Annotated in this window: 58 protein-coding genes (1 of these 58 running past the window's edge); 35 read left to right on the forward strand and 23 right to left on the reverse strand. The window is 36.9% G+C overall.

The window, feature by feature from the left end:
* The 9 genes from OPU68_RS05855 to OPU68_RS05895 form a co-directional block, all read left to right on the forward strand.
* A protein-coding gene (locus OPU68_RS05855; RefSeq protein ID WP_498473065.1) for a TlpA family protein disulfide reductase crosses the window boundary here: on the forward strand, positions 1 to 303 show its 3' portion. 267 nt of this gene lie to the left of the window's left edge; 303 of the gene's 570 nt are visible here — the last part of the coding sequence; its start codon lies beyond the left edge, outside the window; its stop codon occupies positions 301 to 303.
* A gap of 40 nt (positions 304 to 343) precedes the next feature.
* Complete coding sequence (locus OPU68_RS05860; RefSeq protein WP_498473188.1) at positions 344 to 1,318, forward strand: FecCD family ABC transporter permease; 975 nt, start codon at positions 344 to 346, stop codon at positions 1,316 to 1,318.
* Positions 1,315 to 2,262 (forward strand): ABC transporter ATP-binding protein, encoded by a 948-nt coding sequence (locus tag OPU68_RS05865; RefSeq protein ID WP_498473066.1) that lies wholly within the window; start codon positions 1,315 to 1,317, stop codon positions 2,260 to 2,262. Before OPU68_RS05860 ends, OPU68_RS05865 begins: the two co-directional genes overlap by 4 nt.
* Before the next feature lie 144 nt (positions 2,263 to 2,406).
* Positions 2,407 to 2,862 carry a MarR family winged helix-turn-helix transcriptional regulator gene (locus OPU68_RS05870; protein WP_232706530.1) on the forward strand — a complete coding sequence of 152 codons (456 nt, stop codon included), beginning with the start codon at positions 2,407 to 2,409 and terminating at the stop codon, positions 2,860 to 2,862.
* A 13-nt stretch (positions 2,863 to 2,875) separates the two neighbouring features.
* Entirely contained in the window at positions 2,876 to 5,248 is a 2,373-nt protein-coding gene (locus OPU68_RS05875) for a 3-hydroxyacyl-CoA dehydrogenase/enoyl-CoA hydratase family protein (RefSeq protein WP_498473067.1), read from the forward strand.
* A 39-nt stretch (positions 5,249 to 5,287) separates the two neighbouring features.
* Positions 5,288 to 5,650 (forward strand): four helix bundle protein, encoded by a 363-nt coding sequence (locus tag OPU68_RS05880; RefSeq protein ID WP_498473068.1) that lies wholly within the window; start codon positions 5,288 to 5,290, stop codon positions 5,648 to 5,650.
* A 45-nt stretch (positions 5,651 to 5,695) separates the two neighbouring features.
* On the forward strand, positions 5,696 to 6,871 hold the full coding sequence (locus OPU68_RS05885) for an acetyl-CoA C-acyltransferase (protein WP_498473069.1): 1,176 nt from the start codon (positions 5,696 to 5,698) through the stop codon (positions 6,869 to 6,871).
* A 35-nt stretch (positions 6,872 to 6,906) separates the two neighbouring features.
* On the forward strand, positions 6,907 to 7,263 hold the full coding sequence (locus tag OPU68_RS05890; protein ID WP_498473070.1) for a four helix bundle protein: 357 nt from the start codon (positions 6,907 to 6,909) through the stop codon (positions 7,261 to 7,263).
* 52 nt (positions 7,264 to 7,315) lie between these two features.
* Positions 7,316 to 9,103: an acyl-CoA dehydrogenase FadE gene (locus tag OPU68_RS05895; protein WP_498473071.1), complete on the forward strand. Its 1,788-nt coding sequence runs from the start codon at positions 7,316 to 7,318 to the stop codon at positions 9,101 to 9,103.
* Positions 9,104 to 9,160: 57 nt separating this feature from the next.
* On the opposite strand, the gene OPU68_RS05900 is transcribed toward OPU68_RS05895, so the two are convergent.
* The 6 genes from OPU68_RS05900 to OPU68_RS05925 all read right to left on the reverse strand — a co-directional run bounded on the left by OPU68_RS05900 (position 9,161) and on the right by OPU68_RS05925 (position 13,486).
* Positions 9,161 to 9,943, reverse strand: coding sequence for a hypothetical protein (locus tag OPU68_RS05900; protein ID WP_498473072.1), 783 nt, complete (start codon positions 9,941 to 9,943; stop codon positions 9,161 to 9,163).
* 25 nt (positions 9,944 to 9,968) lie between these two features.
* Entirely contained in the window at positions 9,969 to 10,526 is a 558-nt protein-coding gene (locus OPU68_RS05905; RefSeq protein ID WP_498473073.1) for a hypothetical protein, read from the reverse strand.
* Between the two features lie 12 nt (positions 10,527 to 10,538).
* A complete protein-coding gene (locus OPU68_RS05910; RefSeq protein WP_498473074.1) occupies positions 10,539 to 10,844 on the reverse strand; it encodes a helix-turn-helix domain-containing protein in 306 nt (101 codons plus the stop codon).
* A complete protein-coding gene (locus tag OPU68_RS05915; RefSeq protein WP_498473075.1) occupies positions 10,828 to 11,163 on the reverse strand; it encodes a type II toxin-antitoxin system RelE/ParE family toxin in 336 nt (111 codons plus the stop codon). The genes OPU68_RS05910 and OPU68_RS05915 overlap by 17 nt, the downstream gene beginning before the upstream one ends.
* A 535-nt stretch (positions 11,164 to 11,698) precedes the next feature.
* Entirely contained in the window at positions 11,699 to 12,907 is a 1,209-nt protein-coding gene (locus tag OPU68_RS05920; RefSeq protein ID WP_498473076.1) for a DUF763 domain-containing protein, read from the reverse strand.
* A 216-nt stretch (positions 12,908 to 13,123) separates the two neighbouring features.
* Positions 13,124 to 13,486 carry an arsenate reductase family protein gene (locus OPU68_RS05925; protein WP_498473077.1) on the reverse strand — a complete coding sequence of 121 codons (363 nt, stop codon included), beginning with the start codon at positions 13,484 to 13,486 and terminating at the stop codon, positions 13,124 to 13,126.
* A 195-nt stretch (positions 13,487 to 13,681) separates the two neighbouring features.
* Here OPU68_RS05925 and OPU68_RS05930 point away from each other — a divergent pair, with 195 nt between their 5' ends.
* The 9 genes from OPU68_RS05930 (at position 13,682) to trpA (ending at position 22,742) form a co-directional block, all read left to right on the forward strand.
* Entirely contained in the window at positions 13,682 to 14,149 is a 468-nt protein-coding gene (locus OPU68_RS05930) for an acyl-CoA thioesterase (protein ID WP_498473078.1), read from the forward strand.
* 140 nt (positions 14,150 to 14,289) lie between these two features.
* Positions 14,290 to 15,843 (forward strand): choice-of-anchor J domain-containing protein, encoded by a 1,554-nt coding sequence (locus OPU68_RS05935; protein WP_498473079.1) that lies wholly within the window; start codon positions 14,290 to 14,292, stop codon positions 15,841 to 15,843.
* A 237-nt stretch (positions 15,844 to 16,080) separates the two neighbouring features.
* Positions 16,081 to 17,499 (forward strand): anthranilate synthase component I family protein, encoded by a 1,419-nt coding sequence (locus tag OPU68_RS05940; RefSeq protein WP_498473080.1) that lies wholly within the window; start codon positions 16,081 to 16,083, stop codon positions 17,497 to 17,499.
* A complete protein-coding gene (locus OPU68_RS05945; RefSeq protein ID WP_498473081.1) occupies positions 17,496 to 18,062 on the forward strand; it encodes an anthranilate synthase component II in 567 nt (188 codons plus the stop codon). Before OPU68_RS05940 ends, OPU68_RS05945 begins: the two co-directional genes overlap by 4 nt.
* 2 nt (positions 18,063 to 18,064) lie before the next feature.
* Positions 18,065 to 19,051, forward strand: a complete 987-nt coding sequence (trpD, locus tag OPU68_RS05950) for an anthranilate phosphoribosyltransferase (protein ID WP_498473082.1) — start codon at positions 18,065 to 18,067, stop codon at positions 19,049 to 19,051.
* A 129-nt stretch (positions 19,052 to 19,180) separates the two neighbouring features.
* Positions 19,181 to 19,960 carry an indole-3-glycerol phosphate synthase TrpC gene (trpC, locus tag OPU68_RS05955; RefSeq protein ID WP_498473083.1) on the forward strand — a complete coding sequence of 260 codons (780 nt, stop codon included), beginning with the start codon at positions 19,181 to 19,183 and terminating at the stop codon, positions 19,958 to 19,960.
* A gap of 18 nt (positions 19,961 to 19,978) precedes the next feature.
* The gene (locus OPU68_RS05960) at positions 19,979 to 20,659 is read left to right on the forward strand and encodes a phosphoribosylanthranilate isomerase (RefSeq protein WP_498473084.1); all 681 of its coding nucleotides are present in this window, start codon (positions 19,979 to 19,981) and stop codon (positions 20,657 to 20,659) included.
* A gap of 62 nt (positions 20,660 to 20,721) precedes the next feature.
* A complete protein-coding gene (gene trpB / locus OPU68_RS05965; protein WP_498473085.1) occupies positions 20,722 to 21,900 on the forward strand; it encodes a tryptophan synthase subunit beta in 1,179 nt (392 codons plus the stop codon).
* Between the two features lie 107 nt (positions 21,901 to 22,007).
* Entirely contained in the window at positions 22,008 to 22,742 is a 735-nt protein-coding gene (gene trpA, locus OPU68_RS05970) for a tryptophan synthase subunit alpha (protein WP_498473086.1), read from the forward strand.
* 70 nt (positions 22,743 to 22,812) lie between these two features.
* On the opposite strand, the gene OPU68_RS05975 is transcribed toward trpA, so the two are convergent.
* From OPU68_RS05975 to OPU68_RS06005, 7 genes are all read right to left on the reverse strand, one after another.
* A complete protein-coding gene (locus tag OPU68_RS05975; protein WP_498473087.1) occupies positions 22,813 to 23,157 on the reverse strand; it encodes a phage holin family protein in 345 nt (114 codons plus the stop codon).
* An 88-nt stretch (positions 23,158 to 23,245) separates the two neighbouring features.
* Positions 23,246 to 23,869, reverse strand: coding sequence for a peptide deformylase (locus OPU68_RS05980; RefSeq protein WP_498473088.1), 624 nt, complete (start codon positions 23,867 to 23,869; stop codon positions 23,246 to 23,248).
* Positions 23,870 to 24,365: 496 nt separating this feature from the next.
* A complete protein-coding gene (locus tag OPU68_RS05985; RefSeq protein WP_498473089.1) occupies positions 24,366 to 27,464 on the reverse strand; it encodes an efflux RND transporter permease subunit in 3,099 nt (1,032 codons plus the stop codon).
* A gap of 118 nt (positions 27,465 to 27,582) precedes the next feature.
* Entirely contained in the window at positions 27,583 to 28,665 is a 1,083-nt protein-coding gene (locus OPU68_RS05990; protein WP_498473090.1) for an efflux RND transporter periplasmic adaptor subunit, read from the reverse strand.
* On the reverse strand, positions 28,665 to 29,912 hold the full coding sequence (locus tag OPU68_RS05995) for a TolC family protein (RefSeq protein WP_498473091.1): 1,248 nt from the start codon (positions 29,910 to 29,912) through the stop codon (positions 28,665 to 28,667). Before OPU68_RS05995 ends, OPU68_RS05990 begins: the two co-directional genes overlap by 1 nt.
* Before the next feature lie 373 nt (positions 29,913 to 30,285).
* Positions 30,286 to 31,650: a sensor histidine kinase gene (locus OPU68_RS06000; protein WP_498473092.1), complete on the reverse strand. Its 1,365-nt coding sequence runs from the start codon at positions 31,648 to 31,650 to the stop codon at positions 30,286 to 30,288.
* A 39-nt stretch (positions 31,651 to 31,689) separates the two neighbouring features.
* Positions 31,690 to 32,367: a response regulator transcription factor gene (locus tag OPU68_RS06005; RefSeq protein WP_498473093.1), complete on the reverse strand. Its 678-nt coding sequence runs from the start codon at positions 32,365 to 32,367 to the stop codon at positions 31,690 to 31,692.
* Positions 32,368 to 32,475: 108 nt separating this feature from the next.
* On the opposite strand from OPU68_RS06005, the gene OPU68_RS06010 reads away from it, so the two are divergent.
* Positions 32,476 to 33,510, forward strand: coding sequence for a tetratricopeptide repeat protein (locus OPU68_RS06010; protein WP_498473094.1), 1,035 nt, complete (start codon positions 32,476 to 32,478; stop codon positions 33,508 to 33,510).
* A 65-nt stretch (positions 33,511 to 33,575) separates the two neighbouring features.
* Here the strand turns inward: OPU68_RS06010 and OPU68_RS06015 are convergent, their stop codons facing one another.
* From OPU68_RS06015 to OPU68_RS06040, 6 genes are all read right to left on the reverse strand, one after another.
* Positions 33,576 to 34,604, reverse strand: coding sequence for a hemin-degrading factor (locus OPU68_RS06015; RefSeq protein WP_498473095.1), 1,029 nt, complete (start codon positions 34,602 to 34,604; stop codon positions 33,576 to 33,578).
* Between the two features lie 29 nt (positions 34,605 to 34,633).
* Positions 34,634 to 35,410, reverse strand: a complete 777-nt coding sequence (locus tag OPU68_RS06020; RefSeq protein ID WP_498473096.1) for a heme ABC transporter ATP-binding protein — start codon at positions 35,408 to 35,410, stop codon at positions 34,634 to 34,636.
* Complete coding sequence (locus OPU68_RS06025; protein WP_498473097.1) at positions 35,407 to 36,447, reverse strand: FecCD family ABC transporter permease; 1,041 nt, start codon at positions 36,445 to 36,447, stop codon at positions 35,407 to 35,409. Before OPU68_RS06025 ends, OPU68_RS06020 begins: the two co-directional genes overlap by 4 nt.
* A 68-nt stretch (positions 36,448 to 36,515) precedes the next feature.
* Positions 36,516 to 37,397, reverse strand: coding sequence for a heme/hemin ABC transporter substrate-binding protein (locus tag OPU68_RS06030; RefSeq protein WP_498473098.1), 882 nt, complete (start codon positions 37,395 to 37,397; stop codon positions 36,516 to 36,518).
* Positions 37,398 to 37,418: 21 nt separating this feature from the next.
* Positions 37,419 to 38,531: an HmuY family protein gene (locus OPU68_RS06035; protein ID WP_498473099.1), complete on the reverse strand. Its 1,113-nt coding sequence runs from the start codon at positions 38,529 to 38,531 to the stop codon at positions 37,419 to 37,421.
* An 11-nt stretch (positions 38,532 to 38,542) separates the two neighbouring features.
* The gene (locus OPU68_RS06040) at positions 38,543 to 40,645 is read right to left on the reverse strand and encodes a TonB-dependent receptor plug domain-containing protein (RefSeq protein WP_498473100.1); all 2,103 of its coding nucleotides are present in this window, start codon (positions 40,643 to 40,645) and stop codon (positions 38,543 to 38,545) included.
* A 107-nt stretch (positions 40,646 to 40,752) separates the two neighbouring features.
* Here OPU68_RS06040 and OPU68_RS06045 point away from each other — a divergent pair, with 107 nt between their 5' ends.
* The 3 genes from OPU68_RS06045 to lipB all read left to right on the forward strand — a co-directional run bounded on the left by OPU68_RS06045 (position 40,753) and on the right by lipB (position 43,935).
* Positions 40,753 to 41,541, forward strand: coding sequence for a T9SS type A sorting domain-containing protein (locus OPU68_RS06045; RefSeq protein WP_498473101.1), 789 nt, complete (start codon positions 40,753 to 40,755; stop codon positions 41,539 to 41,541).
* A 196-nt stretch (positions 41,542 to 41,737) separates the two neighbouring features.
* On the forward strand, positions 41,738 to 43,021 hold the full coding sequence (locus OPU68_RS06050) for a T9SS type A sorting domain-containing protein (RefSeq protein ID WP_498473102.1): 1,284 nt from the start codon (positions 41,738 to 41,740) through the stop codon (positions 43,019 to 43,021).
* A 200-nt stretch (positions 43,022 to 43,221) separates the two neighbouring features.
* Positions 43,222 to 43,935, forward strand: a complete 714-nt coding sequence (gene lipB, locus OPU68_RS06055) for a lipoyl(octanoyl) transferase LipB (RefSeq protein WP_498473103.1) — start codon at positions 43,222 to 43,224, stop codon at positions 43,933 to 43,935.
* Between the two features lie 65 nt (positions 43,936 to 44,000).
* Here the strand turns inward: lipB and dgt are convergent, their stop codons facing one another.
* Positions 44,001 to 45,359, reverse strand: a complete 1,359-nt coding sequence (gene dgt / locus OPU68_RS06060; RefSeq protein ID WP_498473104.1) for a dGTP triphosphohydrolase — start codon at positions 45,357 to 45,359, stop codon at positions 44,001 to 44,003.
* 71 nt (positions 45,360 to 45,430) lie between these two features.
* Here dgt and OPU68_RS06065 point away from each other — a divergent pair, with 71 nt between their 5' ends.
* The 4 genes from OPU68_RS06065 to OPU68_RS06080 all read left to right on the forward strand — a co-directional run bounded on the left by OPU68_RS06065 (position 45,431) and on the right by OPU68_RS06080 (position 48,294).
* Entirely contained in the window at positions 45,431 to 46,165 is a 735-nt protein-coding gene (locus OPU68_RS06065) for a DNA-formamidopyrimidine glycosylase family protein (protein ID WP_498473105.1), read from the forward strand.
* A gap of 98 nt (positions 46,166 to 46,263) precedes the next feature.
* Entirely contained in the window at positions 46,264 to 47,181 is a 918-nt protein-coding gene (locus tag OPU68_RS06070) for a T9SS type A sorting domain-containing protein (RefSeq protein WP_498473106.1), read from the forward strand.
* 92 nt (positions 47,182 to 47,273) lie between these two features.
* Complete coding sequence (locus OPU68_RS06075; protein WP_498473107.1) at positions 47,274 to 47,948, forward strand: DUF2461 domain-containing protein; 675 nt, start codon at positions 47,274 to 47,276, stop codon at positions 47,946 to 47,948.
* A 10-nt stretch (positions 47,949 to 47,958) separates the two neighbouring features.
* Positions 47,959 to 48,294, forward strand: a complete 336-nt coding sequence (locus OPU68_RS06080; RefSeq protein ID WP_498473108.1) for a carboxypeptidase-like regulatory domain-containing protein — start codon at positions 47,959 to 47,961, stop codon at positions 48,292 to 48,294.
* 128 nt (positions 48,295 to 48,422) lie between these two features.
* Here the strand turns inward: OPU68_RS06080 and OPU68_RS06085 are convergent, their stop codons facing one another.
* Both OPU68_RS06085 and OPU68_RS06090 read right to left on the reverse strand, forming a co-directional pair.
* Complete coding sequence (locus OPU68_RS06085) at positions 48,423 to 48,989, reverse strand: hypothetical protein (protein ID WP_498473109.1); 567 nt, start codon at positions 48,987 to 48,989, stop codon at positions 48,423 to 48,425.
* Between the two features lie 136 nt (positions 48,990 to 49,125).
* Complete coding sequence (locus OPU68_RS06090; protein ID WP_498473110.1) at positions 49,126 to 50,211, reverse strand: Gfo/Idh/MocA family protein; 1,086 nt, start codon at positions 50,209 to 50,211, stop codon at positions 49,126 to 49,128.
* 92 nt (positions 50,212 to 50,303) lie between these two features.
* Between OPU68_RS06090 and OPU68_RS06095 the strand changes: the two genes are divergently transcribed.
* Both OPU68_RS06095 and OPU68_RS06100 read left to right on the forward strand, forming a co-directional pair.
* Entirely contained in the window at positions 50,304 to 50,681 is a 378-nt protein-coding gene (locus tag OPU68_RS06095; RefSeq protein WP_498473111.1) for a winged helix-turn-helix transcriptional regulator, read from the forward strand.
* Positions 50,682 to 50,772: 91 nt separating this feature from the next.
* Positions 50,773 to 51,435 carry a 3-keto-disaccharide hydrolase gene (locus OPU68_RS06100; RefSeq protein ID WP_498473112.1) on the forward strand — a complete coding sequence of 221 codons (663 nt, stop codon included), beginning with the start codon at positions 50,773 to 50,775 and terminating at the stop codon, positions 51,433 to 51,435.
* 76 nt (positions 51,436 to 51,511) lie between these two features.
* Here the strand turns inward: OPU68_RS06100 and OPU68_RS06105 are convergent, their stop codons facing one another.
* Positions 51,512 to 52,345 carry a glycosyltransferase family 32 protein gene (locus OPU68_RS06105; protein WP_498473113.1) on the reverse strand — a complete coding sequence of 278 codons (834 nt, stop codon included), beginning with the start codon at positions 52,343 to 52,345 and terminating at the stop codon, positions 51,512 to 51,514.
* A gap of 124 nt (positions 52,346 to 52,469) precedes the next feature.
* On the opposite strand from OPU68_RS06105, the gene OPU68_RS06110 reads away from it, so the two are divergent.
* From OPU68_RS06110 to OPU68_RS06140, 7 genes are all read left to right on the forward strand, one after another.
* Complete coding sequence (locus OPU68_RS06110) at positions 52,470 to 53,807, forward strand: alpha-amylase family glycosyl hydrolase (protein WP_498473114.1); 1,338 nt, start codon at positions 52,470 to 52,472, stop codon at positions 53,805 to 53,807.
* 25 nt (positions 53,808 to 53,832) lie between these two features.
* A complete protein-coding gene (locus OPU68_RS06115) occupies positions 53,833 to 54,297 on the forward strand; it encodes a hypothetical protein (protein WP_498473115.1) in 465 nt (154 codons plus the stop codon).
* 133 nt (positions 54,298 to 54,430) lie between these two features.
* Complete coding sequence (locus OPU68_RS06120; protein ID WP_498473116.1) at positions 54,431 to 55,198, forward strand: alpha/beta hydrolase family protein; 768 nt, start codon at positions 54,431 to 54,433, stop codon at positions 55,196 to 55,198.
* Positions 55,199 to 55,292: 94 nt separating this feature from the next.
* Positions 55,293 to 55,892, forward strand: coding sequence for a DUF6624 domain-containing protein (locus OPU68_RS06125; RefSeq protein ID WP_498473117.1), 600 nt, complete (start codon positions 55,293 to 55,295; stop codon positions 55,890 to 55,892).
* 7 nt (positions 55,893 to 55,899) lie between these two features.
* A complete protein-coding gene (locus OPU68_RS06130; RefSeq protein ID WP_498473118.1) occupies positions 55,900 to 56,445 on the forward strand; it encodes an XAC2610-related protein in 546 nt (181 codons plus the stop codon).
* Positions 56,446 to 56,448: 3 nt separating this feature from the next.
* A complete protein-coding gene (locus OPU68_RS06135; RefSeq protein WP_498473119.1) occupies positions 56,449 to 57,030 on the forward strand; it encodes an LOG family protein in 582 nt (193 codons plus the stop codon).
* The gene (locus OPU68_RS06140) at positions 57,006 to 57,605 is read left to right on the forward strand and encodes a Crp/Fnr family transcriptional regulator (RefSeq protein ID WP_498473120.1); all 600 of its coding nucleotides are present in this window, start codon (positions 57,006 to 57,008) and stop codon (positions 57,603 to 57,605) included. The genes OPU68_RS06135 and OPU68_RS06140 overlap by 25 nt, the downstream gene beginning before the upstream one ends.
* The last annotated feature ends 66 nt before the right edge of the window (positions 57,606 to 57,671 follow it).

Genomic DNA, 57,671 nt, shown 5'->3' on the forward strand with positions numbered 1-57,671 from the left:
AAAAAAATGGAAGAATTACAAGGTCAACCTGTTAAATTCACGTTTGTAAGTCTTGACAACAAAACCGATTGGGCAACCGCAGTCAGCGATTTTGCGGATGAATATAACATCAGAAAAAACGTAACATTATTGGACGGAAGTCTTTTGAAACCGGAATTTTTCAAACAGAATTTCAAAACTTGGGATGGCGGAGCAATTCCTTTTACATTGATTAAAAAAGGCGACAAAACTGATGAAACGCTGGGTTCTATGACAGAAGAGGCTCTGAATCAGAAACTTTCGCAGTTTTTATCTGCAAAATAATTAAGCAAAAATCAATGATAAGAATTAAACTAAAAGACAAATCTTGAAAAATAAATTCGGAGTTCTTTGTTTTTTTATGATTGTCGGAATCATCATTTCGTTCATCATCAATTTGAATGTTGGTTATGCAAAACTCAACTTTTCCGACTTTTTAAATTCTGAAACAGAAAATTTTGAACTTGCAGGATTTAGAATCAATCGTGCTTTAGCAATGGTTTTAGCTGGAATTGCAATCCCAACAAGTGGATTTCTTTTGCAGGAATATTTCAAAAATCCATTGGCTGGTCCGGATGTTTTGGGAATCACGTCGGTTTCCAGTTTGTTTGTGGCGTTTTATATTTTCTTTTCGCAAGATATTTTGATTCCTGATTTTTTGCAAAATAGTTTTATCAGTTTATCTTCGATTCTTGGAAGTGTAGTTTTGATGATTGTTTTGCTGTTATTTTCAAATCGTTTTCGGGACAAAAGTTTCATCATTATTTTCGGATTTTTGATTTCAGCTTTGGCTGGAGCAGTTGTTTCATTTCTTCAGTTTTATGTGGAAAGTCAAAGTCTGAAAAACTATATTCTATGGACTTTCGGAGCAAATAATCAAGCTAATATTTCTCAAATTTCAATCTTGACAATTTTAGTAATTATCGGATTATTTTTTACTTTCAAATCCATAAAACCTTTAATTGGAAATTCTCTGGGTTCGGCTTACGCACAGAGTTTTGGAGTCAATCAATCGAAACTGAAAATCAGTATTATTGTAGCATCTTCTATTCTATCGGCTTCTGTAACTGCTTTTCTTGGACCAATTTTATTTATTGGTGTTGTGGTTCCTCATTTTTGCAGGATGCTCTGGAATCCCGCCCAACTTTGGCATCAATGGATTTTAAATATCGTTTTGGGAATCTTTATAATGCAGGTTTTCTCGATTATTTCAGAACTCAGTCAGTTCCCGATTAATATTATTACGACGTTTTTCGGAATTCCAGTGATATTATTGATGCTAGTTAAAAAGAAAAGATGATGAGATTCCTTAAAATTAATAATGCATCAATCGGTTATTCAGAACCATTAATTTCTAACATCAATACTTCCTTAGAATTAGGCGAGGTTTGCCTTTTAATGGGGAATAACGGCATTGGAAAAACGACTTTAATCAAATCAATTCTTGGACAAAATCAACTTTTGAATGGCGAAATTTCTATCAACGGAAAATCAATTCAGAAATTGAATTCGAACGAAATTGCTTCTCAAATTGCCATTGTTTTTTCGAAAGCTGAAATTCCCGATAATTATACAGTTACAGATTTGATTTCGCTTGGGAAATATATTCATTATCCGTATTATTTTAAACTGAATGAAAAGGATAAAGATGAAATCAATGAAATAATTGACAAACTAAATCTCACACAATTTCGAAACAAAAAATTAATCGAACTGTCTGACGGAAATCTTCAAAAAGTCTTTATTGGAAGAGCTTTAGCTCAAAATTCACCTTTCATTATTTTAGATGAACCAACAACGCATCTGGATGAAGAAAACAAGCTAATGATTCTTTCATTAATCAGAAATCTTGCTAAAAATGAAAACAAATTAATTCTCTTCTCTTCCCACGACTGGCGATTGGCGAAGGAATTTTCAGATAAAATTTGGTGGCTGAAAGATGAAAAAATCATCAGCGGAATCTCTGAAGAAATTATCCTAAATAATCCGGAATTAATCACACCACAGATTTTAGATTTTAATAAAAATTTTCATCCACCAGAAATTGATGCGCCAAAATTGGAAAAAGAAATGATGTTTTCTTTCCTTCAAAAAAACTTCGCCTCAGATTTGAGGAAATTTAAATTGACGTTTAAAAATGACAAATGGGAACTGAAAACGGAGGATTTTTATGACAATTATCATACATTAACAGAAATTAAACAATCTCTGCAAAACCTTATTAATATTGACAATCAGAGTTAAATATAAAATACTCCATTTAAAATATTAAGATTCGCATAGTAATTAAAACTTTGTAAATCAATTACTTAACTATTAAAAATTATAAATACTATGCATGCATAGTATTTTTTTTATATTTGTATAAAGCACTTTAATATGCCAGTTATGGAAAAGAAAAATTCAGAAAAAGTCGAAAGTGTTGACTTGATGTTAAAGTCAGCTTGGTTAGCGGTCTCGAAAATGTATTCAGATCAGGCTTCCTTGTACAACTCTACTGCAGTTCAGGCACTTACATTACTTAAAATTGATCCAAAAGAAGGGACAAGAAGCACAAATCTTGGTCCCAAAATGGCTATCGAACCTACTTCTTTGACAAGGATTATCAAACTTCTCGAAGACAACGGTTATATATATAAAGAGAAAACTACAACTGATAAACGTGAAGTCATTATTAAGCTTACCGATAAAGGAATCAATTCCAGAAACTTATCAAAAGAAGTTGTTCTTAATTTTAATAAGAAAATTGTGGAGAGAATTCAGCCGGAAAAGTTTGAAGTTTTTAAAGAAGTGATGAACGATATCCTGAAAATCGCCAACGAACTTAATAATAGAAAACAATAATAAATCTCAATAAATGAACAGAAAAATAAAACACGTTACAGTCCTCGGCTCCGGCGTGATGGGTTCCGGAATTGCCTGTCACTTGGCTGGAAACGGGATTCAGGTATTGATGTTGGATATGCCTGCGAAAGACTCAGAAAATGCCGACAAGAAAACGAGAAACAGCGTGGCGCAAGGTCATCTTGACACCGCTCTGAAAAGCAATCCTTCACCTATTTATGACAAATCGTTTGCATCCAGAATTACGGTTGGAAACTTCGAAGATGATTTGGAGAAAATTAAAAATTCGGATTGGGTGATTGAAGTGATTGTCGAAAGATTGGACATCAAACAATCGATGTTCGAGAAAGTTGACAAACTTAGAAAACCGGGAACTTTGATTACTTCAAATACATCAGGAATTCCGATTCATCTGATGTCAGAAGGAAGGTCTGAAGATTTCCAGAAGCATTTTTGCGGAACGCATTTCTTCAATCCACCAAGATATTTGAAATTATTTGAAGTAATTCCAGGTCCGAAAACGGATAAATCTGTTGTGGATTTCTTTATGTCTTACGGCGAGAAATTCCTTGGAAAAACAACGGTTCTTTGTAAAGATACACCAGGATTTATCGGAAACAGAATCGGTGTTTATTCGATGGCGAAAATTATGGAACTGACTGAGGAAATCGGTTTGACCATTGAAGAAGCGGATTCCTTGACAGGTGATTTGCTGAATCGTCCAAAAACCGGAACTTTCAAATTGGGAGATTTGGTAGGATTGGACACGGCTTTCAACGTAACTAAAGGACTTCAAGCCAATTTGAAAAACGACGAAATGGTTCAGGCTTTGAAAGATTCCAAAACTTTGAATCATTTAATTGAAAATAAATTCCTCGGCGATAAAGCTAAAAAAGGATTCTATTATAAAGAAAAAGACGCTGGCGGAAATGTCAACCGTTTCGTTCTTAATTATGAAACACTTGGCTACGAACCGACGAAACAGCCAAAACTTCCAATCGTAAAAGCGGCAAAAGAAGCCGGAAGTTTGAAAAACCGTTTACCAATTTTGTTGAAAGACCAAACCAAAGCTGGCGAATTGATTAGAAAACATTATGCGTCACTTTTCGCTTACGTTTCTCAACGTGTTCCCGAAATTACTGATGTGTTCTACTCCATCGATGATGCGATGAAAACCGGTTATGCGTGGAAATATGGACCTTTTGAAAACTGGGATTTCCTAGGAATTCAAAAAGGAATCGATTTGGTTGAAAGCGAAGGCTACAAAGTCGCTGATTGGGTTAAGGAAATGCTGGCTTCCGGAAACGAATCTTTCTACAAATTAGAAAACGGAAAGCAGTTATTCTACAATCAAAATACGAAAACTTACGAACCAATTCCAGGTTTGGATGCGTTCATTATTCTGGATAATATCAGAAAAGAAAAAACAATCTGGTCGAATTCCGAATCTGCGTTAATTGATCTTGGCGACGGCATTTTGAACTTCGAATTCCGTTCAAAAATGAATTCTCTTGGCGGCGGTGTTTTGGAAGGTCTTAATAAATCGATTGACATTGCAGAAAAAGATTACAGAGGTTTGGTTATTGGAAATCAAGCTGATAATTTTTCGGTCGGTGCAAATCTCGCAATGGTAATGATGATGGCTGTTGAACAAGATTGGTACGAACTGAATATGGCCATCGCAATGTTCCAACAGACTTCTATGAAATTGAGATATTCCTCAATTCCAGTTATCGCGGCACCTTTCGGAATGACGCTTGGTGGCGGTTGCGAATTCTCGATGCATTCAGATAAAATTGTTGCAGCTGCAGAAACTTACATCGGTTTGGTGGAAGTTGGTGTTGGCCTGATTCCAGGCGGTGGCGGAACAAAAGAGTTTGCCTTAAGAGCTTTGAAAGGCGCACTTCCAGACGATGTTAAAACCAATCATTTGCGTAATTACTTTATGAATATTGCAACCGCAAAAGTGGCAACTTCAGCTCACGAAGCTAAGCAAATGGGAATTTTGACCGACAAAGATATCATCGTGGTAAACAAAGACCGACAAATTGCGGAAGCAAAACGTCAGGCAATTGTTATGGACGAATTGGGATATACAGCGCCTGTTCCGGAAAAAATAAAAGTTCTCGGAAAAGAATCAATGGGAATGTTCTACGTTGGAACAGATCAAATGGTTGCCGGCGGTTACGCCTCAGAACACGACAGATTGATTGCCAACAAAATCGGTTACGTAATGACCGGCGGAAATCTCTCCGAACCAACAGAAGTTTCCGAACAATATCTTTTGGATTTGGAAAGAGAAGCCTTCCTTTCACTTTGTGGCGAAAGAAAAACGCTTGAGAGAATCCAGACAATGTTAACGACAGGAAAGCCACTTAGAAATTAGACTTTTTTGTAAAATGTAAAAAGTATTAATGTATTAACGATGCACAATTTTAGAGATTTAGAAGTTTGGACAAAATCAATGAAACTTTGTAAAATATTTTACTTGGCTTCTAATAATTTTCCAAAAGATGAATTGTTTGGATTGACTTCTCAAGCAAGAAGAAGTTTAATTTCAATTCCGTCTAATATTGCTGAAGGCGCTGGTCGTGATACAAATGCTCAATTTTCTCATTTTCTGAATATTGCTTTAGGCTCATCATTCGAATTTGAAACTCAAATATTAATTGCTAATGATTTGGGATACTTTAAAAATGATGATTATAATATCATTTATTCCGAAATCAAACACATACAAAATATGTTGGCAAAATTGAAACAGAAATTTAATACTCAAACATTTTAAAATCATAAATACATTTTACATTAATACGTAATACAACAAAATAAAATGGAAGCATATATAGTAACAGGATACAGAACAGCAGTTGGTAAAGCGCCGAAAGGTTCTTTGCGTTTTACCCGCCCGGATGATATGGCGGCAACTGTGATACAACATCTGATGAAAGATGTTCCAAATCTTGACCCGGCTCGCATCGACGATTTGATTGTCGGTTGTGCAATGCCGGAAGCAGAACAAGGGCTTAACGTCGCAAGACTGATTTCATTAATGGGATTGGACACCGACAAAGTTCCTGGCGTGACAGTAAACAGATATTGCGCATCAGGTTCAGAAGCAATAGCAATTGCGGCAGCGAAAATCAAAGCCGGAATGGCAGAATGCATCATCGCTGGTGGCGCAGAAAGTATGTCTTATATCCCGATGGGCGGTTACAAACCGATTCCAGACACGGATTTGGCCAAGAAACATCCCGATTATTATTGGGGAATGGGATTGACGGCTGAAGCGGTTGCCAACGAATTCAAAGTAAGTCGTGAGGAGCAAGACCAATTTGCTTACAACTCGCATCAGAAAGCAATGAAAGCCATCAAAGAAGGAAAATTTGAAAGCCAGATTGTTCCGATTGATGTAGCATATAATTTCCTTGACGAAAAGGAAAAAGTCCAAACCAAAGAATACGCCTTCAAACAAGATGAAGGTCCAAGAGCTGACACATCGGTGGAAGCTTTGGCAAAACTTCGTCCAGTTTTCGCAGCGAATGGTTCAGTGACAGCTGGTAATTCTTCTCAAACTTCAGATGGCGCCGCTTTCACAATGGTAATGTCCGAAAGAATGGTAAAAGAATTAAATCTGACGCCTGTTGCGAGACTTCTCTCCTATTCGACTGTCGGCGTTCCGCCAAGAATTATGGGAATTGGGCCAATGTTCGCCATTCCAAAAGCTTTGGAACAAGCAGGTCTTAAACAATCCGACATCGATTTGTTTGAGTTGAATGAGGCATTTGCCTCTCAGTCTGTTGCAATCTTAAGAGAATTAAATATCAATCCAGAAATCGTAAATGTAAACGGAGGCGCAATCGCACTTGGACATCCACTTGGTTGTACAGGAACTAAATTAACCGTTCAACTTCTTGACGAAATGAAACGCAGAAACAGCAAATACGGTGTTGTGACAATGTGCGTTGGAACTGGTCAGGGTGCAGCGAGTGTTTTCGAACTTCTTTAATAATTATAGATTTTAAATTATAAATTTTAGATGAAATGAGCTTCAAAGAAGATAATTTGATTCAACATAAAACATTTGAATTTGCATTGAGTATAATTAAATTTTACACGCATTGTAAATCTCAAAATGAATATATTCTTTCAAAACAGATTCTTAGAAGCGGAACATCAATTGGGGTAAATGTAGAAGAAGCAATTGCGGCTCAATCTAAAAAAGATTTTATCTCCAAACTTTCTATTGCAAATAAGGAAGCTAGAGAAACAAAATATTGGTTGAAACTTTATCAATCTTCAAATCTTATCAAAGTTGAAGTTGATTCTTACTTAAAAGAAATTGAAAGCATCATTAATATTCTAACTAAAATCATCAAAACTTCATCTGAAAATTTATAACAGCGAATCTTACATCTAAAATTTATAATCTAAAATTTAAAATCACAATACTATGTCAACCGAAACTAAAACAACACACGGTGGGGAATTTCTCATCAAAGAAATAACAACAGAAGACATTTTCAGTCTTGAAGAGTTGTCCGAAGAACAAAAAATGCTTCGCGATTCTGCGAAAGAATTCATAGATAAAGAAGTGGTTCCGAACAAAGAACGCTTCGAGAAAAAAGATTATGCCTACACGGAAGAAGTGATGCGCAAAATCGGAGAAATGGGATTCCTGGGAATCGCTGTTCCGGAAGCTTACGGCGGATTGGGAATGGGATTCGTGACCACAATGCTGGCTTGCGATTACATCTCCGGAACAACTGGCTCATTAGCAACAGCTTACGGCGCACACACGGGAATTGGAACTTTACCAATCCTACTTTACGGAAGCGAATATCTGAAAAACAAATACCTTCCTGACTTAGCGGCGGGAACTAAATTCGGTGCTTACTGCTTGACCGAGCCAGACGCAGGTTCTGACGCCAACAGCGGAAAAACAAGAGCCAAACTTTCCGAGGATGGAAAACATTACATCATCAACGGACAAAAAATGTGGATTTCGAATGCTGGTTTTGCTGACACTTTCACTTTGTTCGCCAAGATTGACGATGATAAAAACATCACCGGATTCGTCATCAACCGTTCCGAATTGGAAAATCCTGAGAGCCTGACTTTCGGAGAGGAAGAACACAAATTGGGAATCCGTGCGTCTTCTACGCGTCAGGTTTTCTTCAATGATATGAAAATTCCGGTTGAAAATCTTTTGGGTGAAAGAAACAACGGTTTCAAAATCGCTCTTAATGCCTTGAACGTTGGCCGAATCAAATTGGCGGCGGCGTGCTTGGATGCGCAAAGAAGAATCCTGAACCATTCATTGACTTATTCTACGGAGAGAAAGCAGTTTGGTGTTTCTATCAACACTTTCGGCGCAATTCGAAAGAAGTTGGCAGAGATGGCGACTGGCGCTTTTGTGAGTGAGGCTGGTTCTTACCGTGGTGCAAAAGATGTCGAAAACAAAATCGAGGAATTGGTTGCCGGCGGAATGAACCACGAGGAAGCGGAACTGAAAGGTGTGGAGGAATTTGCTGTAGAATGTTCTATATTGAAAGTTTTCGTTTCAGATTTGGCACAGCATTCAGCGGATGAAGGGATTCAAATCTTCGGTGGAATGGGCTTCTCAGAAGATACACCAATGGAATCTGCCTGGAGAGATTCAAGGATTTCCAGAATCTACGAAGGAACCAACGAAATCAACAGACTTCTTGCCGTTGGAATGCTCATCAAACGTACAATGCAAGGGAAAATCGACCTTTTGACACCAGCAAAAAATGTAGGAAAAGAATTGATGGGAATTCCGTCTTTCGACATTCCGGATTATTCAGAATATATGTCTGAAGAAAAAGAGGTCATCAAAAATCTGAAGAAAGTTTTCCTGATGGTTTCCGGTTCTGCCCTTCAAAAATATATGATGGACATCGAGAAACAACAGCATCTTCTCCTGAACGCTTCCGAAATCCTGAACCAAATCTATATGGCAGAATCTGCCATCCTGAGAGCGGAGAAACATTTCGACACAGACTCTGTAGAAGCATCGATGGCAAGACTGAATCTTTACAAAGCCGTTGACATCATCGCCACCAACGCCAAAGAAGGCATTGTGTCTTTCTCCGAAGGCGACGAGCAAAGAATGATGTTGGCCGGACTAAGACGTTTTACAAAATACGTGAACACGCCAAATCCAATTGCCTTGACGGAAAAGATTGCCTCTCATTTTATTGGGAAAGGTTCTTACTAGATTATCAATTTGATTGAAATAATAAACCCTCTGAATTTTTTCGGAGGGTTTTTGATTTTATTTTATAATATCAAAATGGAAATTAATTCCACAGGTACATTCTTCAATTAAATTTGGTTCATAATAATTAATAAATTCTCGAGTTGCTTTAATCGCTTTATCAAAATTGAACTCAATAACTTTTCTGTAAGGAATCTTATACTTTGTATTTGTTGTTTCTGTTTCAGGTTTCAAATGAATTAATTCATTTCTTAATTTAATTAAATTTTCTATTTGTAAATATTCATTTTCAAAATTTAATTTAAAATTTTTACTGAGTATCTGAGGTAATGCAATTTTTATTTTATCGTGAATGCTTATTATTCCTTCCCTTGGTGTTCCGTCTTTCTTTAAAAAAATATAATTATTTTCTTGGATAATTAAATTTACAAATACTTCTATTGATGATTGAAGGTTCATTATACAATTGAAAGCAAGTTGAAAGAAATTACCAAATGAATGTACTTGCGATACACCAATTTTAGCCTCAGAAATTAATATTTTTTTATATTTTCCAATCTGAACATTGGACATAATTGCATTTGAGAAATAAATTGTAATTGGATTTATTTCAGGCATCATTATTTTTTTTCCATTATGTAAAAAATCAAATCCAAAAATTAAAGAATCTTTAGTTGTTAAAACTAAATCATAATCAGATTCTTCTGCATAATTATTGTTTTTTAGATAGTCGTCCATAATCTTCTTCCCTTTTCCAGAAGGCTTGTTCTCTAAAACAGATTTTATAGAATCAGAATCTAATTTTATTTGTTTAGAATATTTTAATCCAATGTGTGACATTTATATTTTTTTAAATTAACTTAAATTATATGAGTTCACCATCAAAATCAATTGCATATTTTGTTCCCTTAAAATCCCTCAAAACAATATGATTTTCATTAAGCTGAAAAGAATCTTCTCCATCCAAAGAAACAAAAATATCAGCACCACCAAATTGCCAAATTACATTTCCTAAACTATCAATTCTTGTAATTTCCAACTCTCCGTGAACAACAAAATCATTTTCAATCCTGAGTATTTTAAAACAAGTTGCCATATCTAATTTCTTAATCCAATTCAGTTTTAAATCTAATATCGAAATAGAAAAGACAGAATCGGAACAACAAACAAGAAGATTATTATTATCTAAAATCGAAGAATTTTCATAAATACCTGTTCCGCCACCAGAACCTATTATTAGACAATTATTAATTTCTTCACCATTCTCAATTAATCTAATTCCGTGCTTTGAACTAGGATATTTTTCAGCATCTTCACCAAAGTAGATATTCTTATAAACATTCAAATTATCATTTGAATTGAGAGAAAATTTTGAGTCATTAAAGACTTCAACTGTCAAATTATCATACAAATATCTATTCATAAAAATTTCCAATTAAATCTTAATACTCAATTCCAACCGTCCACCAAAACCAAGTTCAACAATCTTTTGAAGCGTAGAAATTCTCGTTTCTTTTAGGTTATTTTCAATTTTTGAAATGTAGGATTTAGTCGTTCCAACTTTTTCCGCTAATTCTTGTTGTGTCATTCCAAGTTCTAAACGTGTATCGTGGATGAGCGCTCCAATCTTAAAATTTTCGTAACCAGCTTCAAGTTCGTCACGTTCTTTTGTGCCACGTTTGCCAAAATTTTTCTCTTTGAACTCATCAAGAGTTGTTAGGTTTTTATTTGCTGTCTTCATATTCTTTTTTAATTTTTAATGCCATTTCTATTTCTTCCTTAGGTGTCTTCTGCGTTTTCTTTTTAAAGCTGTTTGCCACAACAATTAGTTTACCTTCGTCAAAAAAGCAGAAAATTCTAAAAATATCACTCGCAGCCTGCACACGGATTTCGTACAGTCCGTCCGTATTTTCCAGATGTTTAAGATAAGTTTCCGGAACTCTTTGCAAATCTTCAATCAATTCAAAAGTCCAAACAATTTTTGTTTTTACTTTTGCTGTCTGCTTTTCGAAGAAATCTTGAAAGTAGTTTTTGAAAAATGTTACTTTTCTATATTTCATATTTGTGTTTACAAAACAAAAATACAAAAGTTTCACTAAAGTGAAACAAAAAGAATAGAAAGTTTTAGATTAATAAAACAAAATACTGAAAATCAAAACAAACTCAACTGAATCCCACCATTCGGTTTCCCCCAACGCTGGTGCGAGCATCTTGCTCGTACCCATTAGAAAGATTTCATTTCAAAGTCCAAACATTCGCAACTTCAAAATTCTCGTAAAATAATATCCAATTTTTATCTAAAATAATGGTCACATCGTCAGAACGTACATATAGAAAATTCGTCCAATATTTTATAACGCTTCTTCAACAAGACACAATTCAATTGCAACAAGAGACAATCTAATTACAACAAGACACAATTTCATTACAACAAGACATCATGTAAAGTCAACAAGGCATCATGTAAATGCAATAAGACATCATGCAAAATCAACAAGGCATCATATAACTTCAACAAGACATCATGTACAGTCAACAAGGCGTCATGCAAAAGCAACAAGGCATCATGTATATGCGAAAAGGCATAATTTAAAACTAGAACAAACTCAACTGAATCCCACGACTCTTCCCCGGCTTCGCATCACCAAAAACCGTTTTCCCACCATATTGCCACGAGTTTTGTCGCTCCTCTTCTATCACTTCTTCAAGGTTAAAATCCGGCGTAAAGTTCGCTTCCGTTCTCAAAGCAATCTCGTGAAGTTTCTTGATGGCCTGGCCTTTATCCGTATTCCCCAACTTAGATTTCTCGATGCCGGTTCTTAGGATAGAAATGGTTTCGTCATAGGTTTTCGTAGGCACAGGAAACGGATGACCGTCTTTCCCGCCGTGCGCAAAAGAAAACCGCGCAGGGTCTGTAAATCTCGACGGCGCACCGTGAATCACTTCACTCACAAGCGCCAGAGACTGCATCGTTCTGGGACCAACGCCTTTCAGCATCAGCAATTCCTCAAAATTCTCAGGCTGATTCTCCCTCGCAAGCCAAAGGATATTTCCGAGTTTTTTCATATCCACATCACTGGCCAAAACCTCGTGATGCGCCGGCAAAATCAAGCGTTGGAAATCCTGCATCCATTTCTCCGAATCGGTTTTTGTGATGTCCACAATACCATTTCTGCTTTGTTCAGCTTGAGCAGAAGTCAGATTGAGAATATTCCCACGATTCACGCCAGAAATTCCCGTATGAGGCTCATTCACAAAAGAACTGACATTCTCGGAAAGCCAGTGATAACGCCTAGCAGTTCCATCAGAATCGTGCATTCCTTGCTGAATAACCGCCCAATTCCCTTGGTCCGACAAAATAAAATTATGAAGATAAAGCTGATAACCATCTTGGATAGCCGTGTTATCAACCTTTGCAGAAAGTTTACTGCAACGCACGAGCTCCGTGCCGTCAAGTCCTGTGGAATCTGCAATTTTCAGAAGCTCGTTCGGTGTTTCTTTGGAGAATCTTCCTTTTCCACCAGCGATGTAGATTCCCAGTGATTTAGAATTCGGATTGATGGAACGTTTCAAAGCGCCCATCACAGAGGTCGTGATTCCTGAAGAATGCCAATCCATTCCCATCACCGCTCCAAAACTCTGAAACCAAAACGGATCTGCGAGCCTTCTTAGAACTTCATCTTTACCATAATCGGCAAGGATTACTTCCACGACGGCGAGCCCAAGTTTGGACATCCGCTCATAAAGCCAAGGCGGAACCTGACCGTAATGTAAAGGCAAATCTGCGGTTCCGGAACGTTTCATTGTGTGAAATTACGACTAAATTTTGTTTTTTCGCATTCAAAATTCTGAAACCAGATTTAGAATTAAAAGTAAAAAATGGCTCGCAAATTTTACAGATTGAGCAGATTTTTTTCAATATTATAAATCTGCTCAATCTGCAGAATCTGCTAGAACCAAAAAACAAAAAAATCCGAAACGATTATGCTCCGGATTGATTTACTGTACAAATTTTATTGCTTAATTTTCTTTCTTAGAAAGGAAATAATCTTTTAATTTACCAAGATTTATTTTGTCGCTGCCTACGAAGATTTCTTCTTCTGTAAGGAAAACCGGACGTTTCAAAAACGTGTAGTGGTCCAATAGCAATTCTTTGTAATCTTTTTCCTGAAGGGTTTTTGGATCAAGCTCCTGTAGTTTTATCTGATTCGATTTCTTATTGAAAAGGGCTTCATAAGAGCCAGCCAATTTGTACATATCTTCAATTTCTTCCTCGGTAATAGGGTTGATTTTGATTTCGCGAAGCTCCCAGTCTCTAGTGTCATATTGTCCTAATATTTTTCTACAGGTATCGCAAGTTTTAAGATAAAATACTTTTTTCATTTTGCAAAAGTATGGATTTTTTTTCACATGAGTACTATGTCAGCCAGTTATCTTATATTGCAAAACTGCTCAATCCCTCATCTACTGCATTTTAAGTTTCAAGTTTAACTTTCTTTAAGTATTATTTGCCCAGCTTTATCCGTATTCAGTTCAATCCTCCTAAAAAACCTTACATTTGAATTTAATTTTCTAAAAATGGACAACAAACCAATTACTTTTCAGTTTATTTCCGAACCTACCGATGTTAATTTTGGTGGCAATGTACACGGAGGAAGTGTGATGAAATGGATAGACCAGGTTGGATATGCCTGTGCAAGCAATTGGTCATCAAGTTATTGCGTAACGGTCTATGTCGGCGGAATAAGATTTTACAAACCAATTAAAATTGGAGAAATAGTAAAATTAGAATCCAAAATCATTTACACAGGAAATTCGAGTATGCATATTTCTATTGATGTATTTTCCCGAAATGTGAAAGAAAAGACCTTCGAAAAGCGTACTCACTGCATCATCGTTTTTGTAGCCGTAGACGAGAATGGAAAATCTGTCCAAGTTCCGAAATGGACACCAACCGAAAAACAAGAAATTTATATGCAGGATTATGCCATCAAACTAATGAATCTTCGACGCGACATAGAAGACGAAATGAAACCTTTTCTATAATATATTTGACAATCAAAGCTAATTATTGTTGAAATTCGGACTTTCATAATTATATTAAATTGAAGAAATTTAACGAATACCATTATATCAATCCGAATAACAATATTTAAATTTGATGCGAAATTAAAAATATATTTAAATTGAACAGAAAAATTATCAGTTTATTGGCTTTATCATTAGTGGTCAATATCAATGCGCAGGTTTTCAATGCAGGTTTCGAGAACAACAACGGAACACCTTTATCACAATTTAAAACCATCAATGCAGACGGCTTTACAGTTCCGGAATGGGGACAAGTTCAGGAATTCAATACAGAAGCGTGGATTCAGTTCTATGACGGTTATGACAACAAAATTGCTTTCAGTACTTCATATTACGATCCGGAAGGTCAGGCTAATGATTGGTTGATCACGCCGGCCATTACAATCCCGAATGAGGGAAATCCAACGCTTTATTGGAAGGGGAAATCTTATGATTTTGAATTCACAGATTCTTACGCTGTAAAAGTTTCTGAGACTAATGATAATGCAGAATCATTCACGACTACACTTACTCAAATTGATGGCGAGCAGCCTTTCGACTACGCCAGTCATACTTTGGACCTTTCAGCTTACAAAGGAAAAACGATCTATTTAGCTTTCATTAATAATACCAATAGTGGTACTTATCTGGCTTTGGATGATTTGTATATCAGCCAATCTGCAAATTGTGTGATGCCTTCTTTAGACGGATTTTCATCATCTAATTTGAAACCGAATTCCTTTACAATCAATTGGTCTGCAACTTCTGGAATTTCAAGTTATGACACAGGATTGACGACTTTTGACACTTCAGTTTCTTCAAAGGGAACAACTTCTTCTACAACCAAAGCTTTCGATAATTTGCAATCAGGAAAAAGATATCAGTTCTATTTAAAAAATGCAGATTGCGGATCTGGCTGGGCTGGACCAAAATCAGTTTGGACACCTACAGAATTGCCTTACACTTATGATTTTGAAAAAACAGTTGAGAATTTTGGCGAATATGATTCAGACGGTTGGGCTTCTAGCACTTGGTTGATGGGAGAAAATCAAACTGTTGCTCAAAACGGAAGTGGATATGCTTATAACAACACAAGTACATCTACCGCTGGAAAAAACGATTGGCTTTTTTCCTATCCTATTTACCTGAAAAATGGCGAAACGGTTACAGCAAAATATTACACATCCATCGGAAATGAATCTGCCGACCCAGTGACTTTGAAAGTAGCTGTAGCAAGTGCTCCGGACAAAAATAACATTATTGAAAACCTTAAGACTCAAACTGTTTCTCAGCAAACTTACACAGAATTTACCGTTAGTTACACAGCAACAGCCGACCAAGTTTATTACATCGGATTTGGTAATACGACACCGAAAGTTGTGACAACAACGGCTTTGAGATTAGATAATATCAGTTTCTCAAAAAGTATTTTAGCCGTGAGTGATGTCAATAAAACCAATATCAAAGTTTATCCAAATCCTGTTGTTAATCAATTGAATATTAAAACTGATGAAACTATCAAATTGGTACAAATATATTCTTTAGACGGAAAATTACTTAAAACAATCAACGGAAACAGTAACTCTGTTGACTTTAAAAATTATCCAAAAGGTTCATATCTAGTTAAAATTGAAACAAACAAATCTATTACAAGTCAGAAGGTTATAAAATAATTGTGAAGTTGGTTTAGAATTATTTCAAAAAAATAGTTGTAGAATTAAAAATCATTTCTAAATTTGTCCCAATGAAACGTATGAACAAAAATAACTGGTGGTGGCTTTCTAACTCTTTGTCGGGTCTGAAAGACTTATCGGTGTTCTAAATTCTGAACTAACTATAACTCAATCATAATAAGACTTCGACATTTTTGTTGAAGTCTTTTTTTTATTTAAAATTCTAAAATTAATCTGATGAAATTCAGTAAAACCATAAAAGTAAAAACCACCGTAAAATCCCAATTGGCAGACCTATTCACGCCAATCGGAATTTACCTGCGACTCCGCGACAACTTTCGTGATACGATTCTTCTGGAAAATGCGGGAAATCAAAACTCGGAAAACTCCTATTCTTTCATTTGTGTTAACGCCATTGCAGGAATCGAAATCAGAGATTACCACGAAGCTGAGTTCAAATTCCCATTGGAAAATCCACAAAAGATCCAATTGGAAAACGAAAAATTATCCGATTTGCTTCAGGAATTTTCCAACAGTTTCCAATGTGAAAAACCAAACCACGAGATTGGGAAAAGTGCGCAGGGATTTTTTGGATATACAAGTTACGATGCAATTCCGTTCTTCGAAAACATCAAATTCAAAGAGCTTTCTGAAGAAAATAAAATTCCGTTGATGCGTTACAGATTATATCAATACGTGATCGCAATCAACCATCACAACGACGAAATGTTCTTAATTGAAAACAAAATCGATGGTTTAAAATCGGAACTTTCCACGATAGAAAACTTCATCAATCAAAAAAATGCACCCGTTTTTCCATTTGAAATCACCGCAGAAGAGACTTCAAATTTAAAAGATGAAGAGTTTCTGGAATCGGTAGAATTTGCAAAGAAACATTGTTTCCGTGGCGATGTTTTCCAATTGGTTTTGAGCAGAAGATTTGAGCAGAAGTTCCAGGGTGACGAGTTCAATGTTTATCGTGCTTTGCGAAATATCAATCCATCTCCTTACCTATTCTTCTTCGATTACGGTGATTATAAATTAATTGGGTCAAGTCCCGAAAGTCAGTTGATTATCAAAAACGGAAAAGCCATAATTCATCCAATCGCAGGGACTTTCAAACGAACTGGAAACATCGAAAAAGATTTGGAATCCGCAGAAGAACTCAAAAAAGACCCGAAAGAAAATGCCGAACACACGATGTTGGTAGATTTGGCAAGAAATGATTTGAGCATTCACGGGAAAAACACAACGGTTTCTAAATTGAAGGAAATTCATTTTTTCTCTCACGTAATTCATATGGTTTCGGAGGTTATTGCTGATGTAAAAGATGGGCAAAATCCTTACGAAATGATTGCTACCACCTTTCCACAAGGAACTTTAAGCGGCGCACCTAAATACAGAGCAATGCAATTGATTGATGAACACGAGAAAACATCAAGAAGTTATTATGCAGGATGTATTGGTTTTGTTGGCTTCGACGGAAGTTGCAACCAGGCAATTATGATCAGAACATTCCTTAGCAAAAACAACACATTATTTTATCAGGCAGGCGCTGGAATCACAGCCAAATCCGTTGCAGAAAGTGAATTGCAAGAAGTGAACAATAAATTAGGGGCTTTGAAAAAAGCAGTTTTAAAAGCAGAGAAATTATGAAAATATTAGTTTTTGACAATTACGATAGTTTTACTTACAATCTGGTACAAATCATTGAACAAATTGTTGGTTCAGAAGTAGACGTTTTCAGAAATGACAAAATCGCTTTGGAAGACATAGAAAAATACGATAAGATCATCCTTTCTCCAGGACCAGGAATTCCGGAAGAAGCTGGAATTTTATTGGAATTAATAAAAAAATATGCGCCAACCAAATCTATTTTCGGGGTTTGTCTTGGACAACAGGCGATTGCGGAAGCTTTTGGCGGAAGTTTGATTAATCTTTCTGAAATTTATCATGGTGTTGCTACTGAAGCAATTCAAATCAAGGAACATCACATTTTCAAAAATCTACCAGAAACTTTGGAAGTAGGAAGATATCATTCCTGGGCAGTCAATACAGAAGATTTCCCGGAAGAATTAGAGATCACAAGTGTTGATAAAAACGGCATGATTATGAGTTTGAAACACAAATCTTATGATATTCACGCTGTACAATACCATCCGGAAAGTATTTTGACACCTAATGGGAAAAAGATTTTAGAAAATTTCTTACTGAACTAAAAATGAAACAAATATTACAATATCTCTTCAACCATCAGACTTTGATGCGAGCAGAAGCCAAAGCAATATTGACAGAAATCTCACAAAATAAATTCAATGAAAGCGAAGTAATTTCTTTCATCACAGTTTTCTTGATGAGAAGTATTACTTTAGAAGAACTCACAGGATTCCGTGAAGCTCTACTTCAATTGGCAAAACCTATCGATTTGGGAACGAACGACTTGGTTGACATTGTCGGAACTGGTGGCGACGGAAAAAACACGTTCAACATTTCGACTTTGGCGAGTTTTATTGTTGCCGGAACCGGACAAAAAGTGGCTAAGCAAGGTAATTATGGAGCGTCATCAATTTCCGGTTCTTCTAATGTTCTTGAAGAATTAGGTTACAAATTCAAAGATAATTCTGAAGATTTGAAAGCCGACTTGGAAAAGGGAAACATCTGCTTTATCCACGCACCACTTTTTCATCCGGCGTTGAAATCCGTCGCGCCATTGAGAAAACAATTGGGACTTAAAACGTTTTTCAATATTTTGGGACCGTTGGTAAATCCTGCGAAACCAAAATATTCTATGATTGGCGTAGCAAATCTCGAGATTGCTCGCGTCTATCAATACCTTTTGCAACAGCAAAAAAGCGAGTTTATGCTGGTTCATGCTTTGGATGGTTATGACGAAATTTCTTTAACTGGCGACACAAAAATCTTCAATAAGTCGGGCGAAAAAATCTATTCCGCGGAAGATTTGAAATTCAAAAACATCGAACCGGAAAGTATTTTCGGAGGTCATTCAAAAGAAGAATCTGCCAAGATCTTCATCAATATTCTTGAAGGAAAAGGTACTGAGGAACAGAACTCTGTTGTCTTGGCAAACGCCTCAATTGCTCTTTTGAATACGCAAAAATATGGCGGTTACGATGATTGTTTAGCGCTTGCAAAAGAAAGTTTGGAAAGTGGAAAAGCCTTACAAAGTTTGAAGAATATTATTAATTAGAATTATTATGGCGACAATTTCCGCCCTCCGTCCCGCTATTTTTTGCCTTTGCTTTTCCAGCAACAAAAAATGAGCTCCACTCAGGTCGGGTCGCGGATTCAATATAAATATAAAGTTTAGTCGAAAGAAATGACAATTTTAGATAAAATAATAGAAAGAAAAAAACAAGAAGTTGCAGGTTCAAAATCCAAGATTTCTGTTGAACAACTGAAAGATTCAGAATTTTTTGGAAGAGAAACTTTTTCATTAAAAGAAACCTTGAAATCAAAATCAGGGATCATTACAGAATTCAAAAGACAATCGCCGAGCAAAGGAATCATCAATGATAAAGTTTTGCCACTGGAAGTCGTTTCTCAATATGAAAAATTTGGAGCAAGTGCCGTTTCTATATTGACAGATAAAGATTTTTTTGGAGGAAGTTTTGAAGATATTTTAAGCGTTCGAAATCACATCAATATTCCGATTTTGAGAAAAGATTTTATGGTAGATGAATATCAGTTCTACGAAGCAAAATCAATCGGAGCCGATGTTATTCTGTTGATTGCATCTTGCCTTTCTCCGACTCAGGTTTCAGAATTTACAGAATTGGCTCATCAATTAAAATTGGAAGTTTTATTGGAAATCCATTCAGAAGAGGAACTCGTTCATATTAATAAAAATGTGGATTTTGTAGGCATCAACAACCGAAATTTGAAGGATTTCAAGGTTGATTTGCAACATTCTGTCAATTTGAAAAATCAGCTTCCAAAAGATATTCTATCGATAGCTGAAAGCGGAATTTATAACGAAGAAGATTTTAGATTCCTAAAAGAGAAAGGGTTTGATGGATTTTTGATGGGCGAATATTTTATGAAAGATGAAAATCCAGGGAAGAAGTTTGGAGAATTTGTTTCAAATGTATCAATTTAAAAGTTTAACAGTTTACCAATGATGGAGAGCCAAAAGCCAGAAGCCAAAAGCCTATTACAAGTTAAAGTTTGCGGATTGACCAAAATCGACCAAATTAAAGAATTAATTGATTTGAAAATTGATTTCCTAGGCTTTATCTTTTATGACAAATCACCAAGATATGTTTTGAATCATTTGAGTTTAGAACAAATTTCAGACATTGAACATTCAGGAAAAGTTGGTGTTTTTGTGAATGAAGATTTGGATAATATTATTGAAATTTCGGAAAAGGCAAATTTAAATTTCATCCAACTTCACGGTGATGAAACGGAAGATTATATTTCAGAATTAAGAGAAAAACTAAATTCAGAAATTAAAATTATTAAAGTAATACGAATCGGAAATCAAACACCTGACGAATTACAAAACACCATCAACCGACAACCATCAACCATCAACTATCTCCTATTTGATACAGACTCGAAAGCATTCGGAGGAACCGGAAAAACCTTCGCTTGGAATATTCTTAACGAAATCGAAATCCCAATTCCCTATTTCTTAAGTGGTGGCATTTCATTAGAAAACATCCATCAACTGTCAACCATCAACATTCAACCATTTGCTCTCGACATCAATTCAAAATTTGAGGTTGAACCGGGAAATAAAGACTTAGAAAAAATAAAAGAATTACAATTGTACAAAGTAAAAAGTAGTTTGTAAAATGTATTTAATTCAAATCAATACATTGTACTTTTTACATAATACATTAATACAAGAAAAATATGAACTTTCAAAACCCAGATAAAAACGGCTATTACGGCGATTTCGGAGGCGCTTTCGTTCCGGAAATGTTGTATCCAAATGTTGCCGAACTGCAGGAAAAATACATCCAGATCATAGAATCCGAAGAATTCCAAACCGAGTTTCAGGATTTGCTGAAGAATTATGTTGGACGTGCTACTCCACTTTATTTTGCAAAAAATCTAAGTGAAAAATATCAGACTAAAATCTATCTGAAAAGAGAAGATCTGAATCACACAGGAGCGCATAAAATCAACAATGCTTTGGGGCAAGCTTTGCTAGCTAAGAAACTTGGTAAACATAGAATTATTGCAGAAACTGGAGCCGGTCAACACGGCGTTGCAACTGCGACAGCTTGTGCTTTGTTAGGCTTGGAATGCATCGTTTATATGGGCGAAGTCGATATTGCAAGACAATCGCCGAACGTTGCAAGAATGAAAATGCTTGGTGCAACGGTAATTCCTGCTATATCAGGTTCCAAAACTCTGAAAGATGCTGTGAATGAAGCCTTAAGAGATTGGATCAATAATCCGGAAACGACGCATTACATCATTGGAAGTGTTGTTGGTCCGCATCCGTTTCCTGATTTGGTAGCGAGATTTCAAAGTGTGATTTCGAAGGAAATTAAAGAACAATTGCACGAAAAAATTGGCAGGAAAAATCCAGATTACCTGATTGCCTGTGTTGGTGGCGGAAGCAATGCAGCTGGAACTTTTTATCATTATGTGAATGAAAAAGACGTAAAAATCATTGCGGCCGAAGCTGGTGGTTTTGGAGTCAATTCTGGGAAGTCGGCAGCGACCACTTTTCTTGGAACTTTAGGGATTTTACACGGAAGCCAGAGTCTTGTAATGCAGACTGAGGACGGACAAGTTATTGAGCCACATTCTATCTCCGCAGGTTTGGATTATCCCGGAATTGGTCCGATGCACGCCAATCTTTTCAGAGAAAACAGAGCTGAGTTTTTTAGCATTAATGATGATGAAGCTTTGAAATCTGCCTTTGAACTGACGAAGATTGAAGGCATCATTCCGGCTTTGGAAAGCGCACACGCTTTGGCAGTTTTGGATAAAAAGAAATTCGAGAAAGATGATGTTGTTGTGATTTGCCTTAGTGGCCGTGGCGACAAGGATATGGAAACTTATTTGAAAAATCTGTAAAATGTAAAACGTATTTATGTATTAATGACCAGAAGGATCGTAATACATTTTACATTAATACATTAATACATTTTACATTAATACATCAATACTTAATACAATCAAAAATGAAAAAACTAAACATATACTTCACCGCGGGCGTTCCACAATTGGAAGACACAGGAAAAATCGCCAGATTGGTTCAGGATTCTGGAGCGGATATGATGGAGATTGGAATTCCGTATTCTGATCCAGTTGCTGATGGACCTGTGATTCAAGATGCACACTCATTGGCTTTGAAAAACGGAATGAGTATAAAAAAACTATTCGATCAGCTGCTTGAAGTTAAAGATTCTGTGACTATTCCTAAGATTTTGATGGGTTATCTGAATCCTGTTTTGCAATTCGGGTTTGAAAACTTTTGCCAGAAATGTGCGGAAGTTGGTGTTTCGGGATTGATTATTCCTGATCTTCCACCAATTGCATTTGAAACAAAATACGGCGAGATTTTAAAGAAATACAATCTCAATTTTACATTTCTCGTAACGCCGGAAACTTCGGAAGAGCGAATCAAATATCTGGATTCTTTGAGTTCCGGATTCCTTTACGCCGTAAGCTCATCTTCCACTACCGGAAACGCAAACGCCGTTTTGAAAAACGAAGATTACTTAAATAGATTGGCTTCTTTAAACTTGACAAATCCAGTTTTCATCGGATTCGGAATCAAGGATAAAGCTGATTTTGAAAGCGTAACCGAGAAAGCGCAAGGCGGCATCATCGGAACGGCATTCGTGAAGGTTCTTCTTGAAAATGAAGATTGGGAAACTAAAGGAAAAGCATTTATAGAAGGCATTAATAATTAAAAAACAATATCTAATTTTAATTATTAATGAATAAAAAAAGAGTTTCAATCACTGAAACTCTTTTTTATTTTTAATCGTTGCTTTCGAAGATGGTTGAAAAAGCTGATGTGACCAGTGACAGTAAAATGCTGAACAAAAGCGCCCACCAGAAGCCATCGATACTCATACTGTCCATTAGGTAATCTGCTAAAAGAATTATTAATGCATTGATTACAAACGAAAATAAGCCAAGTGTGATGATCGTAATTGGCAGTGACAGAATCGACAGAATTGGTTTTACAATCAGGTTGAGGATTCCCAAAACAATGGCAAAAATAATAGTCGACATAAAGCCGTCAAAATGTACGCCTGTAAGGACTTTGCTAAGGATAAAAGCTGATATAGCGGTGATCAGCAAACGAATAATAAAGTTCATAGTTTTATATTTAATTGATTGGAATTTTCTATTCAAAAACCAGACCTAAACAGCTTTTGGCAAATAGCTTTTGGCTGATTGCTTTCAATTAGTATTTAGTTTTTTTGTAAATCTTCATTTCATTGAACTGCAAATCTTTCTCCTTCTCCATTTTGTCCGAAATCAAAATACCGGAAAGATGATCTATCTCGTGCTGGAAAATCACGGCGGTGAAACTTTCCACCATCTCGTCGTGCTTCTTGTTTTCGAGGTCACAATATTCCAGTCGAATGCTGTAGCTTCTGTAGAAATCACCACGGAAAGTTTCTATCGACAGGTCGCCTTCGGGACCTTTGTTCAGAAGTTCTGACCACCAAAGTATCTTCGGATTGATAAAATATTCCACCGGCGCGCCCTCTTTGTCAAACCGCTGAACCAGCACTACTCGCCTGTTGATGCCAACCTGAGGTGCCGCAATCCCAACGCCACCGCCCGTTGCAGCCAAAGCCAGCCTCATCCTCTCGATCAGGATTGGCAGATTTTTATCCTTTGGTGATATTTCCTCAGACGTTGCCAACAAAACTTGATGTTGTGCTTCGTTATCAGTCTGGAAAATCGGCAAAGCAGTTTTGACATCTCCGGCAAGGATCAATTCTTTTTCTTCTTTCGAGAATTTTTGAGAAAAAGCAAGCGTTCCCAAAAACATTAATATTAAAACCGTAAAATTCCGCATCTTCTATTTTTATTTCAAAGATAAATATTTTGGGCCCCTTATCCGTGCTCCGTTCCCGCTTTTTTCTGTCATTGCGAAAGAAGTGGCTCATTCTATTTGAACTTTTTCACAATCGCAATGACAGAAAAAGAGCTCCACTCAGCCCGGGGTGCGCTGCGCAAGGTTGAAACTTTTAGCATTTTGAATTAAGATTTAAACCAAATCTGAAGCATTCTGACATCTAAAAATAAGCCTTCGCCAAGTCCGATGGATAAAGCATTCGCAAAAAGCATCAAATTCATCAAGACGAATTTATAAACTCATCTTGATGAATTAAGAAAATCAACTTGATGAATTGATTAAAAGATATTGATGATTTAGACAAAGCATCAGTTCGATCTTCAATTTTGATAGTAATTATTTAAAAAAAAATGTTCCCCCGAAATGATTCGGAAGAACGCAAACTAGAGAGAAACTAACAACTATAACTTAGTTTTTATGAGGCTTCGGGCGCACACTAGATAACCACTTCATTTTTCCTTCTGTTGAAAATCCAGAAGATGATCGGGAAGATCAATAGGGTCAATATTGTTGCGGTAATCAGGCCACCAATGATGACAATCGCCAAAGGTTTCTGAGATTCCGATCCTATTCCGGTGGAAAGTGCTGCTGGCAGAAGTCCGATGGATGCCATCAAAGCGGTCATCACAACTGGTCGTGTTCTTACTTTCACGCCTTCCATAATGGAGGAATCCAGGGATAATCCGTTCTTGACATTTTGATGAAACTCGGAGATCAAAATCACACCATTCTGAATACAGATCCCAATCAGGGCAATCATCCCGACGCCAGCGGATATTCCAAAATTCATATTAGTTAAATGCAGTGCGATGATGGCGCCAATCAAAGCAAACGGAACATTCGCCAAAACCAAAAGTGAGTCTTTCATATTTCCGAAAAGAATGAACAGAAGGAAGAAAATCCCAATGATACTGATCGGAACCACCTGCGCCAATCTGCTGGTTGCTCTCTGCTGATTCTCAAACTGTCCGGTCCATCCAATTGAATAGCCATCCGGCAATTTGATCTTATCTACTTTCTTCTGAGCATCGGCAATCGTTCCTCCAAGATCACGGTCACGGATAGAGAACTTGACACCAATGTAACGTTTAATATCATCTCTGTAAATGAAAGCTGCCCCGTTTTCCTTCTCAATCGTACTGATCTCTTTCAATGGGATTTTCGCACCGTCCTGGGTTGGAACCATCAAGGAAGCTATATCTTCTTCATTCTTTCTGTATTCCTGAGCATAACGCAATCTGATCGGGAATTTTCGTTCGCCATCAAACATCTCGGAACCAGTCTTTCCACCAAAAGCCATTTCCAAAACAGCTTGCGCATCTGCTGGTAATACGCCATACGCCGCCATTTTGCTTCTGTCCAAAACCACACTGATTTCTGGCTGCCCAATATTCTTGATAATTCCAGGTTCTTTCACACCATCCACATTTTTGATAGAAGCCAGGACTTCTTCCGCCAATCTGTCCAAAGTATGAAGATTGTCACCATAGATCTTAATTCCGTTTTCCGCTTTGAAACCTGCGACAGCTTCGGCAACGTTATCGGAAATGGGCTGAGAATAATTGAAGGTGATGCCTTGGTAATTCTTCAGTTTTTTATCGATCTGCTCGATCAATTCATCATAAGTGATTTTCCGTTTCCATTCATCTTTTGGCTGGAGACTCACGGCGAACTGTACGAAACCAAATCCATTCGGGTCGGTTCCATCATTACTCCTGCCCGTTTGCGCCAGAACATCGGTCACTTCAGGGAAACTCATAATGTCTTTTTTGAGTTCATTGGCTGTGACCAAAGATTTGTCTAAGGACGAACTCATCGGCATCTCGGCAGTGATCCAAAGTGAACCTTCATTCAACTGCGGTAGGAATTCGGTTCCCAGGAATGTTGCTGAAAATAAAGTGATCGCTAAAACCACAGTTGAAACCACAAGGCTTATTTTCTTATATCTGAAGGTGAAATTCAAACCTCTCATCACATATTTGTCCCAGAATTCCACGAATGGGTTGTGTCTTTCCTTTACATTTTTCTTTAAGAGCAAATGCGACATCACAGGAACCAAAGTCAATGTGAATATCAATGCACCAAGCAATGCAAAACCTAAAGTGAATGCCAGCGGGGAAAACATTTTACCCTCAACCTTTTGGAAAGAAAAGATTGGTAAAAGAGATGTAATGATAATTAATTTTGAAAAGAAAATCGCTTTCCCCAATCCGGTTCCTGTCTGTTTGATCCAACCCGCTTTTGCCATTTTGTTGAAACGTTCCATGCCGTACTTCTTTGCTTTGTGGTCGAGCATCACGAATAATCCTTCGACCATCACGACAGCACCGTCAATGATAATCCCGAAATCGACTGCACCTAATGATAATAAGTTGGCGCTCATTCCGGCCATCTTCAGACAAAAAAAGGCAAACAGTAAGGACAATGGAATGATGATGGAAACAATCAATGTCGTTCGCCAATCTGCCATAAAGATCAATACGATGACTGTTACGAGAATAATCCCTTCCAAAAGATTGTGCATAACCGTATTGGTTGTAAAATCCATCAAGTTCTGGCGGTCATAGAAAGTTCTCATTTTGACATCCTTCGGGAGAATTTTGGTATTCAGTTCATCGATCTTGGCTTTTACCAGTTTCAGAACTTCCTGTGCATTCTCGCCTTTTCTCATCACGACGATTCCTTCCACGGTGTCATTCTGATTATTGAGAGAAGCTTGTCCAACTCTCGGCATCGAACCTTCGTGAACGTCTGCCACATATTTGACAAGAATTGGATTTCCGCTGTCATTGTGAACGGTGATATTTTCTATATCTGAAATTGATTTTACCAGACCAATTCCACGAACCACATAAGCCTGACCGCTTTTCTCGATGACATCGCCGCCGACATTGAGGTTGCTGTTTGTTACCGCTTCCAGAACTTCGGCTGGTGTCAGGTTATATTTGTCCAGTTTCCGTGGATCGATACTTAATTCAAAAACCTTATCCTGACCTCCGAAAACATTAACGTCCGCAACACCGGGAACACTTCGCAAGGCTCTGTCGACCACCCAGGTTTGGAGTGTCAGAAGGTCTCTGGAATCGCGGTCTTTGCTTTCTAATGTATAACGGTAAATCTCTCCGGTTGGACCGTAAGGTGGCTGAACTTCCGGGTCTATTTCGTCCGGTAAACTCACGGTTCGCAATTGGTTGTTGACCATATTTCTAGCGAAAATATCGTCTACGCCGTCCTCAAACAAGATCTTAACAATAGAAAGTCCAAACATTGTGGTACTTCGGACGCTTGTCTTTTTCTGGACGGGACTCATCGCCAACTCAATTGGTGTGGTGACGAATCGTTCCACTTCTTCTGCACTTCGCCCGTTCCACTGCGTGATGATGACGATTTGTGTATTCGTCACATCCGGGAAAGCTTCAATCGGCATATTCTTGAAACTGATGAAACCGGCAACCGCCAGAATCGCCACCCAAATGAATGTGAACGCTTTATTTTTAAGGGAAAATCCTATGATACTTTTTATGAATTTGTTCATATTTTATATTTTGAATCACAATTTTTATTTATGATTATTCATATTAATATTGATCCGTAGGTAAAACTTACGGCTATTGATATTAAACCTTGATGGTTTATCGGAAAAGCTTTAAATATTAGTTATTCAAAGAGCGGTAGATCAACAATTGATTGTTGGTCACCACGGTTTCTCCTTCGGAAAGTCCACTGGTGACATAGGTATTTTGGGAATTTTGTTTTAGAATTTTGATCTCTTTAACTTTAATATCCGTTTGTGATTTGTAAACCACTACGAAATATCGGTTGTCATCGAAAATCACAGCGCTGGACGGAATGGCCAAAGCGGTTTCATTTTCTGCAGAAGAAACTCTAATAGTTGCTTTACTTTCCGGGATCAATAAGCCTTGGGAATTATCTAGAACCACCCTAGCCTGCATAGAATTGGTATCTGGGTCGATGATCTTGAAGACCTTATCGATCTTACCAAAAAAGACTTTATCCGGGTAAGACAATGTGGAAACCTGGGCTTTCATTCCAAGGTTGATCTTATCAATATCCGCTTCGTTGACGTTCATTATTGCCCATACATTTTTGGTATTTGCAACGTCGAAGATATTCTCGCTTCGGTCGCTTCTGAGCTCCATATCTTTATTGATGTCTTTATGAACGATGTAGCCATTGATCGGCGAGATCACGCTGTAGATATTTCCTCTTTTCACATTGTAAACGGTGCTCACGGCGTTGGATCGATGCAAAGCATCTTTGGCTTTTTGAACTTCACCTTGTGCTTCCAAAATATCTTTTTCCGTGTTTAGTTTGCCTGCGTACATTTCTTTGGCAACGCGTAGATTGTTCTCTGCGACCAACAAATCTGTTTTTGCATCGCTGACATCCTTCTGAACTTCCGCCAATTCCGTACTTCTGATGGTTGCCAGAACCTGCCCTTTGTGGACATAATCTCCTAATTCAACATTCACACTTAAGACATTGCCGCCAACCAAAGGGAAAATATCGATGTAGGTATTTTTATCGGCAGAGATCTTTCCGTAGAAGCTGTATTCGTCCTCAATGAATTTCTTTTCCACTTTTGCGAATGTTGTGGACTTCAGCATTGTATTGCTCAGTTCAAAACCTTTTGCTACTTCCGGTACAGTTTCTTCTTTTTTGGAACAGGAAAGTAAACTGAGTGTTAAGATGATCGGAATAATAATTTTTTGCATTAATAAAAGATTTTGGTTTGTACTAATTGATTGAGCTGTTCTGCGGAAATCATAATCTGTTTTTTCATTTCGTAGATCTGCAGAACCGTTTGTCTGTAGCTTTCCAGGAAGTCCGTGAAGTCCATCAGGCTTATATTTCCGCTTCGGAAGTTTTTGAGGATGCCATTATAAACTGTATTTAGATTTTCAACATCCACAGGTTTCAGTTCGAAATATTGGTCGTATTGATTTTTCCAGGTCTGGTAGGCAGATTCTACCTGCGTTTCGAGATTCAGTTTTTGATATTCTGAGTTTTTCTCGTTTTGCTGAATGGCATATTTTGCTTTTTCAACATTTCCTTTATTCGCTTTCCAAAGTGGAATTGGGATTCCGACTTTCAGATTAATTTCATTTTTAAATGTTCCTGAGTTTTGATCGTACTCAGCTCCGAGATTTAAGTCTGGTGTGTTAAGTGATTTTTGCCATTGGGCGAAGAGTTTACTATTATCGATAAGTCTCAGATTATAAAGGTAATCGGCATTATTAACTAAAGCTTTTTCTTTAAGGATCTCCAAGTCGCCAAAAGGTTGAGAAATCAAAATATCATTCTCGTCAAGCTTGGAAATATTAGGGAGAATATTGTCTGAAATACCTGTCAGGATCTTCATATTTTGCTGAAAAGCGAGAATATTATTATTGATTTCAATCTTGTCCTTATTCAATTGAATGACGATGCTTTGAAGTCTTACATAATCTTTTAAAGAAATATTTCCTTTGTCTGTCTGAACTTTATAAGCTGCCAAAAGCTCATTCATATATTTCAGTTGTCCATCGATGCTGATCTGTTTTTTTTGCTCGTAAATCAGGTTGTAATACGTTTCCCGAAGTTGAGATCTTAGGTCGACCAACAATTGATTGAATTGTAATTGAGATAATTCTTTGTTGGATTTTGCAAACTGGATTTCGTTTTTCTTTTTTCCACCGAGATATATGAGTTGTGTGATCTCTGCGCCTTTTGCACGTCCAACGTCGAAAACGCGTTTGTCTTCGGGATTATAAGCATTCACGTAACCGCTAATTTGTGGAAGTTCCCAGATCTTGGCCTGCATAATATCGGCGTCTGCCATATTGATATTGTACTGCGCGGCGAGAACTTGAAGGTTGTTTTTTTGAAATGCTAATTCGCAATCCTGAAGAGACATCTGCTGCTGTCCGGATAGACAAACAAATGCCGAAACGGATAACACCAGCGTTGTTATTTTATTCATTTTATCTCGTTTTGGTTTTGCAAAAATGCTTTACTTCGATTAAAACGGACTTAAATGAGACTTAAAAAAAACTTAATTGTGGTTTTGAACGCAAAGCGCGCAAAGATTTTTTGAACTTATTGAAAATATTTTAAGATGCGCAAAGGCGCTTCGCTCAGGAAAGATTTATGATTTTCTCGCAGATTCAGCAGATTTTGCTAATTTGAATTGATTTACAAAAGTTTGATTGATAGGGAAATCCTCAACCTGGCGAAGCTGCAGCCCGACTTGAGCGGAAATCCTTTTTTGCTTGTACTCGAGTTCTATCTGATGTGAAATCGTCGTGCAAAAAAGATTGGGAGCGGAAGGCGGAAAAAGCTGCCCAATTAAAATATTATTTATTAAAAATTACTGTGAAAAGATTCTCCTTGTCGGAAAGTGAATTGTAAGAAATCTCAGCTTTGTGATATTCCAAAATGCGTTTTACGATGCGCAAACCAAGGCCAGAACCGGATTTGTTTTGAGAATTGCTGCCTCGCATAAAGGCTTCAAAGAGTTTTTCTCTTTCAGAAATTGGAATGATGGTTCCTTTGGAGAAAACATTGACAATGATTCGGAATTCTGTTTCTTTTATGGAAATATCAACTTCCTGATTATCTGAATACAAAGCTGCATTTTTAAATAAATTGACAAAAGTGATTTCGAGAAGAGATTTCACACCTTTCACTGTCAAAATTGAATCTTCTACACTTTCTTCATCGATCTGAAAATCCATTTTGAAGTCCGGGAAATTGCGGTTTACTTTTTCGAAAGCGTCAAAAACTACTTCGTCAATTCTGACTTCTTCATACACACTTGCAATACCTTCTTTATCAAACTTTGAAAGTAAAAGCAATGATATGGTAAGGTCAGACAACTGATGAACGTCCAAAAGCATCTGCTTCAAGGTGGCTTTGGTTTTCGGTGAATGATTTTCGAGCTGGATCAGATTCTCCAGCTGAAAAGCCATTCTCGTCAACGGTGTCCGCATCTCGTGGGCTGCACTGGAATTGAAGTCTTTCTGGGACTGGAAAACGTCATTCAATCGATTGGTCATCAGATTAAAAGAAGTTGCCAAAACGCCAATTTCATCTTTTGGATTTTTGACCAAAACAGGTGTGTTCAACTTATGAACGCTGATTTCCGAAATGTCCGCTTTCAGAATTTCCAAAGGTTCTAAAAATTTCGAAATAATATAATAGCAGAAAAACCAAATCAAAAGTATGCTGACAACATAAGAAAATATCAGCATATATTTCAAAAAGTCAAGTTTTGACTCTCCCGTAACGTCCTGAGCACTTGTAAGAATGTAATAATTATCGCCATTGATATTTCGGAGTGTTGCATAGATTTCTGGTGCAGAATGTTCTATATAAACTGTTTTCTCTTTGTCCAGCCGGTTTAAAAGATTTTCGTCCCAAGTGATTTTTTTGTCCTTCAAAGTACTGTAAACCAGTTGTTTTTCTGCATTGAAAATCATAATATTTTCATTCAGCAAAACGTTGTCGGAATTTTCATCAAAGAATATAGGTGCTTCCCGCTCAAAATCTCTGGATTTCTCAATAAAATTTACTGTAAAAACCAAACGTTTCTGAAAACGCTCCTTAAATTCATCTCGTCTAAAATCATTGAAAGAAACGTAAACTATAAACATCATAATCCCGAAAATCAAGGAAAATGCGATGCTAAGACTGATTGCTATTCTACGTTTGAGAGACATTTTTATGAATTATAAGTGATAAATGATTAGAACTTAAAACTATAATGGGCTTAGGTAATATCCAAAACCTGGTCTTGTGTGGATGAGTTTTGTTTTGAAGTTTTTATCGATTTTCTTTCTCAGGAAATTAATGTAAACTTCGATGGCGTTGTTTGTGGATTGGAATTGATTTTTCCAGACTTCATCGGAAATATATTGTTTGGAAAGTGTCCGACCGTTGGCTCTTGCCAATAAAACTAAGAGTTGCAATTCCTTTACTGTCAAATTGATTTCTTCACCAGAGCGGAAAACCTTGCTGTCTTCCGGGAAAATTTCCAGATCTTCTATGACGATTTTTTCTACCTCTTCTGTCTTTGGTGTCAGCCTTCTCATTTGGGAATTGATCCTCAATAATAATTCCTCAAGCAGAAAAGGTTTTACAAGGTAATCATCGGCAGCTCTCAGGAATGCTTCTTTTTTTTCTTCGATTCCGTCGTAGGCAGAAATAATGATGATGGGCGTTTCGGAGTTGGTTTCGCGGATGGTTTTACAGATTTCCAATCCGTTGATTTTCGGGACATTGATGTCAAGCAAAAAAATGTCGTAATCATTACCAGTAAACATATTCAGGAAAACTTCGCCGTCTTCTGCTTTGTCTGTTTTTATTGATTTTGATTCCAGAAAAAGTGCAATTTCTGAAGATAGAACAGAATCGTCTTCTAAAAGTAATGCCTGCATTTGTTAAGAATTTTTTACAAATATGGGAAAAAGTAAATTGGGAAAGGGAACGTTCTTATGTTTTAGGATTTATATTTTTCATTAATTTAGTTATTTAAAACATCACAAATGAAAAAATTCCTTGTATCACTATTTTTATTTTGCTCTGTTTTTACATTCAGCCAAAAAAGAGAAATGGTTGAGGCTTTTTCCAAACATAATTTTGACAAGACTATAGAAATAGGACAGGAAATTTTGAAATCGCAACCTGATGATTTCGAAACTATTCTTATGATTGCAAGAGCAGAAGATGAAAAAGGCAGTTTTAAAAATGCTCTTCCCTATCTTGAAAAAGCAAAGACATTAATGAAAGAAGACTGGCAAAAATCATGGACTTTTCTGGAAATTGCAAAAAATAATTTCGGGACTGGAAATCTTGAGATTGCGAAACAAAATTACGAGGAAGCAACTAAAATCACAGGTACAAAAAACTCAATGAAAAGTATAAGGAATTTTGGACTTTTGAGTGGTTTGGATGAGTTTTACAAAAACTGGACAGTCAGAGAATCTAAAAACCTAATTTTCCATTTTGAAAATGGTATTAATCAAAAAGAGATTGAACGAATTGTCACAACCAGACAAAAAGCTTTTGAGGAGATCAATTCTTTCTTCAATTCCAATATGCCAAAGAAAATTGACTTTTTTGTCTGGAATTTGAACGAAAGCTTTAATCCTGTCCTGAATAAAAATCTCGGGTTCTCTACTCCAATTTTTTCTATCTCCCATAGCAGATTCAACCAAACGCCTGGGCACGAAATTGCGCATAATATTTCGTTTTGGGGAAATAGCCAGATTATAAAAACACAATTGATAAATGAAGGAATTGGAGTATGCTTTGATCAGCAAAAGAATGATAAACTTAAAATTTCGCAGGAAGTTTATAAAAATAATTCTATTGATATCAAGGAAATCTGGAAAAATAATTCACCAGTAAATGATGACATTTTATATCCAATTGCAGGAGCTTTTGTTGAATATCTGATCAAATACGACAAAGAAAAATTTTTGAAATTATCAGAAAATCAAACTTATGAAAATGCGATCAAACTTTACGATGGAAGAATTGATGAGATTATTGAAAAATTCAATTTTGAAATGAAGTAATGATTTCGAAACAAAAGAAAACCGCTTCAAAAAATTTGAAACGGTTTTTATTTTTATTTTAAATTCTAGTTTTCCAAACCAGCTACAAGGTCTTTCCAGCCTTGAAGCTCCGGATTTCCCGGCTTTCTTTTTCCGAAGAACTGAACGATGAATTCCCCATCTTTATTGAAGACTTCAACTGAAGTTACTTCCCCATCTTCCGTTGGTTTTTTTGTGATCCAGGTTTCTGCAATTTTGGTTGTATCAAGGTGCAAGTTAAAATCCGGATCCATTACATTGAACCATTGCTGATGCCAAAGCGTTTTGTTCACTTCGCCTGTGTGAATCTGAATAATTCCTCTGTTCCCGACGAAAACCATTATCGGAATGTTCCGTTCAGAAGCATCCTCTAATACGTTTACAACCTTAGAATTGTCAATTTTTCGAGCATATCCTTCCGGCGCCAGTCTCAGAGCCTGCGTTCTGCTAACACCGAATTTTCTCGTCATCATAAAGAAATCGTGTGTATCCTGTAAATCTTTCCAAGCCTGTTGGAAACCAGCCACATCAATCTCAGCATCAGCTTTTTCCGCAGGTTTTGGAGCAACGGGTTCTGTTACGATTTCGTTGGATTGTTCGTCAGCTTTGTATTTTTCAGTCAAAGCATCAAATTCTTCTTCGTTGCTTTTGTTTGTCAAATATATTTTGTGAAGTGCCAATCCATCTTTTCCAAAAAATTGCAGGCTCTTTCTATCGCCTTCCACAACTGAGAAACCAAATTTCCAAGAGCTGATAAAAATCCTTAAATCGATATCTTCTCCTACGAAAACCTGTCCGTGCGGATTGCTGAAATCCGGGTTCAGATAAATACCTTTTCTCTCGTGAACACACTCGTCGTTTCTTGTCAAAGCCATTACTTTATCAAGCTTGATAACTTCCTGAAGAAGCGCTGCAAATTCCGGTTTCAAAACAGTAACACCATTTCCAACATTTGTTGCCAGCAATTCTGCTTCGCTAACGCCTAATTGTTCAGCTGCATTTCTTATTCTAAGATGTGGATTTTCTGCTTTCAGAACTTCCCATTTTTCTTTTAAATCGTTTGTTAATGTACTCATATTGATTTATTTAAGTTGATTATAATTTTTTATCCAAATAGTATCATTGTATTTTCCTTTACCGGATGTTTGCAGATGGTACAGGGAAAATTGTAGGCCTTGGAAATTGTTTCCGCCGTGAAAACATCTTCCGGAGAGCCGTGCGACAATACTTTCCCATTTTCCATCAATAAAATCGTGTCTGCAAAACGTGCCGCCAGATTGAGATCGTGCAAAACAACAATTGCCGTATTGCTATTCTGGGTGAAATTCTTTATCAGTTCCAAAGTTTTGTATTGATGTTTAACATCCAGATTATTAAGTGGTTCGTCCAGAAAAAGTAAAGTATTTTCTACCTCATTATCCAACTGAGCCAGAACTCTTGCCAAATGGACGCGCTGCTTTTCTCCGCCGGAAAGTGAGTTGTATTCTCTCTTTTGGAAATGCACAACATCGGTTTCAGCCATTGCTTTTTCAACCGATTGGAAATCCTCCGAATGCGGCTGTGAACTGAAATACGGATAACGACCCATCATCACAACATCCTTCACCAATAGCGGAATATCCTGTGCGTTGTGTTGGGAGAATTTGGCTTTATGCTTTGATAATTCATCCAGACTCCAATCTTTTAGAATTTTATCTTTGAAATGAATTTTTTGTTTGTTATCGGTCTTGATTTCGTTGGCGAGAACATTCAGAAGGCTGGATTTCCCGGCTCCATTTGGGCCAACAATTGCCAGAAATTCGCCGTAACCAATATTGATGTCGACATTTTTCAAAATGTTGACCTTCTGACTCTGATAATTGATTTGATGTCCTTTTATCATCTGAGTGTATTTTTAAATTTAATTAAAATGGCGATGAAAATCGGTCCGCCAATCAATGATGTTAAAATACCGATTGGTAATTCCGAAGGTGCAACGATTGTCCGGCTCAACGTATCTGCAATCAATAATAAAATGCTTCCGAAAATAGCTGATAAAGGCAATATATAGTGATAATCTGAACGGAAAAGCAATCTTAAAATATAAGGAACAATCAATCCGACAAATCCGATGGTTCCTGAAAATGCAACGCAAGTCCCAACCATTAATGCGGTGATTACTACGATTTGTTTCTTTAAAGTTTCAACATTGATTCCTAAATGCTCAGCATCTTTTTCGCCCAACATCATTGCATTCAATGCTTTTCCTTTTGGGAGAATGATGATGTAGGACAATAGTAAAACTACTGTTAAAATCATATTTTTAGTCCAAGTTGCTCCGGCGAGACTTCCCAGATTCCAGAATGTTAAATCTCTAAGTTGTTCGTCTTTGGAAATATAAATCAGAAATCCGGTGATTGAAAATCCAATTGAAGTGATGGCAACGCCGCTTAAAAGCATCATTACGACATTCGTCTTTCCGCCAAAAGTTGAAATTCTGTAAACGATAATCATTGCTAATAATGCACCAACGAATGCGGAAACACCGATTAAGGAATTTCTAACAATTTCAGGAAGATATTCCTCAAATGTATGACCCAAAACGATTGCAATTGCAGCCATTAAGGTTGCTCCGGAAGTTAAACCGATTGCTTCGCCTGTTGCCAAAGGATTTTTGAACATTCCCTGCAAAGTGGTTCCGGAAACGGCCAGCATACTTCCAATCAAAACGGTCATTATGATTCTGGAAGTCCGGACTTCCCAAATGATGTACTTTTCACTGAGAGATAATGAAGAATCTCCTGTTACAAACCTCCCGAAAACTTCGTACGCATTTGATTTTCCGAAGTCGTAAACCCCGATATTTAAAGATAAAACCATCATCAGCATTAATAAAACAATACCGATGATAGCGTAAAATGTAAGACTTTTTGATTTCAAATCGTTTCTTCTTTTGTTTCATAGGAATGAATTCCTATGTTAGAAAATCTGTCGTCCTTTTAGGACTTTTATTTTGTTGATTCGATTAGTAATTTGTTGAGGCTCAAAGCTGCTTCGCCAACTCTTGGTCCGAAGGAAGATAACAATCCGCCATCCAGAGCAATAACTTTCTTATTTTTACCAGCATTGGTCTGAGGAACTCCCGGCATTTTAAGAATACCTTCTGCTCCTCCTGAACCTTGCAATCCACTAGTGAAAAACAGCAGAACATCAGGATTTGACTGTACAACCGCTTCAGGTGTCAACGGTTTGAAATCTTCGAAATCGTTGGCTGCATTCTGTCCGCCAGCAATCTCGATCATACGCGCCATAGGTGTATTTTTGCCACCAACCATCATCATATTTCCTCTTGCGTAGATGAAGAGAACTTTCGGTTTTTTAGCAATTGGCCGGATTTGTTTTACATCTGCATCTATCTTGTCCAGTAATACTTGCTGATTTGTATTTCCTAAAGCTTTTGCAACTTGGTCAATCAATTTTTTAGTGCCATCGATTGTGAATTCCTGATTGAACAATTCTGTCCGGATTCCGGATGCCTTTATTTTCGTTAATAAGTCCGGATTGATGTCTTTATCAGAAGCTACAATCAAAGTAGGATTAAGTGCCATTATCGGCTCAATGGTCATAGAACGCACGTGGCCCAATTCTTCTGCAGTCGTTTTCAGACTTTCCGGATAGGTACTTGTAACGTCTATTCCTACGATTTCTTTTTCGTGTCCAAGAGCCGCTACAATCTCTGTAACACCACCACTGATACTGACTATTTTTTGGTTAGAAACCGTTGCTTCTGCGACTGTCTCTTTTTTTGCTTCTACTTTTGAATCTTCTTTTTTACAAGAAAATCCTGCAAAAAGTATGGCTGAAAGAACAGCTATTTTTATGTTTTTCATAAGTATTTGAATGTATTATTTTTAAAGTATTTCGTATTCAAATTGAGGATAACCTCTTTCTCCTTTGTCGTTCAGCATTTTGTTGAATCTCAACTTAAAGAAAAAACCTTCTGCATCTTTTATAATATAAAAACGATCGCCATAAACCTGTGCACCATTATTTCCTGTCACAGTTCGCCAATGATCTCCGATTGCTCTTTGATCATTAAAAATAAATTTGGACGCATCAATATCACTTGCTTTAAAAGTGCTGTAATATTGATCAGCATTAGTACCAGAAGGAATATTGACTTGATATGAACCAACACCATCCGTGATATTGTTAACTACAAAATCAGCAAAAACGTAGCTACCTGCAGATTCTCCTGTAGGATAGAAAACTTCATTTGTAAAAACTGTAAATCCGATATCCCAATTTTTTCGTTTTGGCTGAATGGTAACTTCTTTGCCGTTTTTTAAGCTGAAAAAATTGAGAGCGTAATCCGGTTTTTTCGAGATAATATATTCCGAATGTGGATTTGCGGAATTCAGATCTTTATATTTTAGTTTATATCCTTCATTAGATCTTGTAATTTGAATCAACATCCAGCCTCTCAGATCGCCTCCAGTTATTACAGAGCCAGGCGAAGTTGTTCCATTGTAGATATCACGACCCATATTTATAAGATAAATTGGATTTTCATTATCGTTAGTACTTATTGGAGCTATTGCAGTAGTCTGTTCTAAAAATCTTCCGTTTGGATTGTCTACATATTGCAGACTAGAAGCGACAAAACTTCCAACCATTACTTCATTTTGTAAAGACGAAACCTGAGAAGCTGTAACGGCATCAATATTATTTGCATTTGCTATTTTTCCTACAGCCATTATTATAGATCCATTGATAACAACACGAAACTCATCACCTGAATAAAAACCCAAATCCCAATCTGTTCTTTGATTGAAGGTCATACTATTCTCCAACGGTTCCGAAAGATCTACCCAAACCTGATTTCCTTGTTTATCTCCTCCAAGATTTGGCTCCAATGTCTGCCCTGTAATCGGAGGTACACTTACCGGATCTTCATCTGCAGCAAGGCAAGACTGAAGAATCACTGCGAAAAATAAAATGAATAAAATTTTTATAGACTTCATAGCTGATAATTTTAAAATTGATAGGTTAATCTCGCAACATAACTTCTGCCGTAGAAAAGATTGCTAACGCCTGTAGGAACATCGTGACCTACGGAATTGGTTGTGGAATTGTTGACAGAGGTAACGTCGAAAATATTTTTGACTCCTAAAGAAAAATCAAATTGATTGTTCCAGAAAGGCTGAGTAATAATAAAATCCATCATATGAAAATCTCCGATTTTCCCAAGATCATAACCATTTCCATTTGAAATATATCGTCTCTCTTCTCCCGAATATTTATAATATAAAGCAAACTGAGTCTGTGCTTTATCAAGGCGGTATGTTGCTGATGCACCTGCCTGGAGATTGTATTTGAAATCCGTAGGGGAAGTTTGTGCCAGATCGATCATTTCTCTTGAAATACCATTGACAGAAGCTCTCAAACCGAAAGTAAACAGGTCTTTCCTGAAATCAACATTGGCAGAAAAAAGCAAACTTTTATATGAATTTACATTCAGATATTTGAAAGTTGAAGGAAGACTTACAGTTACTAATTCTATTCTGTCTTTGACATCCAAATATAAAGTGTTTACGCTGTAAGCTATTTTCCAGTTATCAGCAGTTGTGAAATTCTGATCCCAAAAAGCGCCTACAGAAAATCCAGTTTCAGGATCAAGATCAGGATTACCCTGAACATCATGATTTGTATTTACAAAATACATAAAAAGCTCGTCATAAGTAGGATAACGATTTGCCGTCCCGAAAACGCCTCGAATATTAGAATTTTTTGAAGTTTTATATTTTGTAGATAATGAATAATTGAATTGATTATCAAATTTATTACTCAAAGATAGACGGGCTCCGGGTCTTAGCGTAAAACGATCACTTACGTTCCACTCAGCAGAAATAAAATTAGCATAAGTAAAAATTTTTCTGTCTACAACTTTATCACCAAGTCCTTCAAAGGCAATAAGTGCCGCATATCCAGCTGTATGATCCAGCTCGTAACCCAATTGAAAATCAAATATCTTGCTACCCAAAAAATTGCTAAACATCCCTCTGGAATACAAAACTTTGGTATTATAGTAAGACTGTTCATTGTCTTCTGACCTGATGCTTCTTTGTGGAATATCATAAGTGTAATCGTGGTATTTACGATTCTGACTTTGGTAAGAGAAATCTCCCAAATACCGTATATTTCCCAACTGGGTTTGAATATTGAATTGATTAATCCAGCGTTCTGTATTATATTCACGATCTTTACTGATGTAAGTTACACCACCTGCTCCATCATTCAACGGATCGCGATCTACAACAGGATTATAGAAATTAAATCTTTCATTCAAATAGGAAATTTTGTAAAACAAAGCTGTATTTCCTTTTGAATATTTAATAAGAGCATTGGTATCATATTGCTCTTTGGGATTCCAGTCGTAACCTCTTTTGTTATCACGCTCAAAATATTTATAACCATTTGAGTTACCTTCATAACCCATAAAATCATTATGATTAAAACTTAAATTAGCATACCAGTTTTCATTAAAATTATAACCTAAATTTAGATTCTGTATATGTCTGCCTTTTCCTCTTTTTCTCAGATTGTAACCATCTCTTACAGATTCTTCCTGAATGGATGCACGAAGACTAATTTTTTTTGATGCAGATTTTTTTGTGATGATATTGATGACACCTGCCAGAGCACCATTTCCGTACTCTACTCCCATACTTCCCTGTACAACTTCTATACGCTCTATATTGTTGAGACTAAGTTTTGTAAGGTCTATATTGCTTCCAAGACCTGTATCTCCAACAACCGGAATATTATCAATCAGAATTTTCACATAATTACCATCCAAACCAAGAATATTTGCTGTAGAATTACCAGATTTGGTATCAGGTGTGATCAAGATATTTAAGCTTTGATTCAGTACTTCTGCTACATTTGTAGCTGCCATATTTTTTATTTGCTCCTCATTTATAACTTCTACTTTATAAATAGACTTATTGATAGACTGAGGACTATATTGCCCGGTAACTACAACTTCTTCAATACTTTTCTGAGTAAGTGAATCTTTTTGACCGTATACAAAATTCAAAATTGCTACGGAAAAAATGCTCATTGTTCGCTTCTTCATTGAAAAATTTTTTTGCGAAGATAAGATTTTATTTAGACTGATTAAAAATAATTTGATACTTTTGTAGAATAATTCTAAATAACAATTCACGTTTAATAAAATCTACTATGAAAGCAAAACTATTTTTGGCAGCATCTATATTTGCAGTTGTTGCAAATGCACAGGTAACCACAATCAATGAAAACTTTGACGGATTCACAGCCGGAAATAATACTTTTCCTCAAAACGGCTGGTCAGCAATTTTACCGACTTCTCCTTTTCCGCCATCTCCAATGATGCTGGTTGTAGCAAATGGCACGAATAAATTTTTACAGGCATATCCGGGAAGTAGTTCAAACCAACCATTATACCTCATCACACCACAAATCGCAGCACCATCTGGCGATAAAGCTATTTCATTTGATGCAGGTCTTGTTGCCTCGTCTCCCGGGATAGCGACTATTCAGATTGGAGTTGCAAACAATCCGGCGAATATGGCCACCTTTACTGCCGTGGGAAATCCAGTACAGATCACAAGTTTTACAGCTTCCAATGTCAAGGTGAATATTCCAGCTTCTGCGGGAAATTATCTGGTAATAAGAGTTACGCCTACTGCTGCTCATACTGCTGTTCAGATTGATAATGTGATTTATAACACAAACCTGGCTGTCAGCGAAAGTGCATTCAATAGTAATAATATAAGATTTGCGGTGTCTCAGGATAATAACTCATTGAAATTTGATTCTGCGGTTGCTCTATCCAATGCAAAAATTTATTCAGCTGCTGGTCAGTTTGTATCGGAAGGAAAAATTAATAATAATACTTTTGACATCGCAAAACTGAAAACTGGCATATACTTCATCGTAATTGAAGATACTAACGGACAAGCTGTTAAATCAAAATTTATCAAAAAATAATCTTATTTATTTTATCTAATTTTTCTTTATAAAAAGTCTTTTAAGTTCATCTTAGGAGACTTTTTTTATATAATTATGTTTTGATGAGGATATGATATTTATCAATCATTATTTATAATCTTATTTAGAATAATTAAAAACAATTGTATAGTTTTGTAGAATAATTCTAAATAACAGCTTAAAATATTTTAAATCAATGAAAACAAAACTACTTCTGGCAAGCTTACTTGCTTTCACTGTGAATCAAACAGTATTATCCCAAACAGATGAAAACGGATATACACAAGTAAATCTTACAACAGGCGCACAGTACGCGAATCGCGTCTTTTTTGACCTTTCTTCAAACAACATCGTATCGCAACTTGCGACAGGATGGGATATTGCTTTTTACAGAAACAGTGCTATGGATTTTGGCATAAAAGTAAATGATGCAACAAACGTTTTGACATACCAGGTTTCTGCAGATCCTGCAGCTTTTGATACTGTGACGCCTGCAGATAAAGCAAATTGGGGAGATCCACTTTACAATCCGGACCAGACAGAGAGAATCCAGGATGGTGCGTTTGATGCAGCGACTTTGTTACCGGCATCCGGATTAAACTTCGGATGGGGTTCTTATGACATTGTGACTCATAAAGTAAACGGTAAGGTTGTGTTTGTATTAGAATATGGAACAACATACTACAAGTTCTTCATTAATGAATATGCTGCGGGTTACACTTTCAAATATGCAAAATGGAACGGAACATCTTGGGATGCAACACAAACCAGAACAATTGCAAACGGAACAGATGACGCATTTTTTAACTATTTCTCATTTGATACTGGTGCAAAAGTTCCAAACCTGGAGCCTGCGAAATCTAACTGGGATCTGATGTTTACAAGATATTATACATTTTATGCGAATATTATGATGTATAAATTATCCGGTGTGATCCAAAGTCCAAATGTGACTGTGGCAAAAGTACAACCGGAAGCTCAGGCAGTTTCTACTTTTACAGCGCCTGCAGCAACAGCCTATTCCAAAAACATTACAACAATCGGCCATTCCTGGAAACCGACGATAGGCGTAAATACCGACATCGTTTATTACATTAAAGAAGGTACTAAATATTACAGACTGTATTTCACTTCGAATGGAGGCGCTGCAAATGGAAATATGTATTTCAAGTACAAAGACATTACATCTTTATTGGCTGTAGCTGATTTTGGTAAAAAAGGAAGTTTCGGAATCTATCCAAATCCAACTAAAGAAGACAAAAAAGTAAATATCTTATTTGATGTAAAAGAAGCTGCTTCTAAAAACGGAACTGTACAGATTTTTGATTTCTCCGGTAAAAAAGTTTATGAAACTTCTATCGTAAATCAATCCGGATTCTCAGCTCAGGAAGTTGACCTAAACAGACTTTCATCTGGCAATTACCTCGTAAAAATAACTTACGGCGGGCAAACAGAAACAAAAAAACTTATTGTAAAATAAGTGATATTTTCACTGGTAAATATTGATTGATTTTTAAAAATCATATACAATCGCTATTTCGCCATTAGCTTTTGTGAAAAAATATTTACCGTGGCGATTTCAGATTTTATTCTTTATAAGACCACCTTCGGGTGGTTTTTTTGCGTCTTGTCATTTGATTAAATAATGAGTAAATTTGTATAAATAATTCCATTAAAAAAGTGAATTCTCTCATCAATACCAAAGTAAAGTTTCAGGATCTCGGAGTCAAAGATTATCAGCCAAGCTGGGACTATCAGGAAGAATTACTAAAACAGAATCTCGATATCAAAATCCATAACAGGGAAAATCCGGAAGATCTAAAAGAAACCATTAATCATCTGCTTTTTGTAGAACATCCGCACGTTTACACCTTAGGAAAGAGTGGTCACGAATCCAATCTTCTCGCCAACGAAAATAAGTTGAAAGAGATAGAGGCAACTTATGTAAAAGTGAATCGCGGCGGCGATATTACTTATCACGGTTTTGGGCAGGTTGTTGGCTACCCTATTCTGGATCTTGAGAATTTTTATACAGACATTCATCGTTACATGCGTGATTTGGAAGAAGTCATCATCAGAACCATTGCAGAATATGGATTAATAGGTGAACGCTCTCCTGGCGAAACAGGCGTTTGGTTTGATGTCGGAAAACCTTACGCGAGAAAGATTTGTGCTTTAGGCGTGAAAGCTTCACGTTGGATCACAATCCACGGTTTTGCTCTAAATGTGAATACAGATATGCGCTATTTCGATTACATCATTCCTTGCGGGATTTCTGATAAGCAAGTCACTTCTATGAAAAGAGAATTGGAAAAAGAAGTGGATTACGAAGAAGTTAAACAGAAAATCAAAAAGCACTTCGCTGATGTTTTCGGATGTGAACTAATCTTATAAATAATGGATGAATGATTTTAATCAAAATAGTCAATCACTTATCTTTTATCTAATATCAATTAGAGTTACATCGTCATTCCAATATCAATTCCCTTGATTTTTCTGTAAAGATCTGTTGCAAAGTTATCCGTCATTCCTGAAACAAAATCCAGAACTCCCAAAGTTTTTTGATAAATACTATTGTCGTCATAAATAAATTGTTGCGGAATCAGTTTCAATGCCATTTTATCGTAAGATTTCCTATCGTCTTTTTCTTTGATGATGGATGGGATAAAGTGATTCAATAACTCGTACATCACATTGTAGCCAGCGTTTTCGATCTCAATAACGGCTTTGTGATTGTAGATTTTTTCAATTGAAAAACGTTCAATTTCGGTAAGTGAAGAACTTTCTGTTTTGAATAGGTCAAGAATTCCTTTGTCCAGAGTTCCGTCTATGACTTTTTCAAAATTCTTCTTATAAAGCTCCATCGTTTTATTAATTAGAGAATTGATGACTTTGGCTCTCAAATAAGAAATCCGTTCATTTTTATTGGTAATAATATCCAATTTGTCTCCTACTCTTTTGATGTCGTCCGGATTTACAGATTTAATCAAATCAAGAAACAGATTTTCACAGTCAGATGTGTTGACGATTCCGAGTTTGTGTGCATCTTCCATATCGATTATATTATAACAAATATCGTCCGCCGCTTCTACCAGCCAGACAAACGGGTGTCTTTTGAAGATAATTGGTTCTTCACTTTCGATCGCCATTCCGGTTGATTTGGCAATATCGAGAAACTGTTGCTTTTCATTCTGGAAAAAACCAAACTTCTTACGGTTGATCATGCCTTTTTTCTTCGCAATAGATTCACAGGGATATTTTGCAATGCTTGCCAATGTGGTGTAAGTCAGTTGCGCGCCGCCTTCATCTTTCCCTTGCTGCTGATGTGTCAGAACTCTTATTGCATTGGCGTTACCTTCAAAATTTAACAAATCTGCCCATTCCTTTTCACTGAATTTGGATTTTAATTGATTTTCATTTTTCTCAAAATAACTCGCAATTGCATCCTCACCGGAATGCCCAAATGCCGGATTTCCAATGTCGTGGCAAAGACAAGCCGATGCAATTACATTATGAAGCTGATGCTGATAAAAATCCTTGGACAAATCATTAATATCGCTTTTATAATGTTCTGAAATGAATTCGCCAGCCAGACTTCCCAAACTACGGCCAACAGAAGCCACTTCCAGAGAATGCGTCAAACGGTTGTGCACAAAAACACTTCCCGGCAAAGGAAAAACCTGAGTTTTGTTCTGAAGTCTTCGGAAGGCTGAGGAAAAAATAATGCGGTCAAAGTCTCTTTGAAAATCTGTTCGCGAAACCACGTTCTGCTGGTGGTTTCCGGTGCGCTGGTTGGTATAAATTGAGTTCAGATCCATAATGGATTCAAAAATAAGTTATATTTTATTTTTAACGGAATAATATTTGAGAATTTATCAAAAAAGTCATTATGCCAGAAGGTCCAACTATTGTTTTGATGAAAGAAGATCTCCAGAAAATGGTTGGAGAAAAAGTGGTTTCCGCTACCGGAAACGCGAAGATTGATAAAGATGACCTCGTCGGAAAAGTGCTGAAAGAAATCAGGCTTTACGGGAAACAAACTTACCTGATTTTTGATGATGTAAGTATCAGGATTCATTTATTAATGTTCGGCTCCTACGAAGTTGACGAGCAGACAAAGCCAGAAAAATCCCTGCAACTGGGATTAACTTTCAAAAAAGGAAAGATGTTTTTCTATACATGTTCTGTTAAATCAGTTGATAATGATTTCCTTAAAACGATCGATTGGGAAGTTGATGTAATGAGCGACGATTGGAATCCCGAAAACGCAAAAAAGAAAATGAAAGCTGAACCAAAAATGATGGTTTGTGACGCGCTGATGGATCAGGAGATTTTCTCTGGTGTCGGAAACATTATTAAGAACGAAGTCTTATTCAGAATTGGTGTTCATCCGGAAAGTCAGGTGGGTAATCTTCCCACTAAGCAACTCAATGATCTGTTGACAGAAGTCAGAAACTACAGCTTCGATTTTCTGAAATGGAAAAGAACCAATACACTTAGTAAACACTGGCAGGCTTATCATCAGAAGAAATGCCCGAAATGTGGCGAAGAAATCATCCGAAAAGATACAGGCAAAGGGAAACGATCCAGTTTCTTCTGCGGGAAGGATCAGAAATTATATTGATTCCTAAACTTTCTCATTCTTAAAGCATTACAAATACACAACTTTTTTAAGGTTTGAATTCAATTTAAATTTACTTATCATTGGCAAAATTTTATATTATGAAGCATAATTACTTATTAATTATATCTCTTATTTCATCATTTACATTCGCTCAGAACAGCATTTCATTCGAAAGTTCAGAAGCTTATACGCTTGGAAATGTTAATGGACAAAACGGTTGGGAAGTCACATTGAATAACGACGAAGAACCAATCAACAATCAGGTAATTACCTCAGAAAAAGCTTCAGAAGGTACACAATCGCTTAAAATAAGTGTGGATGCTGATGAAGATTTTGGCTGGTTCCCTATATTCGGAGCTGCTAAGTTGTTTGACAATACTTACAATTACCAGACTGCGACTGTAGAGTTTGATGTTTTCATAACAGAATTGGACGGCTCTACTTTTGAGTTTGGAACTTTTGGAATTGTGGACACGGATGAGTTTATGCCGATTTCTATCTATTCTTTCAACTACACTGGCAATCTGGAAGTGGTAAACAGTCAGGATTATGATTACGAAAATGCCAACTTCACCTGGGAAGCCAACAGATGGTACAAACTGAAAACGGTAACTTCAGAAAACAAAATAGATTTTTATATTGATGGCGTTCTAATCCATTCGATGGAGAACTTTGCCAAGACCAATATTACAGGAATCAACTTTGTTCACGATAATTTCGGAGGCAGTGCATACATCGATAATTTGAAAATCAACAATGAAGTATTAGCAGTAAATGATGCGACTAAAGGTCATATCAAACTTTATCCGAATCCGGTAAAAGACATCCTGAAACTTAACTTGCCGAATGGCGAAAAAGTATCAACTATTGAAGTTTACAACACGGTTGGACAAAAGGTTTCTGAGTTTAGAAATGCTGACGAAATCAATCTTAATCAATTAAAATCCGGTATTTACATTATTAATTTAAAGAATACAGCAGGTAAAACTTACAGTTCCAAAATTATCAAACAGTAAGATAACAAATTTCAAATCCCGTTCATTGAGCGGGATTTTTTTTGTTGAAATAATCTTAGAATTAAATATCTTTATTCAAAATTATCTAAGCAATGTCAGCAACTGTCAATAAGGAGACCCTTAATTTCCTGTCTACCCTTGAGATCAGCAACAACAGAGAATGGTTTAATGAAAACAAACAGGTCTATCTGGATGCCAAAGCCAATGTTGAAGATGTCGTGAATGAGATCATCACCGGAGTGGCAGAATTTGACTCCAGTGTGGAAAGGCTGGAAGCTAAGAACTGTATTTTCCGGATTTATAAAGACACCCGGTTTTCCAAAGATAAAACGCCTTACAAGACCAATCTCGGTGCTTCACTGGTAGAGAAAGGCCCGAAAACGCTGAATCACGCCGGTTATTATATTCATTTTGAGCCTGGGAAATCCTTCCTGGCAGGCGGTGTTTATATGACCGAACCGAAGAACCTGAAAGCCATCCGCGAAGCCATCAGTTCAGACGGCGAAGCATTTCTCAACATCCTGAATAAGAAATCATTAAAAGATTTGCTGGAACTGCAGGGAACCAAACTTGTGAGAGTGCCTCAGGGTTTTGATAAGGAAGATCCAATGGGTGACTATCTTAAGTTTAAGCAGTTTACCGTGTTCCATCCTTTGTCCGATGCCGATGTTTTGGATAAGGACTTTGTAAAGAATACGGTGAAAGTACTGAAAGAGATCTATCCTTTTAATAGATTCCTGAATGAGGCAATTTCCGGATCTCACTAATTGAAAACCTATGAGATATTTAATCAGCTTCAGTTTACTGGCCTTGTGTTCCTGTGATTCCATCAACGATTATTATCAGGGGAAAGTGACAGATGAAAACGGCAAAGCTCTGGCTGGCGTGACGGTCTCAGAACTCTACCGAAACAGACAAACCGAAACGGATGCAACGGGCTACTTCAAACTGGACAGAAGCCCAGAATGGCTCGGCGAATTGATTTTCACTAAAAATGGCTATCAGACTGATACCATTCCTTCTGTGTGGCATCAGGCAGGCGAAACCACAGAATACCGGTTTGTAAAGAAAGATACTGCTGAGATCAGACTTCGGGTTTCTACCGGGAAATAGTCTGTAGAAATATTAAACATAAAAAAGCCATCCGGATTGGGTGGCTTTTGTCATTTTGACAGTTATTTTTTGGAAGCTACGTCCGTACACTCTCTGTACACTTTCCGTACCCTAGCTGTACCTTTTCTCTATTCCATTATTTTGGTTACCTGTGTCAGATTGGCAGGATGGTCTGTTGCTGATATTGCGATCTTGGATCCTGTGAGATTTGCGTTGTTTGTGGTGGCGGTGTAGATCCATTCGTAGCCGGAATCTATGGCTGTACCCTCTTCTATCAAACTGCCATTTGCATTTTCTATTTTAACGGATACGACTTTTACAGCGAAGTCATCTACGGCTATGATCTTGATGAGATCTCCCTTTTTTCCTTTGTAAGCTGTAAGGTCTATGGATTGTATTTCCGGTGCATTGAAAAAGTCTTTCATCGCTACGTTGTAAATGCTCATCCCTTTGGAATTGTCTTCTTTTGCGGAATACATCTGTTTGAGATCCGGATTATTGATTACTGATTTTGCGTACAGAGTGGCTCTCTGGAACTTAAGCTTGTGATCTTTCTGTTTTGGAGAATCTTCTACGGTTTTGTGCTTTGGTGCTTTGGACACATAGGTTTTGCCGTATCTTTGGCTGAATACAATAAGGTCTCCTATTTTACCGCTAAGGCCGTGTGTGATGATGTTGTTTTTACTTTCCGCCATGTTTGTGTTTTTTTGTGTTGATATAATTGAGATTCTAAAATAAATATTTTATTAATATCAATTTAAGTTTGGCGGATTATTTTTTTATAAATAAGGGAATCAAAAGACTACATCAAATCCATAAGTGGACAATGCACTATCCATTTTTTGCAGAACATTCTATAGTATTGAGTAATTCAAAAAGTTGTACAGCATCATCAAAAGAAGGTGCTTTTCGGGTATTGTTTTGAATGTCTTCTGCGAGCAACTTATAGATTCGGGCTACATTTCCTACTATTGGATCTTCGGGAAAATTATTCATAATCTCAGCAGGGACTTTCATTAGCTGGAGTTCTTTTTCAGCTCCCTTTGCTCCAAAAATAGAAAGTGGCACCAGCTGTCCGTGTCCAAGATTACCTCTCACTTGTATATCGCCTTCTGTTCCGTTAATCTCCCATAAAAGATTTGTACCTCGTGATATGCCACCACGGTAATGCACAGAAATGGCTGCACCACCTGTCAATGTACCAATTATCATAATTTGGTCTTCTGCTGTTTTCAGTTTTACCTCACCAGTTTCCGACACTTTCACCGTATTGAAATTGCTTGTCATTTTGGAACTGAGTTCCAAAAAACTTCCTAATACACTGGTAACCCCAGCCAATGTATGTGCCAATGGTATCGTCAGCATAGTAGCACCATTGGTTTTATCTGACAAATAAGATAAATCTGCCACAGTCTCATTTCCCCAGTTCCCGCCGGAACCAATCAAGGTTGTGGATAGCATTTTTCCTATGTAACCATTGTTTATAAGTTGTTTTAAGTACAAAATTTCAGGTGCTACCACCATCTGAGTTCCTACAACTGAGACAACATTTTGTTTGGCTGCCATTTCGGCTAAAAGTCTGGTTTCTTCCAAACCGTTTCCGAGTGGATGTTCGCAGTAAACGTTTTTGCCTGATTCTAATGCAGCTTTTACCAACTCAAAGTGATAAGGAACTTTCACGGTAACTATGACCAAATCTATTTCCGGTGAATTGATCAGAGCTTCCGCATTCGGATAGGCATAGGGAATTTGGAAAGCTTCGGAGGCTCTTTTTGCACTTTCATAGGTTGTGTTTGCTACACCTAGAATTTCAAAATCATCTTCCAAAAATTTTAAGGCAGGTATATGAGATTTTGATGCCCAATGGCTATCCGGATTTAAACCAATAATTCCGACTTTGATACGATTTGTTTTCATTTTTCTTTTTGTTTGAATTGCAAATTTATAAGCAAACAATTAGCTTTGTACAGTACACATGCAATTGTAAGGTACATACAAAAATGTAAGTAATGGCAAATACTAAAGAAACATCAACAAACAATCAAAACAAAATTTTCATAACAGATTGCAATGTTACCTACGCAGTTCAGCTGGTTGGTGGTAGGTGGAAACTTCCTATTCTGCTGCAATTGCAAATAGAGAAAAGGCGTTTCGGAGAATTAAAAAAGATCATCAATAACATCACAGAAAGAATGCTTACGCTACAGTTAAGAGAATTGGAAAAGGATGGATTGATAACAAGAACTGTCTATGCGGAAGTGCCGCCGAGAGTTGAATATGAATTAACGAAAATTGGAAAAGATCTGATGCCTGTTTGCACAGAACTACACAAATGGGGCGCTAAACATAAGATGGAACTATTTGAAAAAGTAACAACACTAAAATAGTAATCGAACAAAAATGCTGCTTGATATTTATGACCAGAAAAGAATACGGTTGTCATCGATTTTTGAATTTTAATCTATCAAAATTTTCTCTATGCTAAAAAAATTAATTCCAGTCCTCGCCTTTCTCCTCATCCTATCCTCCTGCACCACCCAGCAAAAAGCCTGGACAGAGAATGACTGGTACGCCTACATCAAAACAAGTTCTGAAAAACTGGAGCCTGCCAAAACTTACGAGTTCTCTGGTAACATAATCAGAATGCACGGCGAAAATGTGGGGTATCTGATTTCTAAAAAAAGCTATTCCAACTATGAACTGACGCTGGATTACCGTTGGAATCTTGATGAGCAATACAAAGGGAAAGGCAAGAAAAACAGCGGCGTGATGTACAATATTCCGACCGACTCGCCGGACAAGGTTTGGCCAAAAGGGATTCAGTTTCAGATCAAGGAAAATACGACTGGGGATTTTGTCTTTCTGGATCAGGTGACTGCAAAAGTCAATGGAAAACTGGTGGAGCTCGGCGCAAGTGTCACTTCTCCCAAATTCCTGGAAAATGAAAAACCTTACGGCGAATGGAATTCTATCGTCATCAAATCTTTTAACGGAAAGATCACCCAATATCTGAACGGAAAACTGGTGAATGAAGCAACGGAAGCCACTTCTGTAGAGGGCAGAATCTCTTTAAACTATGAAGGTTCGGCAATAGATTTCAGGAATATCAGCTTAAAAAAAATCCGAAAGAATGAAAATTAAAATATCACTCTTTCGGAATAGTTTATCATTTGGATTTAAAAACCTTTTAGATTAGAAATCCTTGAGGTAATTTGTTTTATGATTTCAGATATTCCCTGATTTTATCTTTCGGAATCAAATCCAGAATATCATTCACATCAATGATTTTGTGTTCATTGATAATGCTTTCTAGTGCTTCTTTGGTTCCCGGCTCATTGACAAGTCTTTCTAGTAATCCGTAAGTATTCACCATTTTTTTGTGCGTATTTTCCTCATCGCCGCCAAACCATGAGCCGCTGAAATGATGGCTGACATAATTCTTCGGTAAGTCCTGAGAAAAATAAATTGAAGGATAAAGCGTTACATCGTGTTTCAACTTTTGGATCGTGTCGCTGTAGCGGTCTGCGCCATATTCTTTCTCAAGCATTTCAGAGAAAATATCGGTATTGATACGCTCAACAAAGCCTTCCTGTTTGTCATAATAATCGACGAAGTCTTTGGATAACTGATGCTGAGGTTCTGCCATCCAAAAAGCGGAGTAAGGAACACCTTTCACTTCGAAACCGCAAACGGCTTTCTCATCCAGAAATTCATCCAGCGGAAGTTTTAGCTCCATATCCGTATCCATGTAAATTCCGCCGTGCTCGTACATTATTTTGGAGCGCACATAATCTGAGACAAATGCCCATTTCTTTTGTGCATAAGCTTCTTTCACGTAATTGTTATCATCTACAGGCGAATTATCATCATTCCACTCCACAATTTCAAAGTCAGGATGGATTCTCTTCCAGGAATCGATGCAATGTGTTGCTAACTCAGTTTTGGGCTGGCCGCCAAACCAGCAGAAATGTATTTTTTTTGGAATCATAGGTATGTATTTGGGTTTTAAAACAAGACAATTGACTGTCACTCGTTTTTTCCTTGCAAACATCAAACCTTAATTATAATTTATTGTAAAAAAACACTTAATAAACTAAATTTAAACTTTCATTGATGTAGAAATGATGTGATAGGTATGATATTCGTTACCATTTTTATTTTTGATTAATGACCGTATGAAAGAACTAGATAACAACCGATACGAACCGAAACAATACGTAAAGATCACAACGCCGGATTGGGTGAAAAACGCCACACTTTACGAGCTTAATATTCGCCAGTTTTCTGAAGATGGAAGCTTCAAAGCTGTAGAGAAACAATTGCCGCGGCTGAAGAAAATGGGTGTTGATATCATCTGGCTCATGCCGATTCAGCCCATTGGAGTGCTTCACAGGAAGGGAAGTTTGGGAAGTTATTATTCCGTTAAAGATTATTTGGGGATCAATGAAGAGTTTGGGAATGAAGAAGATTTCAGAAGTCTTGTAAAAGCCATTCACGACTTGGGAATGTACGTGATTCTGGATTGGGTTGCGAATCATACAAGCTGGGATAATGCGCTGGTGGAGCAGCATCCCGACTGGTATATGAAGTCCAGAAAAGGAACCTTTCAATCCACAAGATGGCGGGATTATGATGACATTATAGAATTCGATTACAGAAATCCTGAACTTCGGAAATATATGACTAACGCCATGAAATTCTGGATCAAAGAATACGATATTGACGGCTTCCGCTGCGATATTGCGAGTTTTGTTCCGATTGATTTCTGGGAAAATGCAAGAGTAGAGCTAGACATCATAAAACCAGTTTTTATGCTGGCAGAAGCTGAAGATAAGGAGCTTCACCGGAAAGCCTTTGACTCTACCTACAACTGGACACTATGGAATATCCTACGCCAGATTGCAACCAATCATATCAGTGTGAAGAATCTGACTGAAGCTTACATCGCAGAGCACGTTTCTATCTTCCCGAAAGCCGGAATCCGGATGAATTTCATAGATAATCACGATAAAAACTCCTGGGAAGGCAACCAGTACAGCAACTTTGGCGAGGCTTTGAAAGCTGTCACGGTTTTCACCTTTTTGATGGATGGAATTCCGCTGGTGTATAGCGGACAGGAAGCAGGACTGGATCGTTCATTAGCATTTTTTGAGAAAGATCCTATTGACTGGAAATCCCACGAGAATGAAGCGCTCTACACTACCCTTTTTAAACTGAAACATAAAAACCAGGCGCTGTGGAACGGAAGTTATGGCGGAGAAATGGTAAGGATCATGAATGACAGGATGGATCAGGTGATTTCATTCGTTCGGGAAAAGAATGGCGATAAGGTTTTGACTTTTATTAATCTCAGTAAGGAAAGCTTCATCGCTCAGTTTGATACATCATTTGACACCGGGATTTATATGAATCTATTTGGTAACAAACTGCAGACGGTTTCCGGAACAATGATGTTGACAATGGAACCCTGGGAATATTTGGTTCTGCATCAGACGACATCAAAACTTGACTGAAGTACAAAATCGCAAACAATCAAGGATGAAAAAATTAATTTTTAGGTTCTGGATCTTCAATATACTGATCAGCATTGCTTTATTCATCATTTACAGGATCGTCATTTCTGAAACGGAGGTCGGAAATGACAGTTTCTTTGAAACCTTTATGTTTATTCTGGATCTATTACTCAGTCTTGGATATTCACTGATTTATCTTATCGGAATGCTTATTTCTTCACTCGTTTTATTTCTGAATCTTTTTGAAAAAATTGGTAATCACTTTTATTTATCCATGCTTACATTTTTAGGGATTCCTATTGCTGTGACTGTTTATATCATTTGGACAATGTATCTGGCTAATGATTTGTCAGCCGATTTTTCAATTAATTTTTTGAGAACATTTCTGATTTTCTTATTAATATACTTAATTTCAAACTTAGTGCAATTTTTAATATTCAGAAAAAAGATCTTTGCTAGCCTGCCAGATTCTGCGAACCGCGGGATTTAGCTGTGAAGATTTGCGATCTACTACACTATAATATTTTAAACTGATGTTAGAGACCATTCAGATTTTGATCTTTTTTATATAAAACAAACCTTAACTTTACCTTTTATATCAAATCAAATATGAAAATTACATTATGAAAAGGTTACTAGGTTTTCTATTTTTGATTTGCAGCATTTTTATTTTTTCACAGATTACCAAAATTTATAACATTGACGGGCTTTCCAGAAAAGCAATCATCTTTGAACCAAGCACGAAATCTGATAAATTACCTGTTGTTTTTGTTTTTCACGGTCACGGTGGGAATGCCGGTTTTGCAAGCCGGAGGATCAATATTCAGGATTATTATAAAGATGCTCTCGTTATCTTTATGGAAGGATTACCAGGACGAAAAGTTCCGGGTCTGGATCCAGACGGAAGCATGAACGGCTGGCAGATCTTCACGGATGATCTCGAAAAGCGCGATGTCAAATTCTTTGATGAAGTTTTTACAGAAATTCATAAAGATTATAAACTGGATGACAGCAGGATTTATCTTCTCGGACATTCCAACGGTGCAAGATTCGTTAATGTACTCTGGAAAGAAAGAGGCGATAAAATTACTGCGATCTGTTCCGCATCAGCTCAGGGTGGTAATTTAATTTCAGGAGCAGTTCCCGTTTCTGTATGGATGTATATAGGGAAAAATGACAAAATTGTATCTTTTGAAAGCCAAAATAATTCTGTTCCGATTGTAAAATCTAATCTTGCAATTACAACAGGAGGAAAAATTGATGGCGATAAAACGATCTTCCAAGGAAAAAACAAAACTGAGCTGGTTCTGCAACAGAGCAATGCTGGACACGCATTCCCAAAAGAATCATTACCGGAAATCACAGAATTTTTTAAGCGACATTCGAAGTAGTCAAAATCCGGGGTTGCTTCTAGCTTTAGCTATTTTAAGTAATTTATAGCCTCGTTATTTTTATTATCAATTTCAATTTATTACTTTCGAATCTATGAATTTTAAAGACATTCCAGAAATCATAATCAGACTTCAAAACGCGGATCTTGAACTTCGTGACCAATTGATTTCAGAAGGAAAATTGGGCGAAGGTTACAACAAAGAAATGGAAGCACTTCACAATTACAATGCGGAAGTTTTGAATGGAATTATCGATATTATTGGATTTCCAACCATAGAAAAAATTGGCAAAGAAGCAGCTTATGCAGCCTGGCTAGTGATTCAGCATTCTATTGGCAAACCTGAATTTATGAGAAAGTGTGCAGAACTTTTAGAAATTGAAGTCAGAAAAAAGAAAGCTGATCCAAGAAATTTAGCTTATCTCACAGACAGGATTGCCACTTTTGAAAATAAACCCCAACTTTACGGAACTCAATTTGACTGGGACGAAAATGGAGAACTAAGTCCAAACAGATTTGATAATATTACGAATGTCAATCAAAGAAGAAAATCTATCGGTCTGAACACACTTGAAGAACAAACAGAGATTATAATAACCCAAGCTAAGAAAGAAAATCACTCGCCACCAAAAGATCTTAATCAAAGAAAAAAGGAAATGGAAGAATGGAAAAAATCGGTTGGCTGGACAAAATAAATAACAAATGAAAATACCACTTTCCCTCATCTTACTTCTGCTATTCATAACGATTTCTGCACAGAATGAATATGATGAGAAAGTTTATGGAGATAACAAGATTGCAATTTCATTTCGAAAAATCCAAGATTTGGGAGAAGATCTTCCCAATTATCATCTCACAATTACCAAAAACAAAAAGATAATTGTTGAAGATTCGGTTTACAGCAAAGTTGGAGAAATTGAATTAAAAGACTTCAATGGCGATGGCATCAAAGATATTTTGATCCAGAACAGTTCAGACGTCCGAAGCAACTGGACCTATTTTCTTTATCTTTACGACAGGAAAAATAAGAACTTTACGAAAATAAAGGATTTTGAAACCATCAAAAATCCGGAATATAATAAAGATTACAAACTCATCGAGAGCCGTGTGGTTTCAGGAAGAGATTACATCAAATTCTATAAAATTCAGGGAAATACAATCACAGATCTGGACGAGATTGTATATGATGAGCATTCCGATGCTGATGATAATGGATATCAAAAGGCATTAGAGAAACTATCAAAATAAATTATGAAAAGAGTAACCGTATTTTGCGGATCCAGCTTCGGAACCGATGAGATTTATAAAACACAAGCCACTTTATTAGGAAACAAACTGGCGGAAGAAAATATTGGATTGGTCTATGGCGGTGCAAACGTAGGATTGATGGGCGCTGTAGCAGACGGCGTTTTGGAAAAAGGGGGTGAAGTTTTTGGCGTTTTACCCAACTTCTTGAAGTCAAAAGAAATTGCCCACAATCATTTGACCGAATTATTTTTGGTGGAAACCATGCACGAACGAAAAACCAAAATGAACGATCTTTGCGACGGCGTGATTGCTTTGCCGGGCGGATTCGGAACCTTGGAAGAGTTTTTCGAAATGCTGACCTGGGCACAATTGGGACTTCATAAAAAGCCAATTGCCATCCTGAATATTGATGGATTTTATAATTCTTTAATCACATTTATCCAAACAACAGTTGATAAAGGTTTTCTGAAACAGGTGAACCATGACATGCTGATTGTAAGCAATAATATTGAAGAATTATTGGATAAAATGAAAAATTACGAAGCGCCAATAGTTGGAAAGTGGATCACAAAAGAAACGCTTTAGAAGCAAAACCAATGGAAAAACTGCGTCTACATATCGAAGAAATCGTTTCATTGTCTGATGATGAATTTGAATTAATAAAACCATTCTTCTCACCAAAAAGAACTTTGAAAAATCAATTTCTGATTCACGAAGGTGATGAAGTTCAATATGAGTTTTTGGTTCTGTCAGGCATCTTCAAAGTTTTTTATCTGGACGAGCAAGGCAAAGAATTCATTATGCAGTTTGCCAAAGAAAACTGGTGGATGTCCGATTATCAGGCATTTTTCCAAAACAAAAAAGCAACCATGTATATTGAATGCATTGAAGCCGGCGAAGTTTTGGTTTCATCATTAGACGCAAGGGAAAAACTGTCTTCGGAACTTCATAAGATGCAACATTTCTACCGAATGAAACTCACCAACGGTTACATTGCGCTCCAACAAAGAGTGAAACTTTTGCTTTCCAGCACGCCACAACAGCGATACGAAGAATTTTCAAAACTTTATCCTGATCTTCTTCAAAGAATTCCAAAAAAACTGATTGCAGAATATCTTGGCATCAGCAGGGAAACGCTGAGCAGGCTTTATTCCAAATAAAAAATACCAAAGTGTGATTACGATCACACTTTTTTTGTGACTCAGCTCCTTCTATTCAAAGCTGTG

It is taken from the genome of Chryseobacterium sp. TB1-D10, from assembly GCF_059803555.1.

What these genes read in the sequence shown, in the direction of transcription:
- OPU68_RS06015 (WP_498473095.1), bottom strand. Translation starts at nt 34,604, where the DNA reads ATGAGTACATTAACAAACGATTTAAAAGAAAAATGGGAAGTTCTGAAA.
- dgt (WP_498473104.1), bottom strand. Translation starts at nt 45,359, where the DNA reads ATGGATCTGAACTCAATTTATACCAACCAGCGCACCGGAAACCACCAG.
- OPU68_RS06080 (WP_498473108.1), top strand. Translation starts at nt 47,959, where the DNA reads ATGAGATATTTAATCAGCTTCAGTTTACTGGCCTTGTGTTCCTGTGAT.
- OPU68_RS05920 (WP_498473076.1), bottom strand. Translation starts at nt 12,907, where the DNA reads ATGAAACGTTCCGGAACCGCAGATTTGCCTTTACATTACGGTCAGGTT.
- OPU68_RS05905 (WP_498473073.1), bottom strand. Translation starts at nt 10,526, where the DNA reads ATGAATAGATATTTGTATGATAATTTGACAGTTGAAGTCTTTAATGAC.
- OPU68_RS06120 (WP_498473116.1), top strand. Translation starts at nt 54,431, where the DNA reads ATGAAAAGGTTACTAGGTTTTCTATTTTTGATTTGCAGCATTTTTATT.
- OPU68_RS05985 (WP_498473089.1), bottom strand. Translation starts at nt 27,464, where the DNA reads ATGAACAAATTCATAAAAAGTATCATAGGATTTTCCCTTAAAAATAAA.
- OPU68_RS05960 (WP_498473084.1), top strand. Translation starts at nt 19,979, where the DNA reads ATGATGGAGAGCCAAAAGCCAGAAGCCAAAAGCCTATTACAAGTTAAA.
- OPU68_RS06005 (WP_498473093.1), bottom strand. Translation starts at nt 32,367, where the DNA reads ATGCAGGCATTACTTTTAGAAGACGATTCTGTTCTATCTTCAGAAATT.
- OPU68_RS05865 (WP_498473066.1), top strand. Translation starts at nt 1,315, where the DNA reads ATGATGAGATTCCTTAAAATTAATAATGCATCAATCGGTTATTCAGAA.
- OPU68_RS06070 (WP_498473106.1), top strand. Translation starts at nt 46,264, where the DNA reads ATGAAGCATAATTACTTATTAATTATATCTCTTATTTCATCATTTACA.
- OPU68_RS05945 (WP_498473081.1), top strand. Translation starts at nt 17,496, where the DNA reads ATGAAAATATTAGTTTTTGACAATTACGATAGTTTTACTTACAATCTG.
- trpB (WP_498473085.1), top strand. Translation starts at nt 20,722, where the DNA reads ATGAACTTTCAAAACCCAGATAAAAACGGCTATTACGGCGATTTCGGA.
- OPU68_RS06040 (WP_498473100.1), bottom strand. Translation starts at nt 40,645, where the DNA reads ATGAAGAAGCGAACAATGAGCATTTTTTCCGTAGCAATTTTGAATTTT.
- OPU68_RS06020 (WP_498473096.1), bottom strand. Translation starts at nt 35,410, where the DNA reads ATGATAAAAGGACATCAAATCAATTATCAGAGTCAGAAGGTCAACATT.
- OPU68_RS06115 (WP_498473115.1), top strand. Translation starts at nt 53,833, where the DNA reads ATGAAAAAATTAATTTTTAGGTTCTGGATCTTCAATATACTGATCAGC.
- OPU68_RS05915 (WP_498473075.1), bottom strand. Translation starts at nt 11,163, where the DNA reads ATGAAATATAGAAAAGTAACATTTTTCAAAAACTACTTTCAAGATTTC.
- OPU68_RS05995 (WP_498473091.1), bottom strand. Translation starts at nt 29,912, where the DNA reads ATGAATAAAATAACAACGCTGGTGTTATCCGTTTCGGCATTTGTTTGT.
- OPU68_RS05885 (WP_498473069.1), top strand. Translation starts at nt 5,696, where the DNA reads ATGGAAGCATATATAGTAACAGGATACAGAACAGCAGTTGGTAAAGCG.
- OPU68_RS05895 (WP_498473071.1), top strand. Translation starts at nt 7,316, where the DNA reads ATGTCAACCGAAACTAAAACAACACACGGTGGGGAATTTCTCATCAAA.
- trpC (WP_498473083.1), top strand. Translation starts at nt 19,181, where the DNA reads ATGACAATTTTAGATAAAATAATAGAAAGAAAAAAACAAGAAGTTGCA.
- OPU68_RS06045 (WP_498473101.1), top strand. Translation starts at nt 40,753, where the DNA reads ATGAAAGCAAAACTATTTTTGGCAGCATCTATATTTGCAGTTGTTGCA.
- OPU68_RS06090 (WP_498473110.1), bottom strand. Translation starts at nt 50,211, where the DNA reads ATGAAAACAAATCGTATCAAAGTCGGAATTATTGGTTTAAATCCGGAT.
- OPU68_RS05910 (WP_498473074.1), bottom strand. Translation starts at nt 10,844, where the DNA reads ATGAAGACAGCAAATAAAAACCTAACAACTCTTGATGAGTTCAAAGAG.
- OPU68_RS05870 (WP_232706530.1), top strand. Translation starts at nt 2,407, where the DNA reads ATGGAAAAGAAAAATTCAGAAAAAGTCGAAAGTGTTGACTTGATGTTA.
- OPU68_RS05940 (WP_498473080.1), top strand. Translation starts at nt 16,081, where the DNA reads ATGAAATTCAGTAAAACCATAAAAGTAAAAACCACCGTAAAATCCCAA.
- OPU68_RS06010 (WP_498473094.1), top strand. Translation starts at nt 32,476, where the DNA reads ATGAAAAAATTCCTTGTATCACTATTTTTATTTTGCTCTGTTTTTACA.
- OPU68_RS06065 (WP_498473105.1), top strand. Translation starts at nt 45,431, where the DNA reads ATGCCAGAAGGTCCAACTATTGTTTTGATGAAAGAAGATCTCCAGAAA.
- OPU68_RS05930 (WP_498473078.1), top strand. Translation starts at nt 13,682, where the DNA reads ATGGACAACAAACCAATTACTTTTCAGTTTATTTCCGAACCTACCGAT.
- OPU68_RS06000 (WP_498473092.1), bottom strand. Translation starts at nt 31,650, where the DNA reads ATGTCTCTCAAACGTAGAATAGCAATCAGTCTTAGCATCGCATTTTCC.
- OPU68_RS05875 (WP_498473067.1), top strand. Translation starts at nt 2,876, where the DNA reads ATGAACAGAAAAATAAAACACGTTACAGTCCTCGGCTCCGGCGTGATG.
- OPU68_RS06135 (WP_498473119.1), top strand. Translation starts at nt 56,449, where the DNA reads ATGAAAAGAGTAACCGTATTTTGCGGATCCAGCTTCGGAACCGATGAG.
- OPU68_RS05880 (WP_498473068.1), top strand. Translation starts at nt 5,288, where the DNA reads ATGCACAATTTTAGAGATTTAGAAGTTTGGACAAAATCAATGAAACTT.
- OPU68_RS05980 (WP_498473088.1), bottom strand. Translation starts at nt 23,869, where the DNA reads ATGCGGAATTTTACGGTTTTAATATTAATGTTTTTGGGAACGCTTGCT.
- OPU68_RS05925 (WP_498473077.1), bottom strand. Translation starts at nt 13,486, where the DNA reads ATGAAAAAAGTATTTTATCTTAAAACTTGCGATACCTGTAGAAAAATA.
- OPU68_RS05975 (WP_498473087.1), bottom strand. Translation starts at nt 23,157, where the DNA reads ATGAACTTTATTATTCGTTTGCTGATCACCGCTATATCAGCTTTTATC.
- OPU68_RS06130 (WP_498473118.1), top strand. Translation starts at nt 55,900, where the DNA reads ATGAAAATACCACTTTCCCTCATCTTACTTCTGCTATTCATAACGATT.
- OPU68_RS06085 (WP_498473109.1), bottom strand. Translation starts at nt 48,989, where the DNA reads ATGGCGGAAAGTAAAAACAACATCATCACACACGGCCTTAGCGGTAAA.
- OPU68_RS06125 (WP_498473117.1), top strand. Translation starts at nt 55,293, where the DNA reads ATGAATTTTAAAGACATTCCAGAAATCATAATCAGACTTCAAAACGCG.
- trpD (WP_498473082.1), top strand. Translation starts at nt 18,065, where the DNA reads ATGAAACAAATATTACAATATCTCTTCAACCATCAGACTTTGATGCGA.
- OPU68_RS06075 (WP_498473107.1), top strand. Translation starts at nt 47,274, where the DNA reads ATGTCAGCAACTGTCAATAAGGAGACCCTTAATTTCCTGTCTACCCTT.
- OPU68_RS05990 (WP_498473090.1), bottom strand. Translation starts at nt 28,665, where the DNA reads ATGCAAAAAATTATTATTCCGATCATCTTAACACTCAGTTTACTTTCC.
- OPU68_RS06105 (WP_498473113.1), bottom strand. Translation starts at nt 52,345, where the DNA reads ATGTTTGCAAGGAAAAAACGAGTGACAGTCAATTGTCTTGTTTTAAAA.
- OPU68_RS06100 (WP_498473112.1), top strand. Translation starts at nt 50,773, where the DNA reads ATGCTAAAAAAATTAATTCCAGTCCTCGCCTTTCTCCTCATCCTATCC.
- trpA (WP_498473086.1), top strand. Translation starts at nt 22,008, where the DNA reads ATGAAAAAACTAAACATATACTTCACCGCGGGCGTTCCACAATTGGAA.
- OPU68_RS06030 (WP_498473098.1), bottom strand. Translation starts at nt 37,397, where the DNA reads ATGAAAAACATAAAAATAGCTGTTCTTTCAGCCATACTTTTTGCAGGA.
- OPU68_RS05900 (WP_498473072.1), bottom strand. Translation starts at nt 9,943, where the DNA reads ATGTCACACATTGGATTAAAATATTCTAAACAAATAAAATTAGATTCT.
- OPU68_RS06035 (WP_498473099.1), bottom strand. Translation starts at nt 38,531, where the DNA reads ATGAAGTCTATAAAAATTTTATTCATTTTATTTTTCGCAGTGATTCTT.
- OPU68_RS05890 (WP_498473070.1), top strand. Translation starts at nt 6,907, where the DNA reads ATGAGCTTCAAAGAAGATAATTTGATTCAACATAAAACATTTGAATTT.
- OPU68_RS06110 (WP_498473114.1), top strand. Translation starts at nt 52,470, where the DNA reads ATGAAAGAACTAGATAACAACCGATACGAACCGAAACAATACGTAAAG.
- OPU68_RS06095 (WP_498473111.1), top strand. Translation starts at nt 50,304, where the DNA reads ATGGCAAATACTAAAGAAACATCAACAAACAATCAAAACAAAATTTTC.
- OPU68_RS06050 (WP_498473102.1), top strand. Translation starts at nt 41,738, where the DNA reads ATGAAAACAAAACTACTTCTGGCAAGCTTACTTGCTTTCACTGTGAAT.